Genomic DNA, 56,917 nt, shown 5'->3' on the forward strand with positions numbered 1-56,917 from the left:
CGGGTTTCCTTAACCTCGCTAGTCACCACAACTCGCAGGCTCATTATGCAAAAGGCAGTCCATCACCCTGATAAATCATAGGGCTCTGAATGATTGTAGGCAGATGGTTTCAGGTTCTATTTCACTCCGCTCACCGCGGTTCTTTTCACCTTTCCCTCACGGTACTGGTTCACTATCGATCCTGGAGTAGTATTTAGCCTTGGAAGGTGGTCCTCCCATATTCAGTCAGGGTTCCACGTGTCCCGACCTACTCGAATAAAGTCTAATTAGTTTTCGTATACGGGACTTTCACCCTCTTTGGTCAAGCATTCCAGCTTATTCTACTAACACCTTAAACTCTTTAGGGCTAATCCCATTTCGCTCGCCGCTACTTTGGGAATCTCGGTTGATTTCTTTTCCTATAGGTACTGAGATGTTTCACTTCCCTACGTTCGCTCTCTCGAAAGAGTAACATGCGTCACCACATGCTGGGTTGCCCCATTCGGAAATCCAGGGATCAATGCTTCTTGGCAGCTCCCCCTGGCTTATCGCAGCCTAGTACGTCCTTCATCGCCTCTCCTGGTCAAGGCATCCACCATCTGCCCTTAGATTAATTTATTTAATTCTAAGGTACTACCTTATTAAATGCAATCTGAGTCATTTTTACATGATTCATCTTTATCTAATAAAAGTATGCTTTTTTATGAGTTTGCACATGAAAGATTATCATTTCTGATAATTTTCTGTTAAATTGTAATTTGTTTATGATATATGAAGTAATTCATTTACCATGCAACATTACGTTAGACTCTTAACAATAATAAGTTAAAAAACATTTAGACTTTATGTCTAATAGAAACACTCATGAAGTACTTCTATTAAACATATATATGGTGGGCGTACCAGGACTTGAACCTGGGACCTCACCCTTATCAGGGGTGCACTCTAACCAGCTGAGCTATACGCCCATATATTGTCTTTTAAAGATCATAATGACCTTAGACAACCAAACATAAGCTTGGTAAACAATCCAACGCTATCTGATGTTGAACTGATGTCTTGTGAGAGACATCAGTTGTATACTCTTGAAAGGAGGTGATCCAACCGCAGGTTCTCCTACGGTTACCTTGTTACGACTTCACCCCAGTCGCTGATTCCACCGTGGAGGGTAGCCAGTTTAGCTTCCCCGCTTCGGGTGAAATCAACTCCCATGGTGTGACGGGCGGTGAGTACAAGACCCGGGAACGTATTCACCGTAGCATGGCTGATCTACGATTACTAGTGATTCCAGCTTCATGCACTCGAGTTGCAGAGTACAATCCGAACTGAGAACAGGTTTATAGATTTGCTCCACCTCGCGGTATCGCGTCTCATTGTCCTGCCCATTGTAGCACGTGTGTCGCCCTAGCCGTAAGGGCCATGATGACTTGACGTCGTCCTCACCTTCCTCCTCCTTGCGAAGGCAGTCTCACTAGAGTCCTCGGCCGAACCGTTAGTAACTAGTGACGAGGGTTGCGCTCGTTGCGGGACTTAACCCAACATCTCACGACACGAGCTGACGACAGCCGTGCAGCACCTGTTTTCAAGTTCCCCGAAGGGCACCACTCTATCTCTAAAGTGTTCTATCAATGTCAAGGCTAGGTAAGGTTCTTCGCGTATCTTCGAATTAAACCACATGCTCCACCACTTGTGCGGGTCCCCGTCTATTCCTTTGAGTTTTAATCTTGCGACCGTACTCCCCAGGCGGAATGTTTAATGTGTTAACTGCATCACCGAAATGACTAGCATCCCGACGACTAACATTCATCGTTTAGGGCGTGGACTACCAGGGTATCTAATCCTGTTTGCTCCCCACGCTTTCGCGCCTCAGCGTCAGTACTGTTCCAGAAGATCGCCTTCGCTTTTGGTATTCCTAGTTATCTCTACGGATTTTACCCCTACACAACTAATTCCATCTTCCCCTCCCAGACTCTAGTTTGACAGTTTTGGATGCAGTTCTACGGTTGAGCCGTAGGCTTTCACATCCAACTTATCAAACCGCCTGCGCGCGCTTTACGCCCAGTGATTCCGAGTAACGCTTGCACCCTCCGTATTACCGCGGCTGCTGGCACGGAGTTAGCCGGTGCTTATTCATATAGTACCGTCATTATCTTCCTATATAAAAGGAGTTTACACACCGAAATGCGTCATCCTCCACGCGGCGTTGCTGCATCAGGGTTTCCCCCATTGTGCAATATTCCCCACTGCTGCCTCCCGTAGGAGTCTGGACCGTGTCTCAGTTCCAGTGTGGCTGATCATCCTCTCAGACCAGCTAGGCGTCATCGTCTTGGTGAGCCATTACCTCACCAACTAACTGATACCATATAGCCCGATCCCTTGGCGAAAAAACATTTCCCAACTATCATTAAGATAGAAGGAGTATGAGGTATTAATCACCGTTTCCAGTGGCTATCCCTCTCCAAGGGGCACATTAGCTATACATTACTCACCCGTCCGCCACTCGTCAGCCAGAAGCAAGCTTCTGCTGTTACCGTTCGACTTGCATGTGTTAAGCACGCCGCCAGCGTTCACTCTGAGCCAGGATCAAACTCTCCATTAAAAATGAATGGCTTGAACCATTGTCAAAGAATCACTTAACTATTTCTAATTAAGTTTAACTCTTTTATCACCTTTTTATTAAAAGGTGCAAAAATTAAATCTCAAATAGACGTTGATTTGTTTACTTATATTTGGTTGTCAAAGATCATTCACTCGCACTCTCTCAACCCACTCGGTTAAGGTCTCTGTGTTTGTGGACGGGAATTATAGACAAAAACGCTCCCCTTGTCAAGGGTTTTTCTAAAAAAAATTAAAAAAAATGCAATTTTATTTAGATTTCACTATTTTACTTACATAATAATATATAAACTGTTTCATTTCATTGTTTTTTTGTTAAATCTTCTCATATATAATCGAGATAGCTAAATAGACAACCGTAGTTATTGATTTATCAGATGAAAATATCATACAATTACACATCAAATTTTATAAAAAGAGAAACTATGCGTTTTTTACTCATTTTACCTATTGCCTTATTGGTGACGGCATGTATGAATGAACCTGAACCTCATGGTTCGGATGCTTCTATTGCAAATACTCAAATTCGGGAGAATCAGACCGAAGCACAGTTGGCAAAAAAAGAGTATATGGAACTCCAAAAAGAGCGTAGTGCACAATAAGTGCCTGTGATTAATCTTAGATTAAACAAAGAAAATTATACTAGCGTTAAAATTCATCTATAAAAAGGAAATATATAAAATGGCTCTATATGATAGAAACTATAGTAACACAGTAGAAACTGGTTATGTTCAAGAGGGTGCTTCTGTCAGTTTTATGAAACAGACTTATCAGCTTTTGGCTGCGAGTATGATCGCTGCAGCAGTTGGTGCATACCTTACTATGCCTTATGCACATGTCGTAATGCAGTATAAGTGGTTCATCTTCGGTTTTGAACTCTTTATGCTCTTTATCGGATTGGGGATGACAAGAAACAAGCCAGGTCTAAATCTTGCAGCGCTATTTGTCTTTACATTCACAACAGGTGTTTCACTCGTTCCACTTTTGGCAGCATTGATCGGTGCGGGGAATGGTGCTGTAATCGGAAATGCATTCTTGATGACATCTGTGCTTTTCGGTGCACTCAGCCTTTTTGCCATCAACAGTAAAAGTGACTACTCCAGCTGGGGTAAACCGCTCTTTATCACGCTGATCGTTATTATCATTGGATCACTCGTAAACTACTTCCTGCTTCAAAGTCCAATGATGCATATCATCATCACTGCAGGTATCTTGCTGCTCTTTAGTTTCTTTACGATCTACGATACGCAAAATATCGCAAACGGTGCCTATGACTCACCGGTAGATGCAGCACTATCGCTATATCTTGATTTCCTCAATATGTTTACTGCGATCCTCCAGCTTCTAGGAATTTTTGGAAACGATGACTAAATCGGAAACTTCGGAGAAAGTTGCGCGTCTTATCGATGCCAACTTGAACCGCCTCAAAGAGGGTATCCGTGTCATAGAGGATATTAACCGTTATATCTATGATGATGCCTCTCTCACCTCACAACTCAAAACACTTCGACACAGACTACAGACCATCTACTCGCTGGAACGCCTGCATTTTAGAGATATAGAAAATGATGTACAGAAAAAGAGCATTGAGAGCGAACTAACACGCAGCAGTATCACAGATCTTGTCATTGCAAATTTTTCAAGGGCACAGGAGTCTGCAAGAGTGCTTGAAGAGAGCTTTAAACTCATAGATCCCGCACTGTCCGAAATTGCAAAAGAGGTCAGGTATGGTCTTTATGGGGTTGAAAAAGCATTCTTTCTCAAACACTCGGCTAAAGAGGTTTAGCCTCCACAAAGAGTACTTCAAACTCTAAATAATCGAGAGGATACTCCTCCATCAAGCGCTTCATCTCCTTAAATCCTAACTGTCTCTCTCCGCCGCTGACACCGCTTTTTTGGATATAACGCAACATCTCTTTTGTATTGGGAAAGGTCAACTGATAAGACTGCAGCATAAAGGTTGCCTCGTAATGGCGGGAAATCACCTTTTTCAGGGCTTCATCACTATAGATGGGGGATATGATGCCGGCACATTGATGGAGTGTTTTAAATGTCCCTGAAGTAAAGATCGCAAAGTAGGCCTTCTTGCCACACTTGACAAGCCGTGAAAGAGTGAGATCCAGATCTTTACTCCATTGAAGCGCAGAAGAGGAGAGCACTAAAGCCTCTTTATCGCCACATAATGCATCAAATGCATCATGAGTGCTGAAATCGATACAACATTGATAGATATTTGCTGCAGAGGGGTGCAAGGAGAGCATCTCTTCAGAGAGATCTACAGCAATAAATTTGTCAAAAGAGATAGCGCGTTTTTTAAGGTTTTTTATTACTGCACCGCTTCCGCAACCGATGTCTATAATAGTGGAGTAGTGCGATTGCTTTAAACGGGAAACAAGCGCTTCTGCCACTTCGGCCTGTATCATATTGTACTGATCATAGGTATGCGCAAATCTTGAAAATCCTTTGACTGCACTAGGTTGTTTCTTGACTTTATTGGACACACCATCTCCATCTTCATCACTGTTTCATAATTTTTTAGATATAATCGCGCCATTATACCCAAAATTCATTTGGGCTACTGATATTTTAAAAAGAGGCATTGATGACATCTACACTTTTAATTGTACAAATAGTATTGGCCATTGCAATTACCATTGCCGTTCTTCTTCAAAAGAGTTCAAGTATAGGACTTGGCGCATATAGTGGAAGTAACGAGTCTGTATTTGGTGCAAAAGGACCGACTGGATTTTTAACAAAACTTACTTTTACGTTGGCACTTTTGTTGATTATAAACACACTGGCACTAGGATACCTTTATACTAGCGAAAACAAACGTTCGGTAGCAGATACTATCGAAATGAGCACTACAGGTGATAATGCACCTGCAGTTCCTCTTACTCCGGCAGGAACAGACAGACCTGCTGCTCCTGTAGCACCTGCACAGTAAATCTTACCAGGAGGATCACTCTTCCTGGAAAATAATTCACGACTCTTTTTAGATCACAACTAATCACCCTACTCTACATTCTTTGAAGTACTAAAAAAGGTAAAAAAGGGTAAAATTCCTTAATTTATACCAAGGAGCAACGATATGGTAAATGAGGTATTTGAACAGACCAAAGCAAATATGGATAAAAGTATTGAAGCACTTAAGCGTGATTTTGGAACACTTAGAACCGGTAAAGTTACGACTACCATCGTAGACAATATCAAAGTAGACTACTATGGAAACCCTACACCCCTTAACCAAGTAGGGAGTGTAGTTGCTACAGATGCTACAACAATCGCTATCACACCATGGGAGAAACCACTTCTGGGAGCGATCGAAAAAGCGATCCAGGAAGCAAACATCGGTGTCAACCCTAACAATGACGGTGACTTTATCAAGCTTTTCTTCCCGCCTATGACCACAGAACAACGTCAAGAGATCGTAAAGCAGGCTAAGTCAATGACTGAGCATGCGAAAGTATCCGTAAGAAACGTAAGAAAAGACGGAAACGATAAGATCAAAAAGCTTGAAAAAGATAAAGAGATCAGCGAAGATGAGTCAAAAAGAGCACAAGAGCAGATCCAAAAGCTTACTGATGATCACGTAGCAAAAATCGATGATGCTTTCAAAGCAAAAGAAGCAGATATCCTAAAGGTATAAGATGAACGTAGAGCAAGCCTACAAAGACGCCAATGCACTGCTGGAGGGGCACTTCCTTCTAGCCAGCGGTAACCACTCAAGCAGATACCTGCAAAGTGCCAAAGTACTCGAGTATCCTAAAAAAGCTGCAGCGCTTACGGATGCCCTCGCAGCAATGATCAAAGAGGCAGGTATAGAGGTAGAAACCGTATGTGCACCTGCACTTGGTGGTGTACTCGCCGGATATGAGCTGGCTAGATCACTCGATGTCCGTTCGATCTTTGTAGAGAAAGATGGCAAAGGTGGGATGGAACTTAGACGCGGTTTCGATATCAAAGAGGGTGAAAAGGTGATCATCTGTGAAGATATCATCACCACCGGAGGTTCTGCACTGAAAGCTGCAAAAGCGATCGAAGCACTTGGCGGTAAGGTTGTTGCCTTTGCTTCACTGGCAAACAGAGGCTTCTGTCACCGGGAAGGCAGCGATATAGAAGCAAAGCCTGAGTGTCAACTGCCGGCTGACGTACCGTTCTTCGCACTGGGAGATTTTACTTTCGAGATCTATTCACCGGAAGAGTGTCCACTCTGTAAAAGCGGAGAGAGTGAAGCAATTAAACCGGGAAGCAAAGGCTGATTCCGGTTTAACACCTATACATTAATGAAAGTTGAGTTCTCCGCAGAACTCACTGCTGCACTCTGCCAGATTGAGTGAAGCGAGTTGCGAATACTCTTTCTGCACTTCTCTGATAATATCTTCTTCAGGTGGTTTTTTCCTGATAATGTATCCATTAATGGACTGATCCATTTCATACTTCGGCTGCACACATACCGCACTCCAAAAGTACTGACCGTTACGGGTAATGGACTTTTCATAACCAGACCATACTTTTCCCTCGTCTGCAACCTTAAATGCCTGTGTATAAAGCCCTTGGGGCATATCAGGATGGAAGCTCACAGTGTAGGGTAGTCCTATAATCTCCTCTCTATCATAGTCGAGCATATCCCTTAAAGTACGGTTGGCATAGGTAATAATCCCATCATTATCGATCTCCAGGATCATCATTTTGCCATCATACACAATCTTGCTCTCCTGAGGAGCATCCCGCATCACTGTTTTACCTGTTTTTACATTCGTAAAGAGTTCCATCACGCTCCCTTCTTTTCTTCCATACCATTAATAAGAAATTTTATTTAATATCATAACATAATTAATTTTAATATAATACTTTTTTACAACACCCCTAAAATACTCTCCATACAACGGCACATCGTTCAACAGTGATATCACTCTTTCTTGGTTTGATACCGAAGTCTTCGATCTCATGATTATCTATATCGTACTTTTCATTTAAGAGATCAATTTTATCTTCTAACTCATACTCCAATGCTTCCAGTGCTGTTTCTGCTTCATTCACTCGCTCCCGGGCTCTGTTGATATCACCATGCTCTTTCATTACTTTGCTGCCCTTTCTGACTGCTGTACCGATCTTGCTGCCAGTCGTCTGTCCCAATAGTGCTCCAAGTATAGCAATCCCTGTCTCTATGATAGAGTAGTTCGAATCAGAAGACTCTTTCTCCACACGTTCTTTGGCACGTGCAAGCCGTGTTAACAACATCTTCTCTTTTTTTGAATAGCGCTCTTTCAATTTCTCGATCTCATCTTCTTTGGATTCATTCAGCTTATCTTGCAAGCGTATGATAAAGTCAGTACGACTCTCCCCTGCTTTTGATTCCAGTTTAGGTGATCTTGATCTAAAAAGCTCCAATTTTTGCGTTCGATAGAGTCTCTCTTCCAGTTCGCTTCTGATACGTTTTAATCCCTTGTCCGCCAAAACTACCTGAGGCAATGCTCCAAATTTTGCATTTTTCGGTGCTGTACGCGCATAGAGAGAGAAATCCTCCTCTATCTCATGTAACCTCTGCCAATCAAGATCCTTCCCTTTAGAATCAAGAGGAAGTTCAAACAGATACGCATACTCCTCATCGATCGCTCTTCTCTCCTGATAAAAGTGCACTTTAGCTTTAGCACATAAATAAGGTACAAAGTGGTTTTTCTCTACGATATCCGGCTCAAAATACTGTGCTATAGAGTCATCAATCTTCTGATAAGGTTCAAAATCCTGATCAAACGGTTCCTCTGAAAGCGTTCTGCTCTCATGAGCACTTTGATTTATCTTTTTTCCCTGCATAAGGCGGGAGATCTCTGTCTGGTTCAGCGGTCCTTTTAAGTAAGAGAGAGCCCATCTTGTCGTAAAGAGCCGAATTTTATCCAGATGTGCACTCTTGAGAAAAAAAGTCCGTTTTGCAAGATGTGACAGGATATTTCTGATCTCATTTTTTGAGAAAGTTGAGCCTATCTTTCCTCCAAGTCCTTCTATCACTCTATCGATATCCTGGGTAGTCTGCAGACGTCCTATAAACCATGTACCGATATTGGAGAGACCTTTATAGTCTATATCTACAGGATTTTGTGCGCTGAGTACCACTCCTACACCAAAGGCACGTGCCTGTTTCAGAAGCAGCAGCATCGGCTCTTTGCTCGGCGGGTTCTTCGTCGGCGGGAAAAACCCGAATATCTCATCCATATAGAGTATCGTTTTAAGGGCTGATGTACCACTTTGATGTCGCATCCATGCGATATATCTGTTCAAAAGCAGGGTGACAAAAAACATCCGTTCATTATCATTAAGGTGAGAGATAGAGAAGATGGCTATTTTAGCCTTTCCGTTTTCATCATACAGCAGCTTTTGTATATCGAATTCTTCTCCCCTGAGCCATTGTGAAAAACCTGGGGACGCAAGCAGGGCATTGAACTTTGTTGCCAAAGTAAATCGTTCTTCCTGAGGATAGAAATCCTCAAGCTGAAGAACCCCTATATGATCAAATGAAGGGGCAATAATCTTACCGATCAACTCCTGGATAGTTAATGCTTCCTGGTTGATCCAGGATTTTGAAAGGATTTGTGCCACAAGGATATACTCTTTGGACTCCAAAGGGTCAGCATCAATCCCTACAAACGAAAGAAGACCCGTCACGGTGCTTTTAAGATAGGCAGCCAGTGTATCTCCCTGCGCCATCACTTCCGAAGAGGGTCTTTCAAGGGAGTTCAGTACATTGATCGCAACACCGGCAGAACTCCCCGGCGTATAGATCGTCTTCTCGACAGCATGAAATTTTTCTATACGATCGCTTTCCTGATCCCAATTTTGAATCCCCTCTTTCCAGAGCACTGCACTGTCACGGGCATAAGAAGTGATATCTTCATTTTTGCTCTCTGCCTCCTCTTCTACCCAGGGTTCAAAGGCAGTTGCAGAAAATTCCGGATCAGTGAAACAGAGATTTCCCATATCTCCCTTTGGATCGATGATGATCGAAGGGATATTATCCAAGGCTGCCTCTTCAATAATACCGATCCCCAAACCGGTTTTTCCCGATCCTGTCATCCCGATGATCGCTGCATGTGTCGTAAAGTTTTTATTTTTTAACAAGGTAAGGGCTTGTGTCGCCTGCATTGTCTCTTTATCAACATCTTTACCCAGATAAAAAAGACCTAGTTTCTCATAGCTCTTTGACATAACTTACTCCTCTCTAGTTGCAGTAAGTATTGTAACAAAATTATGATCGCGTAACCGGACTGACGGTTTGTACCTGGAGTCTACGGGTTTCCAGAGCTGGTTTTAGCGTTTTTCTTTTTTTTGGGTTCTGACTTTGCAACCCCCTGTATCATAAAGCCCATTGCCTCTTTGCCGCGCTCTTTCATCAACACCAATACTTTGTCTTTTTCCTGGTAGGTATCAAAGAGTTCAAGGTTTTTTACCAGCAGATCTACCTCTACCTGTTCTTCATACCCAACAGGAAGATGGTAGTTATTCCCCTCTATACGGATCAGGGTGTTATCCTGCTTTAGCACTACCCAGCATACTTTTGCGGTAGGCAGTTCATACAATGAATTGCTTGTCTCTTCGATACAGAGCCTTGAGAACTCATCTTTGGAGATCGTCAGGTTACCGTCTGATCCGATGATATCCCTATAGAGTGTATTGAGTACTTTTGTCTCGGTCTTTGCTGTTCGAAGGTAATCAAACAGGTGTGTATTGGAGTCACGCAACATCGCTACACTCCGATTCAGAGCAAGCATCACAAGTGTCAACAGTGCGATAGAGATCAGTACCTCCAGCAGAGTAAAGGCCTTACGTTGCTGCACGGTGATTATCCATCCATCAGCCCGACACGCAGGGCTTCCTCATAACTTGTTTCACCGGCGACAAGCAGATCTTTGAGTTTATCGGCAATGGTTTTCATCCCTCTTTTTTTCATCGCCTCACGGATCTCATGATCATTCGCCCCCTCCTTCATCATCTCCTTCACATGGTCGTCGATGATAAAGAGTTCACCGATCACCTGTCTCCCCTTATAGCCGGTAAAGTCACATGCTTTGCAGCCTACGGCATGAAAATAGAGCTTTTCGGGATCGATGGCAAGTTCCTCGGTGATATGTCTTGCCAGCGGTTTGGCCTCTCTACACTCGGGACAGAGTTTTCTTGTAAGCCTCTGTGCCAGGACACCAAGCAGAGTAGACGAGATAAGGAAGCTTTCAATATCCATATCGATCAGACGGCTCAGTGCCGACGTTGCATCATTGGTATGCAGGGTAGAGAGGAGCAGGTGTCCTGTAAGTGCAGAGCGCAGTGCGATCTCTGCAGTCTCCGAGTCACGGATCTCACCCACCATGATAATATCGGGATCCTGTCTCAAAATAGAACGAAGTCCTGCAGCAAACGTAAGCCCCACTTTGCTGTTGACCTGGATTTGGGAGATATTCTCCGCATTGTACTCTACCGGGTCTTCTACCGTAATGATATTTTTATCCGGTGTGGCGATATGCTGCAGACAGGCGTGCAGTGTGGTAGACTTACCCGAGCCTGTCGGTCCTGTCACTAGTATCATGCCGTGTGCATGGTTCAACAGTTTATTGAGATCTTTTGTGATATCAGGCTGGAAACCCAGTGATTCAAGTGTCGGGATGTGCTCACTTTGGGAGAGGATCCTCATCACCACCCTCTCACCATAATAGGTCGGCAGGATAGAGACCCTGACATCGATCGTTTTTCCGGAGATCATAATCTGTGTACGCCCGTCCTGAGGTACACGCTTCTCTGAGATATCCAGACTTGAGATGACCTTGATACGGTTGATCACAAGTCCTACGATATTTTTCTCCAGATCGATATGTTTCTTCAGCGCCCCGTCGATACGCAGACGCACCTCCCCTTTGCGTTCGCCGCTCTCGATGTGGATATCACTCGAACCCTTTTGAATCGCCTGGAAAAAGAGTGAATTGACCAGTTTGATGATCGGTGCTGACTCTTCACTGGATAGAAGGTCCTGAGAGTTTCTGATAAACTCCAAAAGATCCGCTTCAACCTCAATCAGCTCTTCAGAGGTAGTTGACATCTCTTCAAAATCGCTACCGGTCTGGATCTCCAAAAATTTATTTTTCAGCCGTTCAAAACTCTCTGCATCCACAAGATAGATCGGATAATCCAGATCAAGTTTTGAGAGATGGTTGAGTGCATCTGCGAGTCTCTTCTCCTCTACGATACACACCTTTTCCTCTTCAACTGTACTGAAAAGCAGAGAGTGCTTGATCGCCAGCTTATGGTTGATCTCCTCTTCCCATAACGCTTCAAGGTCTACATCCTGCAGACGTGAAAAGTGCATCATCTACTCCTCGTCCAAGATAGCTAAGTTGCTTTTAGGCTTGTGTTTGATCCTTTGGCTGGCGGGGTTTCCTCCCTTGCTTTCAGGAGATGTCAGTGCACCATTTTCAAGCCCATCATGGACCAGGGTATTGTATCTTTGCTGTACCTCCTCAAGCTCGGCAAGTACCGCTCTGAGTTTCTGTAGATCCCCGCTTTTTCTTACAATATACGGTGTCAGGTAGATCACGACATTCTCTTCACTCTCGACATCGGAGTTACTGCTGAAGAGGTACTCCCCTATAATAGGGATATCGCCCAGTAACGGTATCTGTGATTTACCCTCTCCCGTGGAGCGTTTGATCAACCCTCCCAGGATGATCGTCTCACCGTTGTTCACGATAGCATTGGTCGTCACTTTTCTCTTGGTCGTTGTCGGTCTGTCCGTCGAAGCAGATGATCCCGGCAGTACATCCTCTATCTCGGTCACCACCTCGAGCGTCACCTGGTTGTTGCTTGAGAGTCTTGGTTTCACCTTCAGGGTGATCCCGATATCCTCTCTGGAGTAGTTGTTGATGATATTTCCCTGTCCCTGTGTCGACTGCTGTGCCTGGGTCAGGATAGACTGTGTCTGCCCGACATAGATCTCTGCCTCTTTGTTGTTGGTACAGAGGATGGAGGGCTCACTGAGGATATGTGCCGCGCCGTTCTGTTCAAGCAGGTCCAGCTGTGCCCCCAGTGCAAAGACTTTTGAGATATTGCTATCGAACTCAAAAGCCCTATTATCCGTAGTTACAACAGTATCTCCGACATAAGAAGTTTGCTGCGTATTGAGGAAACCGAGGAGTGTCGGAGAGACAAGCAGTGACGAGGCTCCCATATTGGAAGCGGCAGAGAAGAGTCCCTGTGAAGTGATCGCACCGCCTTCAAACCCGTAACGCATCCCGATCTGTGCTGCGAGGTTTTTGTTGACCTCGACAATACGTGCCTTGACATAGACCTGTACTTTCGGGATATCGATCTTATTGACCGTTTCCCTGATATTTTTCATCTGTTCGGAGGTTGCAAGGATGATCAGGGCATTTCTCTCTATATCGGAAACCACCATTGCCTTTTGAGGTTTCTCCCCTTTTTTTACAGGTTTGTCCGGGGTCATATTGTTCATTTGTGAGATAAGCTGGCTCATGATCTTTTCCATCTCCTCGACATTGGAGTTTTGGAGTCTGATAACATACATCTTTTGGGTGACACTCTCTCCCTGGATATCGAGTTGTCTGATATACTTGACCATACGTCTTGCATTTGACGGCTCTCCTATGATGATGATAGAGTTTGTTGCACCGTCTTCAAAGATATCTACCTTTTCGCTCTCGATAGTCTGAGGGAAGAGTTTTTTTGCCATGTTGCTGGCATTGGAGAAGATATCTTTCACACTGGAGTTTTTCAACCTTACCACAACAGAGGTTTTCTCCCCTCTCTCCTCCACCGCATTGATCACTTTGGAGATGGAAGCCAGTGTTCTTGGTTGTGCCGTCACTGCCAATACATTGTTCTCCTTAAAGGAGATCACTTTGTCATTTTTGGTTAAGAGCGGTTTGATCTTGGCACGTACGACCGCGGCATTGGTATTTTTCAACGGGAACATGACGGTTCTGAGTGTCTCCCCCTTGATACTTCCACTCACCGGCACTCCTTCAGCGGCAGCATTATTACTTTTGACTACCCGGTAAAACTCACCCTGGTCTATCAGTGTCAACCCTTTACTGCTGAGAATCACATTGGTCAGGGTAAAGAGAGAGCTCTTTTTGATCGGCTTGGTAGAGACAAAGTTTACCTTCCCTTTCAACTGTTCCTCGATAAGAATATTCTTCTGCATGATTTTGGAAACCATCTCAACAAAATCTTTGACACTCAGGTCACGGAAATTGACCTCAACGGTCTCCTCATCTGCATGCAATCCCTGCAATCCTACGGAAAGGATCAACAGAACCCCTAAAATAATCTTAGTTAACTTCATACTCTAACTCCATCTCTTGATTGTCTCTGACGATGACCAGTGTCAGATTTTCTATATTTTGAATCTCTTTATAGATACCAAAGGCAGCATTGTAGCTGTTGATCTCCTGTCCGTTGACAGACTTTATGATATCCCCTCTTTGTAAACCCAGTTTGGAAAAGTGGCTTCCTCTGCGGACAAAGCTTACCTGAAAGCCTTTAACACTGTCGCCCTCTTTGATATCCTTGATCCCGATATCCTTAAAGATATCGCCCATATTCGTCGCATAATGCGTGATCAGGGACTTGTCGACAAGTTTTCGGTCTCCGGCATCTACGATCTCTCCGGAAACCTCTTGCTCTTTATCCTCGGCCTTTTTTGAGCTCTCTTCGTCAGAACCCTTTACCGTCGTAATACTGCCTACACCCCCGCTTCCCTTCTTGGGCTGAAACAGTGTCACCGTATAGAGCTTCTCATCTTTGCTAAACGTTGCAAAATCACTTCCCGCCCCTTCCAGCACAAAACCGTTCACCGTCTCGCCTCTGGAGAGTACTTTTGTTTTTCTTTTGTATTTGACCGTTACGACCGTAATGTCCGAAGCGCTGTAAATCCCAAGAAGATCGATATCCTTGATGCTTGCTTTCGGTATCACCTTCTTCACAACTTTTGCAGGCTGCTTGTCTACAGCAAGCCTGACTCTATAGTAGAGGTTTTTTACTCCCTTATCTTCTCTATACTCTACTCCTTCGGTAGGCAGCCAGAGGAGTGAGACCACCACCCATACCAACTTTACAAAAAGCAGGAGAGCCAAAATAACCATGGCCTGTTTCACTCTCTCGGACTTAAAAAGATGTTTCATATAACCAACCTTCTCCATCTTTTTTCAGCTTTGAGCGCAGCATCCCAAGCTTATTACTCTGGGAAAACCTCATCCTGAGCTGTCTCTCCATAAGATTCACGCTTCCATCAGCCTCTCCAAATATACCACTTGCAGTGATCATCATATTGAGAGGGTTTACCACACTGTGTGTGACTACCGCTTGATCGACCTCTCTTGGAGCAAATCTTTCAAGTGAACGATCAAGCAGGAGACCTTTCAGTGACCCCCTGGTATAAAAGAGCAGTGTGAAAACCTCCAACTCTTCTACGGTTGCGACCTTGATACCTTTGACATAGATAGAAGGCTCTTTGAGAGTAAAAGTGAACCACCCCTCACGGATCTTCTCAGAGCTGATTTTGATATCCTGTTTCGCCAACTCCTGTTCAAGAAGATAGTAGATCTCCTGCTTTGGCATCATGACGATCAGGGCAAGCCATAGAACGACAATGAGAGTGAGTATCTTTTTTACCATTTGCATCTTAGCTCCACATTATAGTATGTACTCACTTTTCTCACATCAAAAAGCTCTATCTCAACTCCCAGATTGAGTAGTTTTTTCATGAGACTATTGAGCTCATTGACGCTGAGACCTTGATAGCTTGCGATTACTTTTTTGCTTTTTTGCTGCCACTTCACTTTTTGGGAGGGGACAACGCTCTGCAGTGTTTTCACTTTTTTGCCGAGCTCTTTGGCGCCCCAGATCTCTTTGAGTGAGATCACCTCTTTCAGTTCTGAGACAGAATCCTGCAGCACTCTCGCCCGCTCTTCCTGTCCGCTGATCTCTCCCTGCTTGAAAAGAAACGCACCAAGCATGAGTAAAAAGGAGACACCTGCGATCAGTTCATTTTGATATCGCCTGAAATTCATAGTTTTCCCTCTACTTTCATACCATCGGCGGCTTTCTGTACGGTGAAGTTCGCTTTTTTAGCATCACTCTCCATGCGTTTGACCGTTCTGGCCTCTTTGACTGTATAGTCTGCATAAAAACCTTTGTCATCTATATGGAGGTTCTTTAACTCTACCCCTTTATAGATCATATCTACAAGTACTTTCACCGCTTCTCTTTTTTTTCGTTCTACCTGATCGATCTTTCGGTACTTTGTTGCGATGCTTTTCCTTGTATACTGGCTTGACAGAGAAGGGTTCGCTGCGATCAAACTTTCAAGCTCCGCTTTACTCTCTTTGCCATCTCCCCCATACCGTGCCCCTTCTACAATGAAGAGCAGGGCAAAAAGTATGAATATGGCTGCAAAACCCAATGACTGCCTAAAGCTCAAAAGTGAGGCATAGCTGCTCTGCAGTGCAATGCCTTTCGAAGGGTTTGGAATATCCAGCGTAGTCTTAACTGTTTCATCCCCTACTACAGATCTTGGTATCACCACAACCGTATCATCCAGTACGGTCAACACCTCTTTGTCACTTAAAAGGTAGGGCTGTGTAAAGTCAGAGAGAGCCTGCTGGGCAAAAAAAAGTTTTGAGATAGATTCGGGAGCGAGACCTTTGTCTCTAAAAAATGCGGTGATCTCTTCCAGACAGTAGGCGATAAATACCCACGTTTCCCCCTCTCTGAAAACAAAGTACTCATAGTTCTTCCCCTCTTCGAGCATACCTTCAAACATAGAAGCTGCGATATTTTTTGCCTGATAGGCAAATTTTACAGGAAGGGTCTCTTTTTTTAGTGTGTAAAACTGCGGAGTGAGCATTACATTGATAGCCCGTTCTGTCTCCACTGCCGGCATTGATCGATGGATCAATACAAGCTTTTTATTGTCTTCCAAAAAATTCAAAATGCTTTACCTCTCCTTGACTGTATACGAATGTAAATCTGTATGGTTCATCCGCATACCTATATGTAACCTCACACTCCGCCTCTTCTACAAACTTCTGTGAAAAGATCTTCTTATCATACTCCAGGCCATAGCTCTGTGTAAATGTCTTTAATGCATCGCTACCGGCTATCCACTCTTCCTCTACCACAGAGAGTTCCATATCAAAAAGTACCGACACGGCTTCTGCAGACATATAGTCCCCGTCCGTCACGTTCGTTTCAGTGGTGAAGGAGAAGAGTTTCTCCCAGGGTATAGCGGTCACCACAGGATCATCCGCTTCTAGTCGGTATCTCTCCAGGATATGTGCAAATTGCTGATAATTTATTATACCTCTTTTTTGCAGAAGTCTGCTATGAAACTTCTGCTGAAACCCGCTGTCGTTTCCTATCGCTTCAAGCAGCATCTCTTCCAGCATTACCGGATCTGAAAGATTGTATGTAGCGCTGACTGCATCAAAAAGTTTTTGGGTTATAGCATAGTTTGGATACATTTTGGTATCATTTTCCAACCCCAGCCAATTGATATTGATACCATTGGCAAGAGGACGGCATCCCACCGTCATCAGAAGATTCTCCTCTTCCGTTGCAAAAGGGATAGGTGCCAGATAGAGCGTAGAGAAAAGCAGCTCTTTATCCTTGATTTTTTTAAAAATATTGACGATATTTGTATAGTAGACATTTGCCTGAAGCAGGGATGCGGTATTTCTTGAGTCTTTTTGTACGCTGCCCAGTGCACTGATCAGTGTACCTACCAGCACCATCATAACAGCGATCGTGATCAAGGTAATTAAAAGGGCTATACCTTTTCGCTGTCGGTAAAACCAAGGTTTATCCATATAAAAGCTCTGTTGAAGTAGAATTTGTTCACAATTTTAGTTATTATAACAAAAGAAATAATACAAGGACTTAATCATTATGAATAAACAACCAAATCTCAGAAAGGCATTTTCACTGATCGAGCTGCTGATAGTCATCGCTATTTTGGGACTGCTGGTAAGTATGGTCGCACCTTCACTGATGGATTCGGCGGATAAAGCGAAAAGAGATCAGGTATGTATACAGATGGCAGAAGTCGAAAAAGCCTTAAAGATGTTCAGACTGGACAACGGTAGCTTTCCTGAAACAGAAGAGGGTATCGAAGCGCTTCTTTCAAACCCTGATGCGGACAAGTATCCGAACTATCGTCCGAAACCTTATATGGAACGCCTTCCTAAAGATGCATGGCAGACACCTTTTATCTATATCAATGAAGGCGGAAAAGTAGAACTTATCAGCTATGGAACAGACAGGAAAGAGGGTGGGGAAGAGTACGCAAGTGATATCTTCTTTACCAAAGAGTGCCAGAAGTAGTAAAAGCATACTATGCAAACGTTCCGGAAAGGATTTACGCTTATTGAGCTGATGATCGTCATCTTTCTGATCGTAACCATCTACACTTTGGTTTTCAGCTACTTCAGCAAAGAGGAGGCGAAACCAAAGCCCTTGAGCCCGCTTACGCTCAAATCTTCACTCTCCGATGCCGGTATGCTGAACGGAGAGACCACACTGTTATGTATCGACAAATGTAAAAGCTGTTATCTCAGACAAGGCATGGATAACGACTATGAAGAGTATGAAAACGGTTCAAACCTTCAAAACACGGAAGTCTACCTGCTCGATGCCTATAATGATCTCTCCCTTGCTGAATATGGCAGATATAACGATAAAAAAGTCTGCCTCAAACTAAACTTCTATCCCAACGGCAGCAGTACGAAAGCGGTGCTCGACACACCTGAGGGCATCTTCTATCTCCCTTCCTATTTTGGAAAACCGCAAAAGGTCGATTCTCTTGATGCAGCCAAAGAGCTCTGGCTGAAAGATACCAAACTGGTATCAGGAAGGGGGGATTTTTACTAATGGCTATGGTAACTCTCAAAGGGCAGCGCGCCGGATTTACCCTGATAGAGGTGATCGTCTCAGTGATGATCATCGCATTTGTCGTACTCTCTCTTATGGAGATCTCTTCAAGAAGCGAAGAGAATGCCGTCTATCTCTCCCAACGGAACAAAGCTGCCTTTCTTGACTCTTTTTACCTGCTGGATGACAGTTCAAAGTATCATAAAAAGGAGAAGAGTGCCTACGAGATCATTCAGCCGCACTTTAAGAACCTAGATGATGAGAGCAAAACGATCCTCAAAAAAATCACCAGGGAGATCATCGTACCCGAACCGCTCACTCTCCCTTCTCCCGAGGGGAGTACACTCAATGCCGAAGTTAGCAAGGTGATCCTTAGAGATCAATACTCTTCCAGCTATTTTCAATTTAAACTGAATTCATTTTAAAAAGATTGTATCTTTGAAAATGGCTGCAAAAAAACGCTTATTCCTCTTAGATAAACAAGCTATAATGCTAACAAGAACTCACTACTCCAAGGATGCTCAAACAAATGCTTTTTAAGTATAAAGGATTTGATAATACCGGTAAAAAAGTCAAAGGTACAGTCACTGCCGCATCACATGACGAAGCAGCACAGAAGCTCCGTTCACAGCATATCTACTATGAGACTCTGGCGCCTACGACACAGCTCTCTATAGAGTCTTTCTCCAAAAGAGTGATGCCCGGTGAACTTCTCAGTACCTTTGCCAAAGAGCTCTCCTCCTACCTCAATTCAGGAATGACGGTATTGACTGCGATCAAGCTCCTGGAGAACCAGCATGAAGGGGAGAAAAGGTATGTCTCCTTTCTCAATTCGCTCAAAACAATGATCGATGAGGGAAAATCACTTTACAATGCACTGCAGGCCCAAAAGGTCTATAGCCTCCCTGAGTTTTTCCTCCAGAGTCTCAATGTTGCAGGACAGAGCGGGAAAATGGTGGAAGTACTTGTCAATATGGGAAACTTCTTTTCCGCACAGAACAAGATCAAAAAACAGGTGGGGAATGCCATGGTCTACCCGCTTTTTATCTTTATCGTAGCGATAGGAATGACCGGCTTCCTCATCTCTTTTGTCGTACCAAAGATCGTCGGTATCTTTGAGGATAACAATCAGGAACTCCCCCCTATCACACAGTTTGTACTCGGTATCAGCAACTTTTTGACACAACACTATATTGCCATTCTGGTCAGCTTTCTTGTGCTGGTGATCGGTTATAAGGTTGCCTATAGATACCTCCATCTCTTCCACCGTCTGGTAGATAGAATGTGGCTGAAGGTTCCTGTGATAGGCACACTGATACAAAACCATGAGCTTGGACGTTTCTCCTATATCCTCTCACTGATGTTGGATTCCGGGGTCTCCTATGCACATGCAGTAAAACTTTCGACTGCAACATTCGGAAATGTCGTCCTCAAAGAACTCTTTGAGACAGCATCCGGAAAGGTCATGGAGGGGAATAAGCTCTCTAATGCCCTGCAGATGACCAGAGGGTTCAGACCCAAACGCAACTTTATGCAGTCACTGGCTCTGGGAGAAGAGTCCAGTGAAGTGGCACATATCTTAAATAATATCTCAAAACTCTATACTGAAGAGAACGAAGACAGGCTCAAACTGCTCTTAAGCCTGCTTGAACCGGCAATGATGCTCTTTATCGGGCTGATTGTCGGGGTCATCGTAGCTGCGATGCTCTTACCTATCTTCAGTATGAGCCTGGGAGGAGCATAATAATGATTCGATCACTTGTCAAAACGGTTTTTTTACCCCTGCTTGTCTCTATTCCTGTCAATGCGGACACTATCGGAGGAGAACTCTCTTTGGGAGTATACAGTCATACGCCAAAGGGGTATGCAACTTATGATTTCTACGATACAGAGGCCAAAACTTCTGTCGAAGACGCCCTTCACTGGGGAGAGTCCAAGGATCTCTTCTTCAAAGCCTATTTTGAACATCCTCTCCCCTATCTTCCCAATATCAAACTGGAGTACAATGATTTTTCTCATGAAGGTTCCGGAAAGGTCAGCGACTTTAGCTGGGGAGGTATCAGCGGCTTTACGGGGGATATCTATAACACCATGGATATGCAGGCTTTCGATGTCACTCTCTACTACGAACTGCTCGACAACTGGGTCAGCCTCGATACCGGTCTGACTATGCGACATATCTACGGCGATATCTATGTTGAGACCACTACTACCATGATGAACCAGTCCTATGAGTATGATCCGGAGAGAGCAGAGTATGATGAGTGGATCCCGATGGTCTATCTTAAGACACGTTTTGATCTGCCGAGCACTGACCTTATGGTTCAGGCTGAACTCAATGCAATCAGCTACTCAGGTTCTACCATGTATGATGCACTCTTTACACTGCGCTATACCTTCGATATGGGTCTGGGGATCGAAGGGGGATACCGTCTAATACACCTGGAAGATAATGACCTGGGTGCCGATCTGGCCATCGATGTAGATTTCAAAGGGCCTTATGCTGCTTTGGTATGGGACTTCTAATGGGCAGTAAACAGAAAAAGCGGTTCAGGGATATCAAACAGAAAAAAGTCTCCGAGGAGACGCCGCACTCTGAAGCAAACCCCTCTTTTGCCTATCCCTATGCTTCGCTGGGGGATAAGGTCAAAGCATTTATCACCGATAGTTTTATGCTCATGATGCCGATCATGTATATTGTCTTCTATCTGATCATGGGAGGAAGGGAAGCATTCGGAGAACACAAGATGCTGGGATGGATCTATATTCTTATACCCCTGGTGATCGTACAGACACTCTTTTTGGCGAAAACGGCCCAAACTCCCGGGTATCGTGCCTATGATCTGATGCTTATCGATGAGAGCAGCGGTGAGAAACCTTCGTTTTTCATCATTTTGTTTCGAAACCTCTGTGCCCTGCTCTCCTTTTTCTCGATCATCGGATGGGTGATGATGTTCTTCAGAAAAGACCGTAAAACCCTGCATGACCTGCTCAGCAACACTGCCGTAATCAAAAAGATATGACACATACCTATCCTCTCAGAAGCCTCTTTGCACTGCTGATGAGTGCCTACTACTTCTTCTATTTTGCAGGGGTGGGTGTCTATGTCATCTTCATGCCTAAGGTACTAACCGACCTTGGATATACAGAATTTAAAGTGGGTATCATCTATATGGCTGCGCCTTTTATGCGCTTCCTGCTGCCTTTTGCTTTTCGTCACTTCTTGAACTTGACACCGAAGGTCTATATCCTCTCGCTCTTTTTCGCACTGATGGCTACACTGATTTTTATCACCACCTCGCACTCTTTTTGGCTCTATCTGCTTGCCAATCTCTTCTATGGCGCAGCGGTCGGTGTCTCTTTGCCTTATGTTGAGACCATAGCACTCTCCTCATTGCAAAAAGGTGACTACGGGAAAGTACGTCTTTGGGGATCAATGGGCTTTACCGGTATCGCACTCTGGCTTGGCCGCGTACTTGATACACCCCTGGAGGCATTTTACTACCTGAGTTCAGTGAGCTTTATCACCCTGCTTTTCGGTGCTATGCTGGTACGTTACGACCAGGTACCACACACCTCAAGCGAATCTGACAAAAGTTTTTCCCTCTCCACGTACTGGGCATTCTGGGTTTCTGCTTTCTTGATGCAGGTAGGATTCGGCGGATTTTACAACTTCTTTACCATCTACGAGACCGCCCACGGCGTCTCCCTTGAAGTGGTCAGCTGGATGTGGAGCTTTGGCGTGCTTTGCGAGATCCTTATGCTCTACTATCAAGGTCCGCTGCTTCAGCGCAACCTGCTGCGTATTTTACAGTTTGCCATGCTCACAGGGGCATTTAGATGGATGATCCTCTGGGCCTTTCCTGATTCACTGCCCCTGACATTTGCATCACAGTCACTGCATGCAGTGAGCTTTGCACTCTACCATACGGCTGCGATCACCTATGTCTACTCACTCTATACGCAAAAGAAGCTTGCCCAGCAGTTTTTCCTGGGGATCGCTTTCGGTCTTGGCGGCTCAGTAGGGGCACTACTCTCGGGTAAACTCTACGGGGAGAACCTCTTTTTGTATGAGGCGATCATCACACTTTTGGGTGCAGGGGCGCTTTATATCCATCAAAAACGCAGAGAGAGGATAGAAACCGATGTATAAGATGCCTGCAGTTATCTTTGCCGGAGGAAAAAGTTCACGTATGGGGGAGGATAAGTCACAGCTTGCATTTGCAGGATACGATTCGCTCAGCGAGTATCAATACCGTCGCCTGAATCAATTGTTTGAAAAGGTCTACCTCTCGGCCAAATCCGACAAGTTTGACTTCCAGTGTGAAATCATCCCGGACAACTATGATGTGCATTCACCTCTTGCCGCACTGATCTCGGTCTTTGAAAACCTGGATGCATCTGAGGTCTTTATCCTCAGTGTAGATGCACCGTTTGTCGATAAGAGTGTGATCGAGAGACTGATGAAAGAAGAGCGCAAAGGGTATGATATTGTCGTAGCAGAGAGCCCCCATGGAGCAGAACCTTTGTGCGGGATCTACAAATGCTCTATCCTGCCTGAAGCAAAGAGGATGCTGGAGAAAGAAGAGCATCGTCTTACGATGCTGCTTGAAAATATGCAGACAAAAAGGGTACGGTTTCAGACCAAAGCGCCCTTTTTGAACCTCAACCGTCCCGAAGAGTACCAAGAGGCCTTAAGACGACTTCGCTAGTTCTTTTGCCAGGTCAATGGCACATCTCTGCTCTTCGATCATCTGTACCATCAGTTTACGGGAGAAGAAGACAAACTTCTCAAAAAGAGAGCTTTGATACTTATCTTTATGGTGGATCATCAGAAAGTCTCTTTTACAGTCGAAGTTTTTCACAGGTACCTCGAAAAGCTTTCCGCTTTTGAGTTCATTCTCTACCGAAATTTTGGAAAGACAGGTCAGGCAGGAGCGGTTATTTAGAATACTCTTGATCGATTCGGTATGTCCAAGCTCCAAAAAGATATTAAGACTGTCAACCTTCTCTTTGATATAGTCAAGGAAAACCTCTCTAGTCCCCGATCCCGGTTCTCTGAGTACCCAACGGTTTTTGGCAATCTCATCGATAAATACAGGTTTTTGGGCAAGCTCTTTGTCTGCAGTGACCACGATAAGTTCATCCACACCGATCTTCTCTTTCACGATATCCGATCCGGAGACAAACCCTTCCACAAAACCGATATCGATCGTTCCATCCTCGATCATCTGTGCGATCTCTTTGGTATTTCCCTCTTTCAGTGTGATCTTCACATCAGGATAGGCACTCATATAGCTGCAGATAATAGATGGCATCAGGTAATCCACGATCGTGGTACTCGCGCCCACACGGATCACTCCCTTGTTTTCCGAGTTCTTGAATTCAAATTCGATATCGGAAAGCTTTCTATAGATAGGTTCTATCTCTTTATAGAAGGCTCTTCCCACTTCATTGAGCACCAATTTTTTATTGATACGGTCAAACACGGGACGCCCGAGAATATTCTCCAGCTCCTTGATGGACATGGAGATTGCCGACTGGCTGAGATTCATCTCTTTTGCCACATTGGTAAGGTGACCTGAAGCAACTACATTGATAAAGATCTCCATCTGTCTCAGTGTTAATTTCATGATTAAATTCCCTTATAATATTTATAATTGATAATATTTAAAATTACGTTCAATTTAATTGATTTTGAAAGTATACCTAAAAATCAGTATAATTCCAATAATAATAAAAAATTATGAAGGAAGAATATGCCTTTTTCACCTGAAAAACGAAAAGACACTATCAGCGGTATCCTCTTTGTAGCGATCTTTGCTGCAGCGGCAACATTTATCTCAGATTTCCCTGCTGTAAAAGCACTGGGTATCTCTCCTCTTGTTATCGGTATCGTTATCGGTATCTTCTATGCAAACACCCTGCATAACAAAACGCCGGAAGCATGGCAGGGAGGGATCACATTCTCGGCGAAAAAGATCCTTCGTTTTGCGATCGTCTTCTACGGGTTCAGATTGACTTTCCAGGAGATCATTGATGTAGGTATGGCCGGATTCCTTGTTTCACTGATCATGCTCGCTTCTACCTTTATCCTCGGTACATGGCTGGGGCACAAGATCTTCGGTATGGAGAAGGACACCTCTATGCTTACCGCTTCAGGTGCATCGGTATGTGGTGCGGCTGCAGTACTGGCGACAGAGCCTGTACTGAAGTCTGAAGAGTACAAAGCGGCGATCGCCGTCTCTATGGTTGTACTTTTCGGTACGATCTCGATGTTCCTCTATCCGGTACTCTACACGGCGATCATAGAACCTGCTGCGGGATTCCTTCATATGACGGCTAAGGAGTTCGGTATCTATGTCGGTGGTACGATCCATGAAGTGGCTCAGGTTGTGGCTGTACCAGCCTCTGTACCCGGTTCACCGAAAGAGATGGCAGATGCGGCCGTGATCGTGAAGATGACAAGGGTTATCATGATCGCTCCGATGCTGATCATCCTTGGTATCTATCTCAGCTATAGTGCAAAAAAAGAGGGTGGCGCAAGCGAAAAAGTGAAACTTGTGATCCCTTGGTTCGCCGTCTACTTCATCGGTGTGGCTGGGTTCAACTCACTTCACCTTGTCCCTACAGATATCGTAAGCGTGATCAACGAGATCGACACTTTCCTACTTACGATGGCAATGACTGCACTAGGTATGGGAACACGTTTTGCGAAGTTTAAAGGACTGGGACTCGCACCGATCTATACAGCATCAGCGATGTTCGTATGGCTGGTAATCGGTGGATTTATCGTGACCAAAGCGGTCTGTTCGGTATTTTAATACCTCTTCTTCCCTCATGATCCTTTCGCCATGAGCGGACGGATCAAACTCACAACATCCCCTCTTCATCAAAACTGTAATACCCCTCCCTTGAGAGGATCAGATGGTCCAGCAGTTCGATCCCGACCATATCTGCCACCTCTTTGAGACGCCGGGTGATCCTTTTGTCCGCATCGCTCGGAATGAGCTGCCCGCTCGGGTGGTTGTGGGCGATGATGATGGAAGCGGCACGGTCGCATATCGCGTCGGCGAAAACCTCTCTGGGATGAACGAGTGACTGGTTGAGCGTTCCGACGAAGACCACGCGCTTTTCTATAATGTGATTGGCCCCGTCAAGGGTCATGACGATAAAGTGCTCCTGCTTTTTATTCACATAGGCAGCTAGCTCCCTGTGAACATCTGCTGCCGAGGTGATCTTGATGTTCTGTTTGATCAGGTAGCGGCGGCTCAGCTCGATAGCGGAGAGTATCTGCATCGCCTTGGCATCCCCCAGCCCGTGGATCGCCGTGAGCCTCTCCAGGCTCAGACCTTCAAAGTCACTCTCAAAGATCTTTTCGATCTCTTTGGAGAGCTTGATCACATCTTTTCCCTGTGTCCCGCTTCCAAGCAATACCGCCAACAGTTCATATGATCTAAGCGACTGGGGCCCTTTTTCAAGAAGTTTCTCTCTGGGTTTGTCAAACCTCTGTAGCGTATGGATCAGTGACATCTATCGCCTCCTTCTGTAACTTAATGCTTCAAGCATATCGGCTCTCTCTATCCTCTCGTGTCCGTTCAGGTCAGCGATGGTCCGCCCCACTTTCTTGATCGAAGCGATGGAGCGATGGGAGAGCGCGAACTTCTGTATCGCACCCTCAAGTATCTTTTCCGCTTCACTCTCCAGGATGCAGTAGGTTTCTATCTCCTCTTCGCTCAATTTACCGTTGAGTCTTTCCTGCCCGCGTGCTTTCTGACTTTTGAATGCGTTGAGAACAGCGTGGTGCATCTGGGCAGATGTGATGTCACTCCTATCCTCGCTGCTCACCTCCTGCATCACGACAAAAAGATCGATCCTGTCCAGGAACGGATCGGAGAGTTTGTTCTGGTAGCGCTTGATCTCCATCTCGCTGCAGCGGCACGGTTTGCTCTTGGAGAGCAGGTTGCCGCACGGACAGGGGTTTTGTGCTGCTACGAACATGATATCTGCCTCATACTCGATCTTCGCATTGACCCTGGCGATATGTACTCTCCTGTCCTGCAGGGGCTCCCTCAGTGCTTCAAGGACCTGCTTGCTGAAGTGGGGCAGTTCGTCGAAGAAGAGGATCCCCTTATGCGCCAGGGCCACCTCACCGATCTTTGCCTGTATCGAACCTCCGCCGAATACGGAAGCAGAGGTTGCAGTATGGTGTGGGGCCCTGATCGGTCTGATAGCAGAAAAATGGGGTGTCATCCCATCGAGAAACTGGTGCTTGGCAATGGAGAGTATCTCCTCTTCTGTCAAAGGCGGAAGGATATCTTTGAGTCGTTTGGCGATCATACTCTTCCCGCATCCGGGGCTCCCCTCCATAAGGAAATTATGCATCCCCGCTGCAGCGATAAGAGAGGCGCGTTTGGCGATACGCTGTCCTTTCACATCACTGAAGTCACTCTCATACTTTTTTTCATAGTAGTAGGGTATCTCGTCCAGAATAAACTTTTCACTCTGATAGTCAAAGCGCTGTGTATTGGCTTCAAATGTGCCTTCATTAAAGATCCTGATCGCTTCATCCAGCGTCTCTACCGTGATGAACTCCACACCGGAGATATGCGAAAGATAACCGATCGCCTCTTTGGGTACGATCGCCCGCTTGATGACTCCTTGTTCTTTGAGCGAAAGGATCAGCGGAAAGAGCATGGAACTTGTTTTCACCCTGCCGTCCAGGCCGAGTTCACCGAATACATAAAGCCCCTCTTCATCAATATCGGTTTTGTGCAGTGCGATCAACAGTGCAATGGCAAGGTCGATATGCGTGCCTTTTTTGGAGATATCCGAAGGACTGAGGTTTACCGTCACTTTCAGCGGTGGAAAGGTAAAACCGTTTGTAAGAAGTGCCGACTTGCAGCGTTCTTTTGCCTCCTGGATATCACTTGATGCCAAGCCAACCACTGAAAATCCGGGTAGCCCCTTGGTAAAGGTTGCTTCTACCTCTATCACCTGCGCATTCACCCCCTCTATAGTCGCACAGGTCAGTCGGTTGACGATCACATCTTTCTTTGCGTCTGCTTTTGGTGGAGTACCACTATCTGCTTTTGCATTCATAGGATTAGTGTGGCACAAGATGGCAGAAAGTTTGAAAAAGATGTCATATTGTCATATTTTTAAAAAACAGATCTATTGTTATACATCCGTCCAAAACTTGTACTATAATATCAACTTCTAGACTTGATCACAAAGGATGAAACTTGAAATATATTGAAAATGCAATGAAACTTGCCAGACAGAGTAACTGCCAGTCAGATACTACATTCTTTCAGGCGATCGAAGAGGTACTCACCTCCATCAAACCTTTTTTGAAAAAGAACCCCCAGTATTTTGAACACAATATTATTGACAGGATCATCTATCCAAACAGAGAGATCCGCTTTAAGATCGAGTGGCTGGATGATAACAATCATATACAGGTCAACAACGGTTACCGTGTACAGTTCAACAATGCCCTGGGACCCTACAAAGGCGGCGTACGCTTTCATCCCTCTGTCACTCCTGACATTTTAAAGTTTCTTGCGTTTGAGCAGATCTTCAAAAATGCAATTACCGGGCTGCATATCGGTGGAGCAAAAGGAGGAGCGGACTTTGATCCTAAAGGAAAAAGCGATCAGGAGATCATGAAATTCTGTCAGGCATTTATGACAGCCTTCTATAACAGTATCGGAGAGGATATTGATATTCTGGGGGGAGATATCGGTGTAGGCGAACGCGAAGTGGGATACCTCTTTGGTCAATATAAAACGCTGACCAACAGCTATGACAGTATTATCACTTCCAAGCCAATTTCCCTCGGTGGAAGCAAAGGGAGATCCTCTGCTACTGGATATGGTCTCATCTATTTTACTGAAACGCTGCTTGAAGATATGGGGGAGACACTCAAAGGGAAGATCTGTACGATCAGCGGCAGCGGCAATGTAGCGATCCATGCGATCGAAAAACTTTATGATGTCGGTGCCATCCCGGTAACATGTTCGGATTCCAAAGGGACGATACACGACCCTAACGGTATCGACCTTGCCTTGCTTAAAGAGATAAAACTGAAAAAACGTTCCTCACTGGAAGCCTATGCAGAAGAGCGTAAGGCAGCCACGTATGTCAAAAGGGAGGATTACCAAAGCGGAAGCTATGTATGGGAAGTCCCGTGTTTTGCCGCCTTCCCCTGTGCAACACAAAATGAGCTAAGCGGGGAGAGCGCACAGAAGCTGATCGATAATGATGTCAAAATCGTTGCGGAAGGAGCCAATATGCCTACTACGCCCGACGGTATTGATCTCTTTATGAAACATAAGATTCTCTTTGCTCCGGCAAAAGCCGCCAATGCAGGCGGTGTTGCAGTATCAGTTCTTGAGATGAGTCAAAATAATTCTCTCAGCTACATGAGTGCCGAAGAGATAGATGAAAAACTGAGGGGGATCATGTCAAAGATCTTCAAAGATATCAAAAAAACCTGTGATGACTACTGTTTGGATATGGATCTGGCTTCAGGAGCAAATATCCTGGGCTTTAAACGTGTTGCGAATGCAATGATCGCACAGGGGGTATAAAATAGTGCAGGAGAGAAAAGAGAAGTTATAGACTACTCTTTACTCCTTCACTCTAAGTTAAGAAGCTTTTTGGCGTTTTTTCCACTCTTTTTCGAAACGTTTACGTTTTGTGAACGAGAGCTTCTCTACGAAAACCTTTCCATCCAGGTGGTCCATCTCATGCTGCATCGCAATCGCTAAAAAACCGTCATCTTCAATCGTATGGGTGTTGCCGTCTCTGTCCCTATACTCTACTTTGACAGCTTTATAACGATCTACATCCTCATAATATCCGGGAACGGAAAGACACCCTTCCTGGTATTTTGTAGAGCCGCTCTTTTCTATGATCACCGGGTTGATCATCTCCAGCGTATTCTCTTTGAGCTGCAGATCGTCTTCATTGGGCTCATTAATGATCAGCACTCTCTGATCGACGCCTATTTGTATTGCTGCTAGCCCTACACCGTTACTCTGCACCATGGTCTCAAACATATCATCCAGTAGATCATGCAAAGCACCGTCGAACAGTTCTACCTCTTTGGATATAAGCTTCAGTCTCTTGTCCGGGTATACAACTATCTCTCTTACCATCTTATGAAAAACTTTTTTCCAGTACTTTATCGATAAGACCGTACTCTACAGCCTCTTCTGAAGACATAAAGAAGTCTCTATCTGTGTCTTTTTCTATCTTCTTCAGTGTTTTACCTGTCTGTTTTGCCAATATCTCATTAAGCGTATCTTTCAGTCTCTGGATCTCTTTTGCCTGGATCTGAATATCTGTAGACTGTCCCTGTGCCCCGCCCAGCGGCTGGTGGATCATGATACGTGCATGCGGAAGTGCATAACGTTTACCCGGTGTTCCTGAAGAGAGCAGGAAAGCACCCATAGAGGCAGCCTGTCCCATACAGATCGTTACGACATCAGGTTTGATGTAGTTCATCGTGTCAAACATCGACATCCCTGCCGTGATCACACCGCCCGGAGAGTTGATATAAAAATAGATATCCTTGTCAGGATCCTGCGCTTCAAGAAACAACATCTGCGCAACGATCGTAGATGCTACCTGATCGTTCACCTCTCCGCTTAGCATAATGATACGGTCTTTAAGAAGACGTGAATAGATATCGTACGATCTTTCACCTCTACCTGTCTGCTCTACAACATATGGGATATAACTCATTTGGTCACCTTTATTAAGTATATAGTTAAATATATTACTAAAAAACTAGTTAACTATACACTAAAACTATTAATAGTATTTAAAACATAATGGAGTTAGGGGATTCCACCTCATACCGAGGTGGAATCAAAAGAAGAGATTAGTCATCTAGTCCAAGAAGTTTACCAAAGAGTTTATCTTCGATCATTCCCATTTTCACTGCAGGGAGAAGATTGTGCTCTTCGTAGTACTTGATGATCGCTTGTGGATCTTGACCAGACATCATCGCTTCATAGTAAAGTGCTTGAGATACTTCCTGATCTTCAACTGTTACACCCTCTTTTTTCGCAAGTTCATCTACGATGAATGTCGCTTTTACGCTTGCTTCAGCATCAGCTCTTACCTCATCACGAAGTGCTTCTACTTTTTCAGGATTCTCTTTGTACTCGTTAAGTTCTTCCGGAGTCATCTCTTGTGCTTTTTGGTTGATCTTTGCATCGATCTCTTGCTCAACGATGTTGTTTGGCAATGCAAAATCAAACTTCTCAACCAATGCTTCAACGATTTTCGGCTTAAGCTCTGAGTGGTAAAGTTTAGAGATATCTTCTCTCTCTAGTTGTGATTTGATTCTCTCTTTGAGTGTTTCAACCGTTGCACCCTCTTCTCCGCCAAGAATTTTTTGTGCCAACTCATCAGTAAGCTCTTCAGGTACCTGCTCTTGGATCTCATGAAGTGTTACTTTGAATTCTGCTTCTTTTCCAGCTAGGTCAGCTGACTGGTACTCTTCAGGGAAAGTGACTTTGACTGTTCTCTCTTCCTCGTACTTCATACCAACGATCTGATCTTCAAATCCAGGGATGAACTGGCCTGAACCGATTTTAAGGTTGAACTTCTCTGCTTTACCGCCTTCGAATGCTTCACCGTCGATGAAACCTTCAAAATCGATAAGTGTCATATCACCTTCTCTTACCATTCTTTTTCTTTTGATCTTCACCCATGGTGCCTGCTGAGTAAGGATCTCTTCGATCTTCTCATCGATCGCTTTCTCTTCAGCTTCCGGCTTCTCGAATTCCGGCATTACCTCTTGGTAACCTTCCGCTTCAAATTTAGGTCTGAGTGAAATTTCGATCTCAACATCGATATCATTCTCACCTTTTTCATACTTTTTAAAACCAGGCTGACCGATCATATCTGCTGCAGCGATCTCCGCTTCTTTAAGCCCGGCATCCATAAACTCTTTGAGTGCTTCACCCTCAGCGTCTTGCTGTAGTTTCTCTCCGTGTAGGCTTTTTACTACGGATACAGGTACTTTACCCGGTCTGAAACCGTCTACTTTTACCTGCTTAGCTGCTTCTTTCGCAAGCTTATCAACATTCTTTTCAATCACTTCGTTGTCAATTTTACCTGATACGATAGTGTTTGCATCATCAACTTTTTTCACTGTAATGCTCATTACATTCCTTTATCTTAATACTAAAATTCCGTGATTTTATCTAAAAAACGATAAAAAATGAATATATCGCGGGAAAAACGCTTTTTTCAACATGCTTTAAGCAGTCAGAATAAAAAGGTGTTCCTCCTCATCCGAGAACTCCTCTCTTCTCTCCAAAAGATAGCTCTATATCTCCTCCAGGTGGATAGTTGCCCCTATGCCTCCCGGTATATAATGGGTACCGAAATAGTGCGCAAACATAGTGATCGCCCTGTCACCGCTGCAGTGTGTTGGAGAGACATAAGAGACACTGTTTTTTTCAAGCTCTCTGATAGTCTCCTCGATCTCTTTTTTGCTGCTATACATCAGATGGAATCCTCCGACAGCCAGGTAAATCGGCTTTTCAATGATCTCCGAGGCATGCCGGACAATATTGGCAATGCCAAAGTGTCCGCAACCGGTGATCACCACAGATTTTTCACTCTTGATGATCAGAGACTGCTCGGGAACCTCTTCTCCCAAAAGCCCGGTGGTATAGAGCCCGTCAAAGAGTTTTTGCGGCTGCTCTCCGATCACAACCACCTCTTTGGCCAGTGCACGAAGATCACGTATGAGATGCTTGGAGAGGCTCTGAGGCACAAAGAGTGTCAGATCGGGGTTGAGCTCCAGTACAGAGTCGATACCTCCGATATGATCCCAGTGTGCATGAGAGATAAAAAGATACTCTATCTCTTTGATATCGATACCCAGTGCTTTCATATTCTCAAGCAGTACCCGTCCGTTGCTTCCCGTATCAAAGAGAAGACGGTACTCCTCAAGATAGAGACTGAATCCCCAAAGTGACCTGAGGAGTTCACCTTGATCATTGTAGTTGTCAAATATAATCTTCATAGATTCTCCTCCATTGATAACAGGGCCTTCTCTATGCCTCTTTGCTTTTGAGTCTAAGACTCAGATAGATCGCCACAAGCAGAAGGAAAACCGTGATCAGATAGATAAAGGTATAACTCTCCAGCAGGCTCAGAAGCACCCCTCCCAGAATAGGGAAGAAGAGCCCCAATGAAGTGATATTGACCTGCAGAGCCGCATAGACAGGTCTTTTATCTTCAGGCGCGATCTCGATCACCAGGTTCATATCACTGATCTTAAATCCGTCAAATGCGATACCGAAGAGGAAAAAGATCACCATATAACTCACCAAAGATTCGGCAAAAAGCGCGATGACAAAGGCCAAAAGCATCATAAAAAGGCTCAAAGAGAGCATCCTCTCATAATGGTGTATTCTCCGCCACAGGAACATGCTTCCGATGATACTTCCCAGCATCTGTAGTGTGATGAAACCTCCGAGCATCCAGCCTGTCAGCTCATGTGTCGCATTGGCATTCAGGATCACGAAAGGCATAGCCAGAAAATAGCTGTACCCCAACAGGATAACGATGATCTGGTCTCTCAACCGTTTGTCGCTTTTGAGTATCTTTCCTGCATTGACCACAAAGGAGCTGAAATGCTTCTCTTTGACAGAGACATTCTCTTTGACAGGTTCGCTGATCGTTCCGAAAGCAACAAATCCAACCGCCATAAAAAGACTGCTGATAATAAAAAGGGAGGCGTAGTTGAGCGGTGCTTCATACCAGCTGAGCACATACCCTGCTACACCCCCGCTGATGATCGATGCCACCGCCCCGGCGATCTGGCGGTTTGCCATCGTTTTACCGCGATACTTTTTGGTGAAAAGTTTTGCCTGAAGCTCTTTAAAATAGATCGCACCGAATCCGGCACTGAAAGAGAAGAAAAAGAGCCCGAGACCTATAAAAAAGAGCGTCAAAGCAGGATTTTCATCCCCAAGGAAAAGGATACTCAGACCCACCATCAACCAACTGAGAAAACGGAAAAAGAAAACCTTTCTAAGATAGGGTAAGACCCGTACATAGGCCTGTGCATGGAAAGCAGCATAGAGCTGTACCACCACTGCACCGCCGCGAAGCAGTGAAGCAAAGATACCTACGATCAACGCACTGTCGCTAAAGTGGTGCACCATCAGAGGCAAAATGGTCGAAGGCTCGGCAATCGTCACTCCGAGTGCCAGAAAAAAGGCATGGAGGACATTCTTGGTATTATTTTTGGGGTCGTCGAGTCTAAACATTAAATCTGTACAAACCTATCATCTGATTTTTTCTTCCTTATTTCTTCCTGGGAGGATGTCATCCATCCTGATCTTACCTCACCCTCTACCTTGTCAAAATTCTCGATATAGGGTTTGATATCCAGAAGCGGTGTACCGTCCAGCACATCCACCCCTTTGATCGTAACGATATTCCCCTCGACTTTCACAAGTTCTACCACCGAAAGCCCAAGACTGTTGGGGTGCATCGGTGTTCTTGTGGAGAAGACGCCTCTTGGCGTATGGGTTTTGTCATTGAAAGGGACGACACTGAGCTTGTGTTCTTTCACCTTATGAAAATAGTAGATCAGATAGAGATGTGAAAAACCGTCAAGATCTTTCAACCCCTCTTCATAGACCTTGTCGAACTCTATCGTCGCGTAAACCTCTTTTGCCCCTTTGGGCTGCACCGGCATATCAACCAGTTCACAAAAGGGAGAACGTATCGTTGCAATGGGTTTGAGTTCAAACATTACGAAGCAGCCGTCATAAGGGATCTGATGGCGCACTCTACCTTGCCTGGGATATCTTTACCCTTCAGGTCCATGAAATCGATCTGGATCACATAGACCCTTTCTCCTTCAACCGTCACCTTGAAATGCAGATACCCCGCATAGAGTTTGCTCTTTGGTGTTTTCTTGCCCGGATCACCCTTGTCATTTTCATAGACAAAGTAATCGACAACGACCGGAATATTGCTTTGCACTTCGGCATCCCTGTAGGTGGCTATCTTCTCGTTGACCATCTGATCCACCGCTTTCATATCCACATACCCAAAGAGTCTGCTCTCCATATACTGTGCTTTTTTGGCACGGGAGAGGAGTTTGTAATTCCCCCTCTTCAATGCATTCTGCGCCTCTTTCATCAGCGCCTGGTCATAGACCCGCTCAAAGACGGTACCCTGCTTGTGACATGCCAGTCTCGCACTCTTTGCACTGCTTTTCGCCGTATTCTCAAACCCTACTTTCACCAAAAAAGCAAGAAATATAAAAGCGAGGATCGCTCCGATATACTTCATCATCTACCTCCGTTCATCAATGTACCGAACAGGTCCCGTTTCCGCTGCTCTTTTCCAGTTTGCCTGCAAGCAACAGCTCGACAGATTTCTCTACTGTCGGACTCTCCTGGTCAAAATAGAGATCCAGCCCTGCTTTGGCAAAACCCTCTGCGGGCGATCCTCCGATACCGCTGACCACCATGGCATCCGGCTTGAGTGCCATGATATTCGCCACGGCATTACCGCAGGCACCGCCGCTATGTCCCGGATTCAGGACGGACTCAACATCTGCGATCCCATCCTCATCGAGTGTAATAATCGTATAGTATTTCGCTTTACCGAAATGCGCACCTCTCTGACTTAAAAACCCCATATTCTCATCTGTAGGAAATACAACTCTCATTTTTTTCTCCTTCTTTCTTGTTATTTTATCAAATTCTGCCGTTTCTTAGTGGTGGTGACTGTGGCCGTGGTGACCTTCTCCATGGTGATGGTCATGATCATGGTCATGGGAGTGTCTCCCTTCATGATGCTTGATGATATCCTGCATTTTCGTATCATCAAGCATATCAAGTTCACCGTCCGCAAACTTTTTAATCAGGTCATTCAGAAGGATTCGCTCAAAACCGCTGTGGTAGATCTTTATCCCTCCATGTTGCTGTATCATCTGATAGGGAGAGATTCCCATCTCCTGCATAATGACCGTATCGACCCCTTCATCGGCAAACCACTGTATCACAGCCTGTCCTCCCTGTCCGGGGTTGGCTTTGATCTCTACTTTTCTATCTTCTATAAAGGCAAACCATTTTGCTTTTCCGAAAAGCGGTGCCACTGCTGGGTTCTCTCTATTCATTTTTACCGGTATTGCTATTTTCATTTTTAATCCTTTCTCTATTAAAATAATGTATATCTGAAGTGAATAAAACTCAGGATCTCTTCCATATCCTGAATCACCTGTTCCATGATCACTGCCTCGTCTCTGCCGCTGAAGAGACGTGCCATAAAGTATCCGTTGGTCAGACCTATCGTCACCCTGCCGTCACTCTTTTCATAGACTGCAATGCCCAGGGGCATATTGACAGCCATAAACTTGCTCTTGTCCCTGCTCAACATCTCTCCTGAGAGTTTGCCGTTACAGAAGTTGATGATCTTGACCTTTCCGACATCCTCTCCGCCATGTTCAAGTATCTCTTTTTGCTGATCAATGACGCCGGTGACATGCCACCCCTCCTGTTTGTTGATACGGTCCTGAAGCATCTGTACCGTTTTATCAAAACTGTAGGGAACATTCACCTCGTTGAAGAACATCGTAGGGGCTGCCGTCTTAAATGCGGACCCGGTCACAAAGATACTCACTACCAAACCTAAAATCATTCCTATCAATAGTGTTCTTTTTTTCATTACGCTTCCTCTGAAATACAAATTTTTTCTGCTCTGCACGCTTCAATGGTTTTGAAGGTGACAAATCCGACAACCAAAGTTGTCAACGTGATTAATAGTACCGAACCCGTATAGGTCACACTGTTGCGAAATACCATATGCATCATTAACGTCGCAATCGTCACTGCCGCCAGCGGGAACGTGTAAGCCCACCAGGAGATGAAGAACTCTTTGGTATCGAACATACGTATCATAAACAGCAGCAACAGCAGCGTAAAGAGTGCTACTGCATATAAGAACATGCTGAAGATATCGACACTCCCGTTGGTGATACGGAAATAACTGATCAGCCCTACTGCAGGCGGTGCAATAAAGATAAAAAAGGTAGGTATCAGTTTCTTCGCCAACGGGTGGTGAAAGACGATACGATAGAGCATAATGGTAAAGAGCACGATCCAGAAAAAGAGTCCCACCGCAAAAAAGAAGAGTGAGACATAGATCGGTGCTGCATCCACGCCTACCACAGGAACAAGTACGTTACCTACAATAGGGATAAACCATGCCGGGTTGCTGTGTACCACTTTGAGCTCATTATGGATCCAGTAGCGGATGATAATCACTGTAAAGAGCAGCTGCAGCGGTGCTCCGATATACCACAGAAGTATGGAGAGCATCGGCGAATAGTCATAGTAGGCGATAGAGAGCAGCAGAAAACTGATCGATATCGCTGCCATAAATGAGCTTTTGATAGGGTGGTAAAACTCTTTTTTGACCGCCTCTGGATAGAGAAGCCATTTAAACATATAGGTACCGAATATCCCCACAAAAAGCAGCGTATCGATCACCAGCAGCGTCATATAGATCCCGTAAGGCATATCGATCAGGTGATACGCTTTTGCAAAAACGATCGCTAATCCGGAAATCCCCATTATCATGGCAAAGAGCTGTACGGGAAAGTGCTCCAGCGATCTTTTATTTAATTCCATTTTGTTCTCCTTGATAGACTTCTTTTGCGATAGAGAGCGCTTTTCTATGCAGCAGTGCATCCGCGATCTTACGATGGGCACGCTCGATCATCCGTGAGAATGTCGTACGTGAAATCCCCATACGGTCTGCACACTCCTGCTGGTAAAGCCCTTCAAAGTCACTGAGACGGATCGCCTCCATCTCATCCTCATCCAGTACGACTCTCTCAAGCAGCTTTCTTTCTATACCACACGGTTTAAAGCAGACTTTCGAGTGATCCTGAGCGATCGTACGCTCTACTCTTTTCTTTCTCATTATAAACCTTATTTATAATTTTAATAATTATTATTAATAGTATATTAGCGAACATATGTTCGTTTGTCAAGTCTTTTGGATAAAAATTATTCGTGATATAATGGCGGATGCAAAAAATCCACCGTAAAATCCATGCCTGGTACCAAAGCTGCGGACGCCATACCCTGCCGTGGAGAAATACCGATGACCCCTACTATATCTATCTGAGTGAAGTGATGCTGCAGCAGACTCAGGTGAAAACCGTACTTGATCGGTACTATTTTCCTTTTATAGAGCGTTTTCCTACACTCAAAGCACTGGGAGAGGCAAAACTGGATGAGGTACTGAAAATGTGGGAAGGGCTCGGCTACTACAACCGCGCCCGAAATCTCCACAGCACAGCGGCACTTGTCAGTGAGCTTCCCCGCGAAATCGATGCACTGATCCAACTTCCCGGTATCGGCAAGAACACTGCCCATGCCGTGGCTGCCTTTGCATTCCGTCAGCCCGTACCGATCATGGAGGCCAATGTCAAACGTATCCTCTGCCGTCTTTACAGACTCGAGACGCCCAAAGAGAAGGAACTTTGGGAATATGCTTACAGACTTGTAGACAGAGAGAATCCATTTGACTATAACCAGGCGATGATGGATATCGGTGCAACGATCTGCCTGCCTAAAAATGCACAGTGTGATCTCTGTCCGCTGGAGAGTATCTGTCAAGGCAAAGTTGCCCCTCAGCGTTACCCCATAAAGAAAAAACGTACCGTCCCCACACGCGAACAGCATATTGTGATCCACAGCTATGATGGCCGTCTTGCGCTTTCTCAGAGAAGCGGAAAGTTTCTGCATGGGCTTTGGGGATTTGAGAGTATGGAGGTACCTCCGTGTGCTGCGGAGTATCTGGGTGAGGTATCCCACATCTATACACATTTCAAGCTCAACTGCAAAGTCTATCTTTACTATGAGAGCGCTCCCGAAAAGACAGACTATTTTACTCCCGATGAGATCAGAGAGCTGGCGATCTCCAAAGTGGATGAAAAGATACTTAAAGTGTTGGATAGAGAAGTAGAGAGACTCTGGTAAGCATCTCTACCTTGGGGAGTTAGTTCATTGTTCTTTGAGACAATGACATTTCGATCAGCGGAAGGATCTCTTGGCTTTTGTCCTGACCATTGATCTTGAGTGTTTTAGGCGCATACTCCAGTTTCGTCGAATAGACACCGTTTTCAAAACGCATCATCCCTTGCATGACAGCCATATCAAACCCCATTTTAGCCTGCTGTTGCTCTTGAGGTGACGGGTTGAGCGCGAAATGTTTTTCATTGATGTGCAACTCAGCATTCACAGTGAGGTACTCCAAAGGTTTTTGCTGAAGATATGCAACCATCTCCTCCACATCACCCTGCAGGGCTTTTCCTACATATCCTGCAGATACGCTTATCTTTGATGTTGCATTATCTTTGGTCGTAAGATCCATACCCACACTCAATTTGGTTCTCTCTTTTATCAAGAGGGCCTGAAATGCTTCCTTTGCAGCCTGAGCAAAGGCTTCTTGGGCAAGTTCGGCCTTCTGCTGCGCTTCTGCAACTTGACTCTGATCCTGCAGTTCCATCACGGCATAGAGACTATCGAGAGCCTCTGTCTGTTTCTTGTTAAGCACTTCAACCTTTTGAAGTACCTCTACGCTGATCCCATTCCATTGGATAGAAAAATTCACCTGCTTGGCAATCTCTTTCGCTGTTGGACTCAACTGCTCAAATCCCTCCTGGTTCAACTGCATATCGATAGCCGTCATAAACAGATTCTCATCTTCGCGTTCGGTTTTTACATCCATCATGAAGTCCATCTCCAGCGGCTGGGCCAGCGCATCCTGTTCTACTCTTACTTTGCCTACTTTAAACACGCCATCACCTAAAAGATATTTCCCTTTCAACATATCTTTCATCGCTACATGAAGGGTAATATCCTGGGCCGTAGCAGTGATGCCATTCCCCTCCAAAGAGATCTTCGGCAAGGTAACATCAAAAGAACCGAGCAGCGTCTCTATATCGACCACGCCACTCCCCACAAGCGATGCGATCTCAACTTTTTCACCTTTCTCTATAAGTGTAACCGCATCGGAATGCATATCCACTTTGAGCCTCTTGTCAAAAGAGAGGATCTCGGTAAGATGGAGTGTGATATCTTCAGGAACCCTTTCCAAAAGATTCTCTTTGAGCTTTCCGGCCACTACCTCACTTGCTTTCATCTCTGCATTGAATTTTGCAAATCCGATACCAAATCCGTCTTTGTAGAAGACCGGCCCATGTTCTACTTTATACTCTAGCTCCACAGGTAAAGAGATGAACTCTGCATAGACGTCTGCCGCTGCCTTCCCCAGACGATCCTTATCGAGATGAACCTCAAGCTTCACATCAGAGGTGAAAAAACTGCTCTGCACCTCTGTCTTATAGAGTATCCCCTGGGACGCATACACCCTGTTTAGCCTCTCTATATACTGCTCAAATTCACCTTTGAAGACATTGGAGATATAGGCGGTCAACCCCAACCATCCCAATACAATAACACCTGCGATTGTCACAATTTTTTTCATTCAAAATCCCTTTTAAAATAGCATATTATTCTATCCAAAGAATGCCTATAGCTAGTTAAATACGATTTTTGATACAATACGCCAAGACGAATCCAAGACGAATCATAGAAAGAAAGAAGAATATGAACAGACAAGAAGAATTTGAACAGGCGGTTACCAAAGTACTTGAACTGATCGGAGAAGATCCGCAGAGAGAGGGGTTGATCAAGACTCCTTCACGTGTCGCAAAGGCCTTTGACTTTCTCACAGAGGGGTACCGCCAGGATCCTAAAGAGATACTCTCTCAAGCGCTTTTCACTACAAGTAACGATGAGATGGTACTTGTACGCGATATCGAGTTCTACTCGATGTGTGAGCACCATATACTTCCCATCATCGGACGTGCACATGTAGCCTATATTCCCGATGGAAAAGTCGTGGGGCTCTCAAAGATACCCCGTATCGTGAATGTCTTTGCCAGACGTCTCCAGATACAGGAACAGATGACGGAACAGATCGCCGATGCGATCAGCGATACGATCAATCCGAAAGGTGTAGCTGTCGTACTCCATGCCAGACATATGTGTATGGAGATGAGAGGCGTGGAGAAGATCAACTCGACGACTGTCTCTTCGGCACTTAGAGGCCTCTTCAAAAGTGATGAGCGTACCAGAAACGAATTTTACAACCTGATCAACACACCTACCCCATCAAATTTCTGATAAACGATTTACGCAGCTGCACCGCTTCAGATGAAGCGTAGTGCGGCTGCAGCATTTAGTCACTTTTTTACCTTCTTCCTATTCTGATGCGTTCAAATCTTCACACTCTCTGAAACATGATATAGATTTACTTTATATTAAGCGAAACTAATCATCTTCGGAGTATAATTGTCTCCTTTATGATTCAATTTTATGTTACTTTAAGAAAAAGTGCGTATTATTCAGGAAATCAATTAGGACAATTTTAGTCCGAATTAAAATTGAATATCGTTTTCAAGAGAACAAGCATTTAAAAAGGCTCTTGAATACGGAGGAGAAAACTATGAGAGTCTACCTAGACAACAATGCAACAACCATCGTTGATCCGCATGTATTTGCCGAGATGGAACCATACTTTGTACAGAGATATGGAAACCCGAACTCCCTTCACGCATTTGCCAGTGAAACACACCCTGCTCTCAAGGATGCGATGGAGAAGATCTATGCAGGTATCCATGCACCGAAAGAGGACAGTGTTGTGATCACTTCATGTGCAACAGAGAGCAACAACTGGGTACTTAAAAGTATCTATTTTGAGTATATCCTTACAGGAAGAAAAAACCATATCATTGTCTCTGAAGTAGAACACCCTTCAGTGATCGCAACTGCTAAGTTCATCGAGAGTATGGGATGCAAGGTAACCTACCTGCCGATCAACCATGAAGGTCTTATCGATCCGCAGAGTGTAAGAGACAACATTACCGATAAGACAGCATTGGTATCTATCATGTGGGCGAACAATGAAACAGGTGCGATCTTCCCGGTTCAGGAGATCGGTGAGATCTGTGCAGAGTATAACGTGCCTTTCCACACGGATGCGGTACAGGCGATCGGTAAAACACCTGTAGATGTACAGAGTTTCAATGTTGACTACCTCACCTTCTCCGCACATAAATTCCATGGACCGAAGGGTGTCGGTGCACTCTATATGAAAAAAGGGAGAGAACTTTCCCCGCTTCTTCACGGCGGTTCACAAATGGGCGGATACCGTTCAGGTACACTCAATGTAGCAGGTATCGTCGGTATGGGTAAAGCGATGGAGCAGGCGATCGATGCACTTGACTTTGAGATGAGTGATGTAAGAGAGATGAGAGATGCATTTGAGGATGAACTTCTCAAGATAGCTGATACCTTCGTCGTCACGCCGAGAGAAAAGAGAACACCAAATACGATCCTTATCTCATTTAGAGGGATCGAAGGCGAGTCCATGCTTTGGGATCTTAACCGTGCCGGGATCGGTGCAAGTACAGGAAGTGCCTGTGCAAGTGAAGACCTGGAATCAAACCCGGTAATGGAAGCGATCGGAGCAGAAGCAGACCTGGCTCATACAGCAGTAAGATTTTCACTGAGCAGATATACCACACAGGAAGAGCTTGACTATACGCTGAATGTAGTGCAGAAAGCAGTTGAGAGACTCAGAGGTATCTCAAGTTCATATGCGTATGCGCCGGAAGGTCATGAAAGCGGCCTTGATGCACACCACTAAGAGCATAAATAGAGTATAAAGAATTAATAAAGGATAGATCATGGGTATGGATAGTTTGATAGGCGGTACCATCTGGGATGAGTACAGCCAAAAAGTAACTGATTTGATGAATAACCCGCAAAATATGGGTGAGATCACCAAAGAACAGGCTGAAGAGATGGGTGCAGAGCTTATCGTAGCCGACTTTGGTGCAGAGAGCTGTGGTGATGCAGTACGTCTCTACTGGGCAGTTGACCCGAAAACAGATGTCATTCTTGAATCCAAGTTCAAAAGCTTCGGATGTGGTACGGCGATTGCAAGTTCAGATACGATGGCGGAACTCTGTAAAGGGAAGACCGTAGATGAAGCGGTAAAGATCACGAACATTGATGTAGAAAAAGCGATGCGTGACACGCCTGATGTACCTGCGGTTCCACCTCAAAAGATGCACTGTTCGGTCATGGCATATGACGTGATCAAGAAAGCTGCGGCACAGTACAAAGGTGTGGATATCGACAGTTTTGAAGAAGAGATCATCGTATGTGAATGTGCACGTGTGAGTCTCTCGACACTCAAAGAGGTGATCAGACTCAACAATCTTACAACGATCGAAGAGATCACAGACTACACCAAAGCCGGTGCATTCTGTAAATCATGTATCAAGCCTGGCGGACATGAAGAGAAAGATATCTATCTTGTTGACCTTCTTGCCGAGTACGAAAAAGAGAAGATGGCGCAGGCAGCGGCACCTGGTGCAAACGTTGCTTTTGCAGATATGACAGTCGTACAGCGTCTTAAAGCGGTAGAAAAAATAATCGATGAGAATATCCGTCAGATGCTCGTGATGGACGGTGGTGATATGGAGATCCTTGACATCAAGGAGAACGGTGCACACTTTGACATCTATATCAGATACCTGGGTGCATGTAGCGGATGTGCAAGTTCAAGTACCGGTACGCTCTTCGCGATCGAAAACATTCTCAAAGAGAAAGTCGATGAGAATATCAGGGTATTGCCTATCTAAAACGGCATACCTTTCAAGGATGAAGCGTTGGCTTCATCCACACTTCAACCTCTATTTTCCTCTTCTAAACAGTTTGATAATTCCTCTAAATAGTGCAATCACAAGATAAAGTATCGCGGTGAATACCAACGGATGGGCCGCACCGATACCGTATGCCCCGGCATGAGGCAGTGCCATAAGATGCTCTACAGGGTAGCTTGTCCACTCTTTAAAATGCATCCCGATCGCCAGGAACAGGAAAAGACCGATAAAGATAATTAACTCTTTTTTCATATATTTACATCCTTAATCAAGATGCGATATCATACCAGAAGTTCTTTGCAGTAGGTAGAAAATTTTACATTTGTAAAATTTTTTATCCTTTCATTCCCATATCTACACGTAGAATAGATATAATGTAACAAAATATAAGGTCCGAGATATGATAGAGAAACAACAGATACTAGAAAAACTCGAAAAAGTGATCTACCCCGGTTTTACCAAAAGCGTGGTCGATTTCGGTTTTGTCAAAAGCGTAGAGATCACGGAAGAGAGACTCTCTATCCGGCTTGATATCCCCTCTCCGGCCAAAGAGATAGAAGAACAACTCAGGGAAGAGATCATCAAAAGGCTCTCATTTCTCGGAGAGTTTCAGATAGACCTCACGATCACCAAGCCTGCGATGCCCAGAGAGACAAGTTCCAAAGGGAAGAACATCTTGCCGGAGATTCAAAACTTCGTGATGGTCAGCAGCGGAAAAGGCGGGGTTGGGAAATCAACAACTACGGTTAATCTGGCCATTGCACTGGCGCAGCAGGGCAAAAGGGTCGGTCTGCTGGATGCGGACATCTACGGACCCAATATCCCAAGAATGATGGGGATAGAAGCAGAGCAACCCGTTTTTCTCGGCCGCAATATCAAACCCATTATGGCCCATGGTGTGCAGGTGATGTCGATCGGTTCACTGGTAGAGAGAGGCGCTTCGCTGATCTGGAAAGGGGCGATGGTCACCCAAGCCATAGAGCAGATGCTCGAAGATATCCTCTGGAACAAACTGGACATCCTTCTCTTTGATATGCCTCCCGGTACCGGGGATGCACAGCTCGCCCTTGCACAAAACCTTCCGGTCACTGCCGGAGTCTGTGTGACGACGCCGCAGAAAGTGGCACTGGATGACACGATACGCAGTATGGATATGTTTACCCAGCTCCATATCCCGATCGCGGGTATCGTAGAGAACATGAGCGGCTTTATCTGCCCCGACAGCGGCAAAGAGTATGATATCTTCGGAAAAGGTACGACGCAGCCGCTTGCCGATGCCTACCATACGGAGATCCTCGGAGAAATACCGATAGAACCAGCCATCAGAGAGGGGGGAGACAGCGGTCTTCCTATCACGGTACTTGCACCCGAATGTGAAACATCCAAACGCTATCAGCAGATAGCCTCTAAGCTCTGGGAAAAAGTATTGGAGATCAATGAGGAGGGTGGTGTCAGCAACGAAGAGATACAGCCTACTATCTTTTAGCCTGCTTAGCACAGATACCGTCTCATCATTTGAGAGTAAGAAACGATACACCCCCTGCTCTTTCACTGAGTCACAGACCTTCGGTCTGAACCCAGGTATATCTTCAGAGCGTATATCTATAGAAATCTAAATAACAATTTTGTACATATATTATAAAGATGGGAAATCCAGGATGCTTAGTGTACCTCCTCTTCGTCAAGATTGAATAGTTTCGTTCCGACATAATACATCAGAAGACAGAGTCCAAGACCCCCCAAACTGATCATGATCTCCGCTGCTGAAGGAACATAGTGGATCCAGTCAGGCGCAAGCTGATACTCGGTTTTTTTCAGCATCTGTAACGGTTTGAGCTGCGTATCATGCACCAGGTTGTAGCGCATGAAGAATACACCCACCATACCGCTTAGAGAAGCCCAGAACAATACAACGGGATTTTTACCCATATTTCTCAGGATCAACACAAGCGGGATCAGCATGACCAAAACCACTTCTGCCCAGAATGTCCATGAACCCAGGATATGGATCGCCACCTCTGCACGGTTCGGCATACCGCCATAGATATCCGTCAGAAACTTCCATGTCACAAAGAAGATCAAAATAGAGACCAGAAGTGCCTGGATCTTTGCCAGTCCCGCCAAAGCCTTTTTCGCTTTTTCAGGGAAGTTCAGTCTATATCTGAACCCCAGCATAATAAAGGTGATGAAAACACCTGTAATAAACGCCGTCAAGATAAAGTAGGTAGGATAGAAGACACCGTTAGAGATCGTTCTTGCATTCAAAAATCCAAAAACCCCTCCAAGATTCGAGTGTGCTGCAAGTCCTACCAAAAGCCCTGTCAGACCGAAGATCTTTGCTCTTCTCATATCGTGGTGAAGCAGGAAGTAGAACTCAATGATCATAAAGGTCAGGTAGAGCCCATAGAGGGTACCCATCCACCAGATCGCAGAGGTCAGACCGGGTGATACGACATTGTAAATCAACATGGTGACAGGGTGCCCGATCTCAAATGCGATCACGGCAAACCCTGCAAGGATCGTCACAATCGAACCGAAAATGGCACGTTTGCTCACCATCATATAATCCTTGAAACCGAACACATCACCAAGAGAACCAATGATACATAACCCTGTTGAACTTACAACAAAGAAGATATAGACCGCGATAAGAAGTCCCCACGGATGCTCTCTTGTCACATTATAGGCATGGTGACCATGCATAAGATAGGTTGCTACACCCACAACAAACATGGCTAAAAATGCCAAAATGATGAGTGCTAACAGTATGTTGGCAGGTGTTTTTTCAAAATTTAATAGTGATTTGATTGAAAAATCTTCTCTAATCGGAATCAATTTACTTATATTCATCTGGGACTCCTTATGTCAAATAAAACAGTTTCGGTTTTGTACCGAGGTGTGATTTTAAACTGTAGTGTTCACGCGTTCTTAAGAGTTCGCTGATTTCACTGTTTGGATCATCCAGGTCGCCGAACGTTCTTACTTTTGTCGGACAGGTGTTTTGGCAGGCTGTTGTTGTTTCACCTCTTGCCAGTCTGGTATCTGAACAGAAGTTACACTTGTCTACCGTCATTGTTCTGTCATCCACATACCGTGCATCATACGGACATGCATTCATACAGTAGCTGCAGAGGATACACTTATCCGGATCTACACGTACTACGCCGTTTTCATCATAGTAGGTTGCATGGGTCGGGCACACCTCTTCACAGGGTGCCTCTTCACAGTGTTGACATTGACTCGGTTCAAATGAACCCGATACGATATCCAGCAAAGGATATTCACCCTTGACCTCACCGGTACCTACCCATATACGATGCTTATCTGCCCCCATGAGGATCCCGTTCTCCTCTTTACAGGCTACTTCACACGCTTTACAGTTGATACAGTTTTTATAATCTAAAGCCATTCCATATCTTGCCATGACTATACCTTTCTTATCTCTACATTTGTTTCATGCATCGCTGCAGCACCGTAAACGGGCTCCAGTACATCTTCTATGATCGCATTGTCATTTCCGCCGTTTTTATAGGCCCAGGTCAATGCATCACTCTCCTCACCGAAACCGTGGATGAAAAAGACTTGATTCGGTGCGATCTTCTCTGTAGGATATGCCCGGATGATCGTTGCACCTACGCTGCTTTTTACTTCAAGTTTGTCTCCAAACGCGATCCCCTGCTCTTGGGCTACACGTTTGTTGATCCAGATATAGTTTTCCGGCATCAAATCTCTTAAGACGATATTGTTGGAGGTTCCGCTTTGGGTATATTGTGCATGACGCCCTGTCATCAGTCTGAACTTGCCTTTCGGTACGGAGAAGGTGTACTCATCTCTCCAGGTCGGCATCGCATCGACTCCCTTCTTTGCCAAGTTCGTCAAATTACACTCTATTTTTCCTGTCGGTGTCTTAGGTCTCCCCTCTCCAACACTGTAAAATTTCTCTTTTTCAGGGTAGTACTGACGTTCATTGACTGAGAGTTTTTTATAGTACTGCTTCATGTTAGGATAGAAGACGCCATATCTTTTCAATGCTTCAGCCGCGCCTTCATACGCTTTTACTGCATCTGCATTCAGCTCTTCCTGATCATGATGATACATTCTGGTCATATCGAACTCTTCTCTATAGTACTCCTCTTCATCCTCCTCTGCGAGTGCATCCTGCACCTCTTCATCATACTTTTTCGTAATCTCGAAGAGAGGTCTGGAGAGTTGTGCCGTCAGTCCCCTGAGTATCTCATTGACTGGCTTTGATTCGAACATAGGCTCTACCACTTTGTTACGCTGGGCGATAGAAGGCTCTACACCTCCGAACGTTTTCACCGGGTCTGTTCTCTCAAGATAGGTACACTCAGGCAGTACGACATCCGCATACATGACCGTATCACTCGGCATCGTATCGATACAGACTACAAGCTCCATCTTTTTCAGCATCTCGGCTGTTTTTGCCGTGTTAGGCATATTTTGCATCGGGTTGTGTTTGTAGCAGAACATTCCCCGTACATTGTAAGGCATGTCGCCTTCCAAGAAGCGGTTTCTCCACCCTAGCCATGAACCTCCGCCGCTTACCACGGCACAATCATCATACCCTGCTTCGGTCTTGACAACCCCTCTTCCTTCCGCTTTGTCGTACATCGGCATCAGTGATTCATGCCCTTCGATCTCGATCTTCTCACCGAATACCAGTCCGCCTTTTGTATCGATTCCCCCACTCAGTGCCTGGAAGATCGCCATCGCACGTCTAAGCTGGAAATCGTTTTTGGCAAACGTACTTCTTCTTCCCGGATAGTAGACAGCTTTAGGGGCATGTGCCATGAACTCTCTGGCGATCTGATAGATCTCTTTTGCTTTGATATTTGTGATAGGTTCTGCCCATTCAGGGGTATAGTTACTGGAGAGGATATGTGACTTGTATGTCTCAAAATCGTTAAAGTGATTTGTCACATAGGCTTTATCATAGAGTTCCTCATTCAGAACCACATAGGTGAGTGCCAATACAAATGCAAGGTCCGTCCCCGGGTTGATCGCAAGCCATTTATCCGATTTTGCCGCAGTATTGGTAAATCTTGGATCGATACAGATCAGTTTGGCTCCTCTTCCTTTGGTCCGCTTGAAGACATCCATCGTATCAGGTGTTACGATCGCTTCCGCCCGGTTCGCGCCGGCCATGACGATATACTCGGCATTCTCAAGGTCAGCCTGCGGGTATGCTCCTAGTGTCACACCGTAAGCCGATGCCACCGTTTGCAGACAGATGGACGAGTGATTCAGCCAGTTTGCCGAACCGAAGGCTTGATAGAAGGTTTTGAAGGTATGTTCCGCCATTCCCTCTCCGGCACAAAACAGGAATGAAGAACGGTTGTCCTCCTCTTCATCCAGTATTTTTGTGGTCTTTTCGGTGATATATTTAAAGGCTTCATCCCAGGTCACTCTTTTAAATTTACCCTCGCCCTTTTCGCCTGTTCGGATCATAGGATATTTCAAACGGTCGGGATCATAAAGCGCCTGGATCCCTGCATTTCCTCTTGGACATAGCATATTTTTTGATTTTGGGAACATTGGATTTGGATCAAGTTTTGTGACAATACCGTCTTCTACTCTGGCAATTGCCGCACACTTATTCACACACATTTCACAGAGCGTCGGCACGAGTTTTACCTCTTTTGCTGCTCCTGTTTTTGTCGTAATGCTTAACTCTTTTTCAGGGCTGCCACTGCTTGCCAACAGATTCGTTGTACTGATTGCAGATCCTCCAGCCACACTTAGTGCCACTGTTCCCTGTAGAAATTTTCTTCGTGAGAGTTCTACTTGCATTCACATGTCTCCTTTCATACAATATAAACTTTATAATAAGGAGTAATCGACTCCTATTATAAGAAGATATTATATTCTATAGAAGTATTTCTTATAATTTTCTTTTTTGGGGGAAATTTAATAAAAATATATAATCTAGGTAATAAATATTATTGATATTGACTATTTTTTTATCACTCTTTCGGCTCTAATTATGAAAGATTATATTCATATCATCCAGGTTTCCCCTATCGATATCTTTATGACAGGCAATACAGTTCGATTTGTCTTTTATCTCTTTTTGTTTAAAGACTGATCTCGGGATATCCTGATGTGTCTCCCTCCAGTAGGGTGTTTTTGTGACCGCTTTTGGATACCACTTCTCCAGTGAGTCCATTACCTTTACTGCCGCCTCCCTCTTACTGGACTCCGCAGCATTCTCCTCTAAAAATGCCAAAATGGAAGCCTGCTGTGCCTTTGTAATATTCGCTTCGGTGATCTCTTCACCGAAATGGTTGCCCAATCCCTTCATCACCCGTTTCCAGGATTTTTCAGGCAGAAGATAGGGAGGATAGATCTTATGACACTCTCCGCATTTTTCATAAAATACAGGGTGTACCTGTTCATAATCAATATCGGTATATTTTTGCAGTGTTAAAAAATTATAATTACTGCTGATGATAAAAAAGTAGGTCGCAATAGCCATAAAGATCATCATATAGGCAAAAAAACTCAATAGAGATTTCACCTCGGTATCTTCTCCCTCGGTTTTTTTGTACCCGCTCACCATAGCAAACACCATACCCGTTCGATGCCAAAACTGTTCTACCAGTACACCGGTAATATGTATCACCACCCAGGCAAAAAAGAGATAGGAGGCATACTTATGCACATCTTCCAAAAGATAGATATAGTCGGTATAGTCATCATTCAGAAAACGAAAAACCCCTTTTGCTTCCTGTACACCATACAGCAACAGTCCACTCACTACAATGACCGTACCGACAATGATCGCCCACACGGTATACCAGCTTGAGGCCGGATTATGTCCTGCAGGTATCTTCCTCCAGCGGTTGCGTATCTTTTCTACAAAATACTCTTTAAGCTCTGAGGGTTTCAATTTAAATGTATTGAATGTGGCATATCTCGGACCGATAATTCCCCAGATAATCCTGTATATGATGATAACCAGAAAAATAAATCCCAACGCAACATGATCATGCAGCAGATGTTCATAAAAAGAGGTAATAAAAGCTGTGATAAAAGAGAAAGCCATCATCCAGTGAATAAGTCTCGTACTAATGGGCCAAACAAATACATACCCCGGCTTTTTATTCATCATTACACCTTAATTCATAATCTTATATTATACAAATAATAAGTATATCATATAAAATTATGACTTAAATCTAATAAATTGATCAATAAAAAAGGGAAATAGTCTGTTTTATAGCATGAAAGTTTGAAGAGAGAAGAGAGTCAGTCACACAAAAACTGTTTTTGTGTGACTGAAATATAAAGAAATGTGATAGAGAAAAGTGTTATTCAGCTGCCGGTGCTTCTGTCTCTGCAGGTGCTGCTTCTGTTACAGTAGCGTTCTCTTCTGCAGGCGTTTCTTCTGCCGCCGCTTCCGCTACCGGTGTCTCTACCGGAGCTTCTGTTTCAACTGCTGCTGGAGCCTCTTCTGCTTCCGGCTCCGCCATTTTGTAGAAACTTTTCTCGATATATTCAGCCATAGCTGTAGGATCATAATCAAATCCTTTCTCAGTAAGCTTCTTCATGTTATGTGCCATGATCTCATGTTGGGTTCCGGAAGACTGGTTTGTCCCTTCGTTCTTCACATCATAAAGATCAAGCTCTAACTCTCCTGCCTGTCTATCGTTAAGTGCAGGTCCTTTTTTTGCCGGGTTACCTTCAGCATTCTTACCATGACACTTGATACAAGACTCTGCATATACTTCAGCCGGTGTTTTACTATACGTTTTTGCTTCAGATGAACTCTCTGGAGCATTACCGCATCCATTCATCCCAAGCATTGCAATGGTTGATACTACGATTAAACTTGTTTTTTTCATTAATATACTCCTTATCTCTTTAACTTATGCTCTACCTGAAAGCATGCCGTATTGCGTCATCGGTTTAAGTGCATAGACTTTAAGCAACCACCAGATCCATCTCTCTTGTGTCGGATCAAGCGGGAATGAAGGTGTCGGTTTTTTAGACCAGTCAAACTCTGCAAGCATGACTGTACCGAGACTTGTAATAAGAGGACAAACCGTATATCCGCCATATTTTGCTGTCGGCTCTTTCCCTTCCATCACTGAGATAAGGTTATCAACCACTACTTTATACTGCTTTCTAGCTGATCCGCCTGTTTTACCCATCGGTACTGCAGCGATATCACCCAGTGCAAATACATTAGGGTATTTTACGTGTTGAAGTGTCTCTTGGTTAACAGGTACCCACCCTTTAGATGAACCTACCGGTGAGTTTGCGATCTCCTCTGCAGCAACCTGAGGAGGTGTAATATGCATAAAGTCATAAGGTACTTCTACCTTTTTACTTCTTGGTACGATGGTGTACTCTTCAAGATCCTCATCCCACTCACCTTTCTCTTGCCAATGTCTGTCAAATGTAGCGATCTTTTTCTCCGGATCAACAGCAACAAGGTTATGTCTGTAGTTCCATTTCATATCTCTCGCTTCAAACTGGTTGACGATCGCATCATGGTACTCTTTGACACCGAACATTTTACTACCGTTCGGATAGAAAGTCAGTTCTGCATTCTCTCTTGCCCCTGCTTCACGAAGTCTCGCATCTGTAAGATACATGATCTTTTTAGGTGCACCACCACATTTGATCGCTGTGTTAGGGTGAGTAAATACACCTTTTACTTTTTTACCGCTCTTCGCTTCCGCGATAAACTTTTGCATCTCTTTCCATGTATCTTCCGAGCCCTGTTGGAAATAGATCGATGCCAAACCGTTTTTACCGATGATTTTGCTTACAGCTGAGTGATCACCTGTTGATGTGATTGATTCAGTGATACCGAGCCCTTCGATTTTGGAAAAATCAAGTTTAAGTCCTGCTGCAATGATCATATAGTCGTATTTGATCGTCTTACCGCCGCTTGTTTTTACCGTGTTGTTATCCGGATCAAATTCAACGGCTTTCTCTTTGATCAGTGTTACACCGTTTGGCAAGTAGTCATCTCTTTTATAGACCACTTCATCTTTTGCCCAAACACCACCACCTACGAGTGTTTGACCAGGCTGGTATGATGTAGAGAGATCATTCGGCTCTAACACCGTGATATCCGGATTGCTCAGTGTATTCGTCAATCTGGCAGCAGTAGACATACCTGCAAGTCCACCACCTACGATAAGGATCTTACCTTTTGCATTGGAGCTCCCTCCTGTACAACCGGTTGTACCTGTTGCCATAAGTGCCGCTGCACCACCTGTTCCAAAGAGTTTTAGTGCATCCCTACGCGAGATCCCCTCTCCTTTGAAATGTGCATCAATGAGCTCCATTCCCTCTTTCATCATTTTCTTATCCAAGATTATCTCCTTCTTACATATATGTACAATTCTTTATTTTACTACAAAAAAGTATAAATTAATATTAATAAAATAATAAAAAAATTTGTATATACTTAACTATAATTTTCTATAATTTAACAATATTATCAATATATAATTGCAGGCTTTTTCTTCCGTTGAAATGGTTTTCATTCACCCTATAGGTAATATCTGCAAAGCTGTCTGACTCAAACTGCTCGGTAGTTTTAAACTTCACCCCTTTAAGAAGGCAACCGTCCTTTTCGAAAGTAAACCTGAGGTGATTGTTATCCTTGCCCATCGTAGCAGCTTCCACTATACGTACATTTTGGGTAATAAACTTCGGTCTGGTATTCCCTTCCCCAAAGGGTTCATACTTTTTGATCATTGTCGTCAGATCAAAACTGATCGATCCAAAATCCAGGATACCGACAATCTCAGGATCTATCGTAAGCGGTCTGTATGCTTTACGCTGATACTCTTCCTGCAACCTCTCTTTGAAAGCTTCAAGATTCTCCTCTCTTAAAGATAAACCGACCGCCGCCTTATGACCGCCGAACTTATCCAGGTATCCCCTACATGCATCAGTGAGCTCAAAAAGATCGCAGCTGTCCACACTTCTTCCGCTTCCTTTCAATATCCCGTTACCATTATGCGAAAGCACGATCGTCGGTTTTTTATGCACTCTGGCAACTCTTGCGGCAACGATCCCTACAACGCCTTCGTGCCACTCCTCACCCCAGACAACGATCACCTTATCTTCCGGATTTACCTGGCTGAGTGCTTCATTGGTGATCTGCTCTTCTGTCTCTTTTCTCAGGGTATTAAAGCCCTGAAGCCTTTCAAACCTTACTCTGGCATCATAGATGTTCTTTGAAGAGAGGAACTCCACTGCATGCAGCGCATCTTCCATCCGCCCTGCACTGTTAAGCAACGGTGCAAGAAAAAATGCGATATCTTCACTGCTGCACTCACTCTTCTGACTCTGCTCCAGGAAAGCTCTGATCGCAGGATAGCCGCTTTTTGAGAGGGACTTCAGCCCACTGTTCACCATCGCACGGTTGATATGCTGAAGCGGCATGACATCGGCGATGATTGCGATCGCTGCCAACTCCATATAGCTGATCATGTCGATTTTGACATCCAGTGCGTTTTTAAGTGAAGCGATCAGATACCATGCAACCTGTGCTCCACATACTTCGTGATAGGGGAAAGTACACTCATCCTGCTTTTGATTGACAATGGCAAAGGCCTCAGGCAGTATCTCTCCGGGGATATGGTGATCGGTAATGATCAACTCTATCCCCTCTTCTTTACAGAGTTTGGCAGCTTCTACGGCTGAAATACCGTTATCTACCGTGATGGCAAGGTCTGTGCCTAAAATACGCGGGATAATATTACTTGAGAGACCGTACCCGTCTCTAAATCGGTTGGGAATGATCCACTCTACAGGGTACTCAATCTCTTCAAAAAATCGTTTCATCAGTGTGGTAGAGACGACACCATCGACATCATAATCACCGATAATCGTAATCTTTTCACGGTTTTGTATTGCTTCTACAATGCGGGCGGTTGCTCTCTCCATATCTTTAAAAGTTGAGGGGTGAGGAAGGTCTTTGAGGGTTAAGAAACCCTCACTGAAGCGTTCAGTTAAGAGCTTCTCCAAGCTCTCGACTGTAAGTTTAGGGTAAGGAAGCCCCATTAGTGTGATTTATTTTCGATACTGGCTTTGACAAATGCCAAAATTGAAGGATTCGGACTTTGAAGTCTGGAGGTAAATTCCGGGTGGAACTGTACACCAAGGAACCAAGGGTGGTCTTTTACTTCAATCGCATCGATCAGTCCGTGAGATTCACCTGTCACCATCATACCGTGTGATTCAAGCAGATCTCTATATTTCGGATTGGCTTCATAACGGTGTCTGTGTCTCTCGTAGATCACCGTAGCCCCGTCATAGGCTTCTCTAAGATGCGATCCCTCTTTTGTCTCACATTCATACTCACCCAGTCTGAGCGTCCCTCCAAGCGGTGAAGTACTGGTACGTACCTGTTTTGATCCGCTTGCATCGATAAACTCATCGATCAGATAGATCATAGGGTTTTTGGGTTTTTCAGTAAACTCTACGGAGTTCACATCCTCAAGCTCCAGTACATTACGTCCATACTCAATGATGGAGAGCTGCATACCAAGACAGATTCCAAGGAATGGAATCTTCTCTTCTCTAGCATACTGTATCGCTTTGATCTTACCTTCTACACCACGCTCTCCAAATCCGCCTGCAACCAATACACCGTCACACTCTTTGATATATTTTGCTGCACCGTCCTCTTCGACTTTTTCGCTGTCAACCCACTTGATGTTGACTCTGTAGTCAAGATGTGCACCGGCATGGATCAGTGCCTCGGTCAGTGATTTGTAGGATTCTTTGAGATCGAGGTATTTACCGACAAAGGCGATCTTGATCTCATCACTCGGCATAATGATCTTATGTACAAGGTCTGACCACTCATCCATCTTGGGCTGACATGCATTGAGATCAAGCTGTTTACAGATAGGGGTAAGGATGTCCTGATTGAGGAAACCGAGCGGTACCTGGTAGATCGTTGCCGCATCTTCGGCTACGATCACCGAGTCCTCCTCTACATCACAACTGTAAGCAATTTTTTTCTTGATATCGGTTGGTACAGGCTGCTCTGCTCTCAGGATGATCATATGCGGAGAGATACCGATACGTCTAAGTTCCTGAATAGAGTGTTGTGTAGGCTTGGTTTTAAGCTCTCCAGCCACTTTGATATACGGAAGCAGTGTCACGTGGATGTTCATGACCATGGAACGACCCAATTCATGTTTCATCTGACGGATCGTTTCAAGATACGGCAACCCTTCGATATCACCTGTCGTACCACCCAGTTCCACGATGAGGATATCTTTACCCTCACCTGCTCTTAAGATACGCTCTTTGATCTCGTTAACGATATGGGGAACTACCTGGATGGTTTTTCCAAGGTATTTACCTTTTCGTTCATTCTCAATGACTGTTTTATATACCTGACCTGTAGTAAAGTTATTTTTTTGGGTTAATGAGGTATCCAAAAAACGTTCATAGTGACCCAGGTCAAGGTCGGTTTCCGCACCGTCTTTTGTTACAAATACTTCTCCATGCTCAAGTGGAGACATTGTACCCGGGTCGACGTTGATATAAGGGTCGAGTTTAAGTACAGCTACTCTTTGGCCTGTATGTTTAAGCAGTGTTCCAATACTCGCAGCAGTAATACCTTTTCCAAGAGAACTTAGTACACCACCTGTAACAAAAATATATTTTGTTCCGTTTTCACTCATATAAAATAATCCTTTAAAGTTTATACTACGATCGGCATAATGATCGTGAGAAAGTTTTCATCTTTGACAACAAACGGCAAACTCGGTTCATTGAATTGAATGAGAAATTCATTTGAATCAATCTGTGAAATAAAATCCAACAGATATCGACTGTTCAATGAGAGTTCGAACTTATCTGTCAGTCCTGTCTGAAGTTCCAATTCTGTTTTTGCTTCTACGTTATCTGCTGATAGCGAGTTGAAGATAATGGTATCTGAAAGAAATGTCATTTTAATCTCCTGGGAGATTGTCGTGATCATTTTTATCGCTTCTATCATCTCTTTTTTAGGGAGAGTGATCGAGTGTTTTACCGATGACGGGATAATTCTCTCATAATCAGGGAATTTTCCATTGATAAGACGCGTATAGAAGTAGTAGTTATCATTGGTAATGATAAGGTTGGTTTCATCAAAAAAGATATTGATCTGATCTAAAAAGAGTTTTTGTATCTCCATGATCGCTTTTTTAGGCACGATCAGGGAAAGGGCTTCACTGTTAGAACTCTCCATAGATGCGATCGCCAACCGTCTTGTATCGGTACCTACCAGATCGGTCGAGTCATTTTTAATGTTGATCAGTGCACCGTTCAGTTCAAATTTCGGATTATTCGTATCAATGGCCGGAGAGATCTTTTTAAGATTTTTGATCAAGTTAAGGGAATCCAGTGTAATTTGGGGTTTTTCATTGATCGTAGGGAAAGTCGGATAAAGGTCGGGGTCAAAGGTCGGGAGTTTGAACTTGGACTGTTTTTGTTTGATAATCAGGGTATCGTTGAGGAGTTCAAGTGTAATATCATCATCTTTTAATATACGTACGATATCCAATAATTTTTTACCGTGGGCAGTAAACGCACCTTCGT

Annotated in this window: 58 protein-coding genes, 1 tRNA gene and 2 rRNA genes (2 of these 61 running past the window's edge); 21 read left to right on the plus strand and 40 right to left on the minus strand. The window is 44.5% G+C overall.

Annotated features, from left to right (window positions below):
- From AC4JOV_RS12715 to AC4JOV_RS12725, 3 genes are all read right to left on the minus strand, one after another.
- Positions 1–599, minus strand: a 23S ribosomal RNA gene (locus tag AC4JOV_RS12715); it reaches 2,273 nt to the left of the window's first position.
- 271 nt (positions 600–870) lie between these two features.
- Positions 871–947, minus strand: a tRNA-Ile gene (locus AC4JOV_RS12720).
- 120 nt (positions 948–1,067) lie between these two features.
- Positions 1,068–2,578: ribosomal RNA gene (locus AC4JOV_RS12725) — 16S ribosomal RNA — on the minus strand.
- Together the 16S and 23S rRNA genes with 1 tRNA gene alongside form the textbook arrangement of a ribosomal RNA operon.
- A 442-nt stretch (positions 2,579–3,020) precedes the next feature.
- On the opposite strand from AC4JOV_RS12725, the gene AC4JOV_RS12730 reads away from it, so the two are divergent.
- The 3 genes from AC4JOV_RS12730 to AC4JOV_RS12740 all read left to right on the plus strand — a co-directional run bounded on the left by AC4JOV_RS12730 (position 3,021) and on the right by AC4JOV_RS12740 (position 4,381).
- Positions 3,021–3,197, plus strand: coding sequence for a hypothetical protein (locus AC4JOV_RS12730; RefSeq protein ID WP_229937215.1), 177 nt, complete (start codon positions 3,021–3,023; stop codon positions 3,195–3,197).
- A gap of 79 nt (positions 3,198–3,276) precedes the next feature.
- Positions 3,277–3,966 carry a Bax inhibitor-1/YccA family protein gene (locus AC4JOV_RS12735; RefSeq protein ID WP_229937214.1) on the plus strand — a complete coding sequence of 230 codons (690 nt, stop codon included), beginning with the start codon at positions 3,277–3,279 and terminating at the stop codon, positions 3,964–3,966.
- Positions 3,959–4,381: a thiamine-phosphate pyrophosphorylase gene (locus AC4JOV_RS12740; RefSeq protein WP_229937213.1), complete on the plus strand. Its 423-nt coding sequence runs from the start codon at positions 3,959–3,961 to the stop codon at positions 4,379–4,381. Before AC4JOV_RS12735 ends, AC4JOV_RS12740 begins: the two co-directional genes overlap by 8 nt.
- Here AC4JOV_RS12740 and AC4JOV_RS12745 read toward each other — a convergent pair.
- Positions 4,368–5,096, minus strand: a complete 729-nt coding sequence (locus AC4JOV_RS12745) for a methyltransferase domain-containing protein (protein WP_229937212.1) — start codon at positions 5,094–5,096, stop codon at positions 4,368–4,370. The two genes, AC4JOV_RS12740 and AC4JOV_RS12745, sit on opposite strands and share 14 nt — an antisense overlap.
- Before the next feature lie 101 nt (positions 5,097–5,197).
- On the opposite strand from AC4JOV_RS12745, the gene secG reads away from it, so the two are divergent.
- The 3 genes from secG (at position 5,198) to pyrE (ending at position 6,857) form a co-directional block, all read left to right on the plus strand.
- Positions 5,198–5,542, plus strand: coding sequence for a preprotein translocase subunit SecG (gene secG, locus AC4JOV_RS12750; RefSeq protein WP_229937211.1), 345 nt, complete (start codon positions 5,198–5,200; stop codon positions 5,540–5,542).
- A 144-nt stretch (positions 5,543–5,686) separates the two neighbouring features.
- Complete coding sequence (gene frr / locus AC4JOV_RS12755) at positions 5,687–6,244, plus strand: ribosome recycling factor (RefSeq protein ID WP_229937210.1); 558 nt, start codon at positions 5,687–5,689, stop codon at positions 6,242–6,244.
- 1 nt (position 6,245) lies between these two features.
- Positions 6,246–6,857, plus strand: coding sequence for an orotate phosphoribosyltransferase (pyrE, locus tag AC4JOV_RS12760; RefSeq protein ID WP_229937209.1), 612 nt, complete (start codon positions 6,246–6,248; stop codon positions 6,855–6,857).
- A gap of 21 nt (positions 6,858–6,878) precedes the next feature.
- Here pyrE and AC4JOV_RS12765 read toward each other — a convergent pair whose 3' ends face one another.
- The 10 genes from AC4JOV_RS12765 to AC4JOV_RS12810 all read right to left on the minus strand — a co-directional run bounded on the left by AC4JOV_RS12765 (position 6,879) and on the right by AC4JOV_RS12810 (position 17,462).
- Positions 6,879–7,370 (minus strand): PAS domain-containing protein, encoded by a 492-nt coding sequence (locus AC4JOV_RS12765; protein WP_229937208.1) that lies wholly within the window; start codon positions 7,368–7,370, stop codon positions 6,879–6,881.
- A gap of 94 nt (positions 7,371–7,464) precedes the next feature.
- Positions 7,465–9,798 (minus strand): ATP-binding protein, encoded by a 2,334-nt coding sequence (locus AC4JOV_RS12770; RefSeq protein ID WP_229937207.1) that lies wholly within the window; start codon positions 9,796–9,798, stop codon positions 7,465–7,467.
- 80 nt (positions 9,799–9,878) lie between these two features.
- Positions 9,879–10,427: a PulJ/GspJ family protein gene (locus AC4JOV_RS12775; protein ID WP_229937206.1), complete on the minus strand. Its 549-nt coding sequence runs from the start codon at positions 10,425–10,427 to the stop codon at positions 9,879–9,881.
- A gap of 5 nt (positions 10,428–10,432) precedes the next feature.
- A complete protein-coding gene (locus AC4JOV_RS12780) occupies positions 10,433–11,944 on the minus strand; it encodes a GspE/PulE family protein (protein WP_229938392.1) in 1,512 nt (503 codons plus the stop codon).
- A 3-nt stretch (positions 11,945–11,947) separates the two neighbouring features.
- Positions 11,948–13,939, minus strand: coding sequence for a type II secretion system secretin GspD (gene gspD / locus AC4JOV_RS12785; RefSeq protein ID WP_229937205.1), 1,992 nt, complete (start codon positions 13,937–13,939; stop codon positions 11,948–11,950).
- Positions 13,926–14,777 (minus strand): PDZ domain-containing protein, encoded by an 852-nt coding sequence (locus AC4JOV_RS12790; RefSeq protein WP_229937204.1) that lies wholly within the window; start codon positions 14,775–14,777, stop codon positions 13,926–13,928. The genes gspD and AC4JOV_RS12790 overlap by 14 nt, the downstream gene beginning before the upstream one ends.
- Positions 14,761–15,276, minus strand: coding sequence for a hypothetical protein (locus tag AC4JOV_RS12795; protein WP_229937203.1), 516 nt, complete (start codon positions 15,274–15,276; stop codon positions 14,761–14,763). The genes AC4JOV_RS12790 and AC4JOV_RS12795 overlap by 17 nt, the downstream gene beginning before the upstream one ends.
- Positions 15,264–15,665 carry a hypothetical protein gene (locus AC4JOV_RS12800; protein ID WP_229937202.1) on the minus strand — a complete coding sequence of 134 codons (402 nt, stop codon included), beginning with the start codon at positions 15,663–15,665 and terminating at the stop codon, positions 15,264–15,266. Before AC4JOV_RS12800 ends, AC4JOV_RS12795 begins: the two co-directional genes overlap by 13 nt.
- Positions 15,662–16,585 (minus strand): hypothetical protein, encoded by a 924-nt coding sequence (locus AC4JOV_RS12805; RefSeq protein WP_229937201.1) that lies wholly within the window; start codon positions 16,583–16,585, stop codon positions 15,662–15,664. The genes AC4JOV_RS12800 and AC4JOV_RS12805 overlap by 4 nt, the downstream gene beginning before the upstream one ends.
- On the minus strand, positions 16,563–17,462 hold the full coding sequence (locus AC4JOV_RS12810) for a hypothetical protein (RefSeq protein ID WP_229937200.1): 900 nt from the start codon (positions 17,460–17,462) through the stop codon (positions 16,563–16,565). Before AC4JOV_RS12810 ends, AC4JOV_RS12805 begins: the two co-directional genes overlap by 23 nt.
- A 79-nt stretch (positions 17,463–17,541) precedes the next feature.
- Here AC4JOV_RS12810 and gspG point away from each other — a divergent pair, with 79 nt between their 5' ends.
- From gspG to mobA, 8 genes are all read left to right on the plus strand, one after another.
- Complete coding sequence (gene gspG / locus AC4JOV_RS12815; protein ID WP_229937199.1) at positions 17,542–17,976, plus strand: type II secretion system major pseudopilin GspG; 435 nt, start codon at positions 17,542–17,544, stop codon at positions 17,974–17,976.
- 12 nt (positions 17,977–17,988) lie between these two features.
- Positions 17,989–18,522 (plus strand): prepilin-type N-terminal cleavage/methylation domain-containing protein, encoded by a 534-nt coding sequence (locus tag AC4JOV_RS12820; RefSeq protein ID WP_229937198.1) that lies wholly within the window; start codon positions 17,989–17,991, stop codon positions 18,520–18,522.
- Positions 18,522–18,947, plus strand: a complete 426-nt coding sequence (locus tag AC4JOV_RS12825) for a type IV pilus modification PilV family protein (RefSeq protein ID WP_229937197.1) — start codon at positions 18,522–18,524, stop codon at positions 18,945–18,947. Before AC4JOV_RS12820 ends, AC4JOV_RS12825 begins: the two co-directional genes overlap by 1 nt.
- Before the next feature lie 104 nt (positions 18,948–19,051).
- The gene (locus AC4JOV_RS12830; protein WP_229937196.1) at positions 19,052–20,266 is read left to right on the plus strand and encodes a type II secretion system F family protein; all 1,215 of its coding nucleotides are present in this window, start codon (positions 19,052–19,054) and stop codon (positions 20,264–20,266) included.
- A 2-nt stretch (positions 20,267–20,268) separates the two neighbouring features.
- Entirely contained in the window at positions 20,269–21,048 is a 780-nt protein-coding gene (locus AC4JOV_RS12835; RefSeq protein ID WP_229937195.1) for a TIGR04219 family outer membrane beta-barrel protein, read from the plus strand.
- On the plus strand, positions 21,048–21,545 hold the full coding sequence (locus tag AC4JOV_RS12840; RefSeq protein ID WP_229937194.1) for an RDD family protein: 498 nt from the start codon (positions 21,048–21,050) through the stop codon (positions 21,543–21,545). Before AC4JOV_RS12835 ends, AC4JOV_RS12840 begins: the two co-directional genes overlap by 1 nt.
- Entirely contained in the window at positions 21,542–22,675 is a 1,134-nt protein-coding gene (locus AC4JOV_RS12845) for an MFS transporter (RefSeq protein ID WP_229937193.1), read from the plus strand. The genes AC4JOV_RS12840 and AC4JOV_RS12845 overlap by 4 nt, the downstream gene beginning before the upstream one ends.
- Positions 22,668–23,234 carry a molybdenum cofactor guanylyltransferase MobA gene (mobA, locus tag AC4JOV_RS12850; protein WP_229937192.1) on the plus strand — a complete coding sequence of 189 codons (567 nt, stop codon included), beginning with the start codon at positions 22,668–22,670 and terminating at the stop codon, positions 23,232–23,234. The genes AC4JOV_RS12845 and mobA overlap by 8 nt, the downstream gene beginning before the upstream one ends.
- On the opposite strand, the gene AC4JOV_RS12855 is transcribed toward mobA, so the two are convergent.
- A complete protein-coding gene (locus AC4JOV_RS12855; RefSeq protein ID WP_229937191.1) occupies positions 23,217–24,155 on the minus strand; it encodes a LysR family transcriptional regulator in 939 nt (312 codons plus the stop codon). The two genes, mobA and AC4JOV_RS12855, sit on opposite strands and share 18 nt — an antisense overlap.
- Before the next feature lie 126 nt (positions 24,156–24,281).
- On the opposite strand from AC4JOV_RS12855, the gene AC4JOV_RS12860 reads away from it, so the two are divergent.
- Positions 24,282–25,346, plus strand: coding sequence for a YeiH family protein (locus tag AC4JOV_RS12860; RefSeq protein ID WP_229937190.1), 1,065 nt, complete (start codon positions 24,282–24,284; stop codon positions 25,344–25,346).
- A gap of 49 nt (positions 25,347–25,395) precedes the next feature.
- On the opposite strand, the gene radC is transcribed toward AC4JOV_RS12860, so the two are convergent.
- Positions 25,396–26,055, minus strand: a complete 660-nt coding sequence (gene radC, locus AC4JOV_RS12865; RefSeq protein ID WP_229937189.1) for a RadC family protein — start codon at positions 26,053–26,055, stop codon at positions 25,396–25,398.
- Positions 26,056–27,624, minus strand: a complete 1,569-nt coding sequence (locus AC4JOV_RS12870) for a YifB family Mg chelatase-like AAA ATPase (protein ID WP_229937188.1) — start codon at positions 27,622–27,624, stop codon at positions 26,056–26,058.
- Positions 27,625–27,767: 143 nt separating this feature from the next.
- Here AC4JOV_RS12870 and gdhA point away from each other — a divergent pair, with 143 nt between their 5' ends.
- Entirely contained in the window at positions 27,768–29,117 is a 1,350-nt protein-coding gene (gdhA, locus tag AC4JOV_RS12875; protein WP_256444104.1) for an NADP-specific glutamate dehydrogenase, read from the plus strand.
- 57 nt (positions 29,118–29,174) lie between these two features.
- Here the strand turns inward: gdhA and def are convergent, their stop codons facing one another.
- From def to AC4JOV_RS12935, 12 genes are all read right to left on the minus strand, one after another.
- Positions 29,175–29,687: a peptide deformylase gene (def, locus tag AC4JOV_RS12880; RefSeq protein ID WP_229937187.1), complete on the minus strand. Its 513-nt coding sequence runs from the start codon at positions 29,685–29,687 to the stop codon at positions 29,175–29,177.
- Between the two features lies 1 nt (position 29,688).
- Positions 29,689–30,276 carry an ATP-dependent Clp endopeptidase proteolytic subunit ClpP gene (clpP, locus tag AC4JOV_RS12885; RefSeq protein WP_229937186.1) on the minus strand — a complete coding sequence of 196 codons (588 nt, stop codon included), beginning with the start codon at positions 30,274–30,276 and terminating at the stop codon, positions 29,689–29,691.
- Between the two features lie 139 nt (positions 30,277–30,415).
- Positions 30,416–31,708, minus strand: coding sequence for a trigger factor (gene tig / locus AC4JOV_RS12890; protein ID WP_229937185.1), 1,293 nt, complete (start codon positions 31,706–31,708; stop codon positions 30,416–30,418).
- Positions 31,709–31,873: 165 nt separating this feature from the next.
- The gene (locus AC4JOV_RS12895) at positions 31,874–32,578 is read right to left on the minus strand and encodes an MBL fold metallo-hydrolase (protein ID WP_229937184.1); all 705 of its coding nucleotides are present in this window, start codon (positions 32,576–32,578) and stop codon (positions 31,874–31,876) included.
- A 31-nt stretch (positions 32,579–32,609) separates the two neighbouring features.
- Positions 32,610–33,830 (minus strand): MFS transporter, encoded by a 1,221-nt coding sequence (locus tag AC4JOV_RS12900; RefSeq protein WP_229937183.1) that lies wholly within the window; start codon positions 33,828–33,830, stop codon positions 32,610–32,612.
- Positions 33,830–34,321 (minus strand): tRNA (N6-threonylcarbamoyladenosine(37)-N6)-methyltransferase TrmO, encoded by a 492-nt coding sequence (tsaA, locus tag AC4JOV_RS12905; RefSeq protein ID WP_229937182.1) that lies wholly within the window; start codon positions 34,319–34,321, stop codon positions 33,830–33,832. The genes AC4JOV_RS12900 and tsaA overlap by 1 nt, the downstream gene beginning before the upstream one ends.
- Positions 34,321–34,869 (minus strand): hypothetical protein, encoded by a 549-nt coding sequence (locus tag AC4JOV_RS12910; RefSeq protein WP_229937181.1) that lies wholly within the window; start codon positions 34,867–34,869, stop codon positions 34,321–34,323. The genes tsaA and AC4JOV_RS12910 overlap by 1 nt, the downstream gene beginning before the upstream one ends.
- A gap of 13 nt (positions 34,870–34,882) precedes the next feature.
- Entirely contained in the window at positions 34,883–35,248 is a 366-nt protein-coding gene (locus AC4JOV_RS12915) for a NifB/NifX family molybdenum-iron cluster-binding protein (RefSeq protein ID WP_229937180.1), read from the minus strand.
- Positions 35,249–35,293: 45 nt separating this feature from the next.
- Positions 35,294–35,722, minus strand: a complete 429-nt coding sequence (locus AC4JOV_RS12920; protein ID WP_229937179.1) for a NifB/NifX family molybdenum-iron cluster-binding protein — start codon at positions 35,720–35,722, stop codon at positions 35,294–35,296.
- A 17-nt stretch (positions 35,723–35,739) separates the two neighbouring features.
- Positions 35,740–36,246, minus strand: a complete 507-nt coding sequence (locus AC4JOV_RS12925; protein WP_229937178.1) for a DUF302 domain-containing protein — start codon at positions 36,244–36,246, stop codon at positions 35,740–35,742.
- Positions 36,246–37,211: an SLAC1 anion channel family protein gene (locus tag AC4JOV_RS12930; RefSeq protein WP_229937177.1), complete on the minus strand. Its 966-nt coding sequence runs from the start codon at positions 37,209–37,211 to the stop codon at positions 36,246–36,248. The genes AC4JOV_RS12925 and AC4JOV_RS12930 overlap by 1 nt, the downstream gene beginning before the upstream one ends.
- The gene (locus AC4JOV_RS12935; RefSeq protein ID WP_229937176.1) at positions 37,198–37,506 is read right to left on the minus strand and encodes a DUF134 domain-containing protein; all 309 of its coding nucleotides are present in this window, start codon (positions 37,504–37,506) and stop codon (positions 37,198–37,200) included. The genes AC4JOV_RS12930 and AC4JOV_RS12935 overlap by 14 nt, the downstream gene beginning before the upstream one ends.
- Positions 37,507–37,613: 107 nt before the next feature.
- Here AC4JOV_RS12935 and AC4JOV_RS12940 point away from each other — a divergent pair, with 107 nt between their 5' ends.
- Positions 37,614–38,570 carry an A/G-specific adenine glycosylase gene (locus AC4JOV_RS12940; RefSeq protein ID WP_229937175.1) on the plus strand — a complete coding sequence of 319 codons (957 nt, stop codon included), beginning with the start codon at positions 37,614–37,616 and terminating at the stop codon, positions 38,568–38,570.
- A gap of 19 nt (positions 38,571–38,589) precedes the next feature.
- Here AC4JOV_RS12940 and AC4JOV_RS12945 read toward each other — a convergent pair whose 3' ends face one another.
- Positions 38,590–40,080 carry a DUF945 family protein gene (locus tag AC4JOV_RS12945; protein ID WP_229937174.1) on the minus strand — a complete coding sequence of 497 codons (1,491 nt, stop codon included), beginning with the start codon at positions 40,078–40,080 and terminating at the stop codon, positions 38,590–38,592.
- A gap of 122 nt (positions 40,081–40,202) precedes the next feature.
- Between AC4JOV_RS12945 and folE the strand changes: the two genes are divergently transcribed.
- From folE to AC4JOV_RS12960, 3 genes are all read left to right on the plus strand, one after another.
- Positions 40,203–40,781, plus strand: a complete 579-nt coding sequence (folE, locus tag AC4JOV_RS12950) for a GTP cyclohydrolase I FolE (protein ID WP_229937173.1) — start codon at positions 40,203–40,205, stop codon at positions 40,779–40,781.
- A gap of 322 nt (positions 40,782–41,103) precedes the next feature.
- Positions 41,104–42,306, plus strand: a complete 1,203-nt coding sequence (locus AC4JOV_RS12955) for a NifS family cysteine desulfurase (RefSeq protein ID WP_229937172.1) — start codon at positions 41,104–41,106, stop codon at positions 42,304–42,306.
- A gap of 40 nt (positions 42,307–42,346) precedes the next feature.
- The gene (locus AC4JOV_RS12960) at positions 42,347–43,309 is read left to right on the plus strand and encodes an iron-sulfur cluster assembly scaffold protein (RefSeq protein WP_229937171.1); all 963 of its coding nucleotides are present in this window, start codon (positions 42,347–42,349) and stop codon (positions 43,307–43,309) included.
- A gap of 51 nt (positions 43,310–43,360) precedes the next feature.
- Here AC4JOV_RS12960 and AC4JOV_RS12965 read toward each other — a convergent pair whose 3' ends face one another.
- Positions 43,361–43,582, minus strand: coding sequence for a hypothetical protein (locus AC4JOV_RS12965; protein ID WP_229937170.1), 222 nt, complete (start codon positions 43,580–43,582; stop codon positions 43,361–43,363).
- Positions 43,583–43,730: 148 nt separating this feature from the next.
- Between AC4JOV_RS12965 and AC4JOV_RS12970 the strand changes: the two genes are divergently transcribed.
- Entirely contained in the window at positions 43,731–44,816 is a 1,086-nt protein-coding gene (locus AC4JOV_RS12970; RefSeq protein ID WP_229937169.1) for an Mrp/NBP35 family ATP-binding protein, read from the plus strand.
- A 176-nt stretch (positions 44,817–44,992) separates the two neighbouring features.
- Here the strand turns inward: AC4JOV_RS12970 and nrfD are convergent, their stop codons facing one another.
- From nrfD to dnaN, 9 genes are all read right to left on the minus strand, one after another.
- On the minus strand, positions 44,993–46,180 hold the full coding sequence (nrfD, locus tag AC4JOV_RS12975; RefSeq protein WP_229937168.1) for an NrfD/PsrC family molybdoenzyme membrane anchor subunit: 1,188 nt from the start codon (positions 46,178–46,180) through the stop codon (positions 44,993–44,995).
- Positions 46,181–46,190: 10 nt separating this feature from the next.
- Complete coding sequence (locus tag AC4JOV_RS12980; RefSeq protein ID WP_229937167.1) at positions 46,191–46,754, minus strand: 4Fe-4S dicluster domain-containing protein; 564 nt, start codon at positions 46,752–46,754, stop codon at positions 46,191–46,193.
- 2 nt (positions 46,755–46,756) lie between these two features.
- Positions 46,757–49,141: a molybdopterin-dependent oxidoreductase gene (locus AC4JOV_RS12985; protein WP_229937166.1), complete on the minus strand. Its 2,385-nt coding sequence runs from the start codon at positions 49,139–49,141 to the stop codon at positions 46,757–46,759.
- A 187-nt stretch (positions 49,142–49,328) separates the two neighbouring features.
- Complete coding sequence (locus AC4JOV_RS12990) at positions 49,329–50,459, minus strand: cytochrome b/b6 domain-containing protein (protein WP_229937165.1); 1,131 nt, start codon at positions 50,457–50,459, stop codon at positions 49,329–49,331.
- A gap of 202 nt (positions 50,460–50,661) precedes the next feature.
- Positions 50,662–51,195: a c-type cytochrome gene (locus AC4JOV_RS12995; RefSeq protein ID WP_229937164.1), complete on the minus strand. Its 534-nt coding sequence runs from the start codon at positions 51,193–51,195 to the stop codon at positions 50,662–50,664.
- 24 nt (positions 51,196–51,219) lie between these two features.
- Positions 51,220–52,680 carry an NAD(P)/FAD-dependent oxidoreductase gene (locus tag AC4JOV_RS13000; RefSeq protein WP_229937163.1) on the minus strand — a complete coding sequence of 487 codons (1,461 nt, stop codon included), beginning with the start codon at positions 52,678–52,680 and terminating at the stop codon, positions 51,220–51,222.
- A 109-nt stretch (positions 52,681–52,789) separates the two neighbouring features.
- The gene (recJ, locus tag AC4JOV_RS13005) at positions 52,790–54,346 is read right to left on the minus strand and encodes a single-stranded-DNA-specific exonuclease RecJ (RefSeq protein ID WP_491522162.1); all 1,557 of its coding nucleotides are present in this window, start codon (positions 54,344–54,346) and stop codon (positions 52,790–52,792) included.
- 35 nt (positions 54,347–54,381) lie between these two features.
- The gene (pyrG, locus tag AC4JOV_RS13010) at positions 54,382–56,019 is read right to left on the minus strand and encodes a CTP synthase (RefSeq protein ID WP_229937161.1); all 1,638 of its coding nucleotides are present in this window, start codon (positions 56,017–56,019) and stop codon (positions 54,382–54,384) included.
- A 20-nt stretch (positions 56,020–56,039) separates the two neighbouring features.
- On the minus strand, positions 56,040–56,917 hold the 3' portion of the coding sequence (gene dnaN, locus AC4JOV_RS13015) for a DNA polymerase III subunit beta (protein ID WP_229937160.1). Its footprint extends 190 nt past the window's final position; the window shows 878 of its 1,068 coding nt (coding positions 191–1,068); its start codon lies off the right edge, out of view — the gene reads right to left on this strand; the stop codon is at positions 56,040–56,042.

Source organism: Sulfurovum sp. MH2-6 (assembly GCF_058374785.1).

Excerpts from the sequence above, each read along its gene's own strand:
- AC4JOV_RS12730 (WP_229937215.1), top strand. The coding sequence starts at position 3,021 with ATGCGTTTTTTACTCATTTTACCTATTGCCTTATTGGTGACGGCATGT.
- AC4JOV_RS12735 (WP_229937214.1), top strand. The coding sequence starts at position 3,277 with ATGGCTCTATATGATAGAAACTATAGTAACACAGTAGAAACTGGTTAT.
- AC4JOV_RS12740 (WP_229937213.1), top strand. The coding sequence starts at position 3,959 with ATGACTAAATCGGAAACTTCGGAGAAAGTTGCGCGTCTTATCGATGCC.
- secG (WP_229937211.1), top strand. The coding sequence starts at position 5,198 with ATGACATCTACACTTTTAATTGTACAAATAGTATTGGCCATTGCAATT.
- frr (WP_229937210.1), top strand. The coding sequence starts at position 5,687 with ATGGTAAATGAGGTATTTGAACAGACCAAAGCAAATATGGATAAAAGT.
- pyrE (WP_229937209.1), top strand. The coding sequence starts at position 6,246 with ATGAACGTAGAGCAAGCCTACAAAGACGCCAATGCACTGCTGGAGGGG.
- AC4JOV_RS12765 (WP_229937208.1), bottom strand. The coding sequence starts at position 7,370 with ATGGAACTCTTTACGAATGTAAAAACAGGTAAAACAGTGATGCGGGAT.
- AC4JOV_RS12770 (WP_229937207.1), bottom strand. The coding sequence starts at position 9,798 with ATGTCAAAGAGCTATGAGAAACTAGGTCTTTTTTATCTGGGTAAAGAT.
- AC4JOV_RS12780 (WP_229938392.1), bottom strand. The coding sequence starts at position 11,944 with ATGCACTTTTCACGTCTGCAGGATGTAGACCTTGAAGCGTTATGGGAA.
- gspD (WP_229937205.1), bottom strand. The coding sequence starts at position 13,939 with ATGAAGTTAACTAAGATTATTTTAGGGGTTCTGTTGATCCTTTCCGTA.
- AC4JOV_RS12790 (WP_229937204.1), bottom strand. The coding sequence starts at position 14,777 with ATGAAACATCTTTTTAAGTCCGAGAGAGTGAAACAGGCCATGGTTATT.
- AC4JOV_RS12795 (WP_229937203.1), bottom strand. The coding sequence starts at position 15,276 with ATGCAAATGGTAAAAAAGATACTCACTCTCATTGTCGTTCTATGGCTT.
- AC4JOV_RS12800 (WP_229937202.1), bottom strand. The coding sequence starts at position 15,665 with ATGAATTTCAGGCGATATCAAAATGAACTGATCGCAGGTGTCTCCTTT.
- AC4JOV_RS12810 (WP_229937200.1), bottom strand. The coding sequence starts at position 17,462 with ATGGATAAACCTTGGTTTTACCGACAGCGAAAAGGTATAGCCCTTTTA.
- gspG (WP_229937199.1), top strand. The coding sequence starts at position 17,542 with ATGAATAAACAACCAAATCTCAGAAAGGCATTTTCACTGATCGAGCTG.
- AC4JOV_RS12820 (WP_229937198.1), top strand. The coding sequence starts at position 17,989 with ATGCAAACGTTCCGGAAAGGATTTACGCTTATTGAGCTGATGATCGTC.
- AC4JOV_RS12825 (WP_229937197.1), top strand. The coding sequence starts at position 18,522 with ATGGCTATGGTAACTCTCAAAGGGCAGCGCGCCGGATTTACCCTGATA.
- AC4JOV_RS12830 (WP_229937196.1), top strand. The coding sequence starts at position 19,052 with ATGCTTTTTAAGTATAAAGGATTTGATAATACCGGTAAAAAAGTCAAA.
- AC4JOV_RS12835 (WP_229937195.1), top strand. The coding sequence starts at position 20,269 with ATGATTCGATCACTTGTCAAAACGGTTTTTTTACCCCTGCTTGTCTCT.
- AC4JOV_RS12840 (WP_229937194.1), top strand. The coding sequence starts at position 21,048 with ATGGGCAGTAAACAGAAAAAGCGGTTCAGGGATATCAAACAGAAAAAA.
- AC4JOV_RS12845 (WP_229937193.1), top strand. The coding sequence starts at position 21,542 with ATGACACATACCTATCCTCTCAGAAGCCTCTTTGCACTGCTGATGAGT.
- mobA (WP_229937192.1), top strand. The coding sequence starts at position 22,668 with ATGTATAAGATGCCTGCAGTTATCTTTGCCGGAGGAAAAAGTTCACGT.
- AC4JOV_RS12855 (WP_229937191.1), bottom strand. The coding sequence starts at position 24,155 with ATGAAATTAACACTGAGACAGATGGAGATCTTTATCAATGTAGTTGCT.
- AC4JOV_RS12860 (WP_229937190.1), top strand. The coding sequence starts at position 24,282 with ATGCCTTTTTCACCTGAAAAACGAAAAGACACTATCAGCGGTATCCTC.
- radC (WP_229937189.1), bottom strand. The coding sequence starts at position 26,055 with ATGTCACTGATCCATACGCTACAGAGGTTTGACAAACCCAGAGAGAAA.
- AC4JOV_RS12870 (WP_229937188.1), bottom strand. The coding sequence starts at position 27,624 with ATGAATGCAAAAGCAGATAGTGGTACTCCACCAAAAGCAGACGCAAAG.
- def (WP_229937187.1), bottom strand. The coding sequence starts at position 29,687 with ATGGTAAGAGAGATAGTTGTATACCCGGACAAGAGACTGAAGCTTATA.
- clpP (WP_229937186.1), bottom strand. The coding sequence starts at position 30,276 with ATGAGTTATATCCCATATGTTGTAGAGCAGACAGGTAGAGGTGAAAGA.
- tig (WP_229937185.1), bottom strand. The coding sequence starts at position 31,708 with ATGAGCATTACAGTGAAAAAAGTTGATGATGCAAACACTATCGTATCA.
- AC4JOV_RS12895 (WP_229937184.1), bottom strand. The coding sequence starts at position 32,578 with ATGAAGATTATATTTGACAACTACAATGATCAAGGTGAACTCCTCAGG.
- AC4JOV_RS12900 (WP_229937183.1), bottom strand. The coding sequence starts at position 33,830 with ATGTTTAGACTCGACGACCCCAAAAATAATACCAAGAATGTCCTCCAT.
- tsaA (WP_229937182.1), bottom strand. The coding sequence starts at position 34,321 with ATGTTTGAACTCAAACCCATTGCAACGATACGTTCTCCCTTTTGTGAA.
- AC4JOV_RS12910 (WP_229937181.1), bottom strand. The coding sequence starts at position 34,869 with ATGATGAAGTATATCGGAGCGATCCTCGCTTTTATATTTCTTGCTTTT.
- AC4JOV_RS12915 (WP_229937180.1), bottom strand. The coding sequence starts at position 35,248 with ATGAGAGTTGTATTTCCTACAGATGAGAATATGGGGTTTTTAAGTCAG.
- AC4JOV_RS12920 (WP_229937179.1), bottom strand. The coding sequence starts at position 35,722 with ATGAAAATAGCAATACCGGTAAAAATGAATAGAGAGAACCCAGCAGTG.
- AC4JOV_RS12925 (WP_229937178.1), bottom strand. The coding sequence starts at position 36,246 with ATGAAAAAAAGAACACTATTGATAGGAATGATTTTAGGTTTGGTAGTG.
- AC4JOV_RS12930 (WP_229937177.1), bottom strand. The coding sequence starts at position 37,211 with ATGGAATTAAATAAAAGATCGCTGGAGCACTTTCCCGTACAGCTCTTT.
- AC4JOV_RS12935 (WP_229937176.1), bottom strand. The coding sequence starts at position 37,506 with ATGAGAAAGAAAAGAGTAGAGCGTACGATCGCTCAGGATCACTCGAAA.
- AC4JOV_RS12940 (WP_229937175.1), top strand. The coding sequence starts at position 37,614 with ATGCAAAAAATCCACCGTAAAATCCATGCCTGGTACCAAAGCTGCGGA.
- AC4JOV_RS12945 (WP_229937174.1), bottom strand. The coding sequence starts at position 40,080 with ATGAAAAAAATTGTGACAATCGCAGGTGTTATTGTATTGGGATGGTTG.
- folE (WP_229937173.1), top strand. The coding sequence starts at position 40,203 with ATGAACAGACAAGAAGAATTTGAACAGGCGGTTACCAAAGTACTTGAA.
- AC4JOV_RS12955 (WP_229937172.1), top strand. The coding sequence starts at position 41,104 with ATGAGAGTCTACCTAGACAACAATGCAACAACCATCGTTGATCCGCAT.
- AC4JOV_RS12960 (WP_229937171.1), top strand. The coding sequence starts at position 42,347 with ATGGGTATGGATAGTTTGATAGGCGGTACCATCTGGGATGAGTACAGC.
- AC4JOV_RS12965 (WP_229937170.1), bottom strand. The coding sequence starts at position 43,582 with ATGAAAAAAGAGTTAATTATCTTTATCGGTCTTTTCCTGTTCCTGGCG.
- AC4JOV_RS12970 (WP_229937169.1), top strand. The coding sequence starts at position 43,731 with ATGATAGAGAAACAACAGATACTAGAAAAACTCGAAAAAGTGATCTAC.
- nrfD (WP_229937168.1), bottom strand. The coding sequence starts at position 46,180 with ATGAATATAAGTAAATTGATTCCGATTAGAGAAGATTTTTCAATCAAA.
- AC4JOV_RS12980 (WP_229937167.1), bottom strand. The coding sequence starts at position 46,754 with ATGGCAAGATATGGAATGGCTTTAGATTATAAAAACTGTATCAACTGT.
- AC4JOV_RS12985 (WP_229937166.1), bottom strand. The coding sequence starts at position 49,141 with ATGCAAGTAGAACTCTCACGAAGAAAATTTCTACAGGGAACAGTGGCA.
- AC4JOV_RS12990 (WP_229937165.1), bottom strand. The coding sequence starts at position 50,459 with ATGAATAAAAAGCCGGGGTATGTATTTGTTTGGCCCATTAGTACGAGA.
- AC4JOV_RS12995 (WP_229937164.1), bottom strand. The coding sequence starts at position 51,195 with ATGAAAAAAACAAGTTTAATCGTAGTATCAACCATTGCAATGCTTGGG.
- pyrG (WP_229937161.1), bottom strand. The coding sequence starts at position 56,019 with ATGAGTGAAAACGGAACAAAATATATTTTTGTTACAGGTGGTGTACTA.